A 57,671-nucleotide genomic window follows, 5' to 3' on the forward strand; every position below is an offset into this window, starting at 1 on the left:
AGGGGCAAGAGCCCTTTGGTTACTTTGGGGCTTTTCCAAAGTGACTCGCCGTAAGGGCGAAACCAATAGCAGCCATAAACCCATAAACGGATATGCCCCCCATTGTTACGTTTCCTGCAAAGCTGAATCAGCCCCAGCCCCCTTTATCCATCACCACCAAGGACTAAACTTCAAGCATCAAAACCAACACCGAGCGCACAAAAATGAAAACCCTGAGCACCCTGTTTCTGACCCTGATCGCCACCTCAGCCATGGCCGCCAGCGAACCCGCTGCCACCCCGTACGACCCGGCGCAACCGCTGGACATCGCCAAGGTGGTTTCCGTGACCGACACCGCAACCGCGTGCGACGTCGTGCCGGCAACCATGGTCTACATCGACCATCAGGGCCAGACCCATCGCGTGACCTACCAAGTCATGGGCAACTGCACAAGCAACCTGTAACACCAGGCATCACACGATCAGCCGTTTCGCCTGCAACGCCAAATCATGCAGGCCGGCCAAACGCGCCATGATCCGCTCGACCACCTCGACCCTGGCCACCGCACCGCTTTGCAATTCCCCCATCGAATGCAAAGCCACTCCAGCCTTTTCCAGCCCCAGACGGGTGGAGCCGGATAACTGCTGAATCCCCTGGCGTGCATGCTCCGCCGACTGTTCCAGCCCCGTGGCGATTTGCCGGATCTGCGCACTGGAGTCCGCGGCCTGACGCGAGAGATTGCGCACCTCATCGGCGACCACCGCAAACCCTCGGCCATGACTGCCCGCCCTCGCCGCCTCGATTGCCGCGTTGAGCGCCAGCAAATTGGTCTGACGGGCGATGTCCTGGATGCTGCCGACAATCGCGCCGATGCGCATCGACTGACTGCCGAGCTCATCGAACACCTGATCCAGACGCTGCATGTAGAGATTCAGATCCTCCAGCACACTGGCCGAAGACTGCATGCTCTGCGCACTCGCCTTGACCCGATCGCCGGCCGTGCGCGCCAGTTGATTGGCAAAGCGCATGTCTTCCTCGGTTTGCAGCACCGACTCGGTCAATTGCTCCAGCTTGACCTGCAAGCCGATGTTGTAAGGCGGTTGTTCTTTTTCAATGGTCATAGCAGCGTCCAGGTGTAACTGAGGATCAGGCGGTTTTCGTCTATGTCACTGCGGTAGTTGGAACGGGCCATCACGTTGCGCACGCGAATCCCGAGGCCTTTGAGGCTGCCGTTTTGCAGCACGTAGCCGAGGTCGAGATCACGCTCGCGATCCTTGCCCTCGAACCCTTGCCCTGTGTCGACGTTATTACCGGAAATGTAACGCACGGTGCTGGTCAGCCCCGGCACACCGAGGGCGGCGAAGTCGTAGTCGTAACGCGCCTGCCAGGAGCGTTCGTCGGTAAAGGCAAACTCGTAGGTCGGCACTTCGTTGCCCAGCGGCGAGATGTTGGCGAAGACACGCGGGAATGCGCTGTCACCGAACATCCCCTGATAACCGACATAAAACGTGTGACCACCGCGCTTGGCCGACAGCAGCGAGAAGAACGCCTGGTTATCGATGTTGCCCAACAGCTTCTTGCCGTCTTCGCGCGAATCGTAATAACCAAGGTTGGCGCCCAGGGTCCAGTCGCCCATCGGCTGGCTGTGCTTGAGACCGAGAAAACGCTGGTTGTAGATATCTTCCAGTTGCCCGAACCAGGCGCTGACCGAGCTGCGTTTATCGTTGAAGGCGTAATCGGCGCCGGCAAAGTTGAAGCCATCACTGCTGACCTGGCGCTGCGGCACGTGGCCGAGCATGGCCTGCATTTTTTCGTCGCCCGCCTCGTTGCGCAGGCTGGTCGTGTTCAAGTGACCGCCTTGCAAAGTCAGGCCATTGATCTCACTGGAGCTGATGCTTGCACCTTGATAGCTGGGCGGCAGCAGACGGATATCGCTGAACGCCAGCACCGGCAGATTGGGTTGCAACTCCCCGACCTTCAGCTCGGTTTTGGAGTACCGCACCTTCAGCGCCGCTTCGAGACGGCTGTAATCATCTGCCGCGCGCCCGTCATCCTTGACCGGCAGCAAACCGGTATTGACCCGATCCGGGCTGCTGTCGAGTTTCAGGCCGAGCAGGCCGATCACATCCACACCAAACCCGAAGGGGCCCTGGGTGTAGCCGGATTTGACGTTAAGGATGAAGCCCTGCGCCCACTCTTCGGCCTTCGATTGTTTGTTCGCCCCGACGATGTCGGAGAAGTCCCGGCTGAAGTAGTAATTGCGTGCCTGCAAGGTGGCCGTGGTGTCTTCGATAAAGCCGCCCTCTGCCGCCATCGCACCGGTGGAGAAACCCGAGACGAGCGCCATGGACAACACGGAACCGGTTGTTGGAAGAATCTGATTCATCGTTTTTTCTCTTATTTTTATTGATCGACAGTTGGAAGTGCTTCAGCCGCCGCGCTTTCGCGACGGGCGTTTAACAACACATGGGTGACCATGCCGAAAATCAGTCCCCAAAAAGCCGCGGACAAACCCAACAACGACATGCCCGAAGCGGTGGTGAGAAAGGTCACCAGCGCGGCTTCGCGATCACTCGGCACCGCCATTGCGCCGGCCAGTGCCCCGGCAATCGCGGCGAACAGCGCCAGCCCGGCCAGCGCCGCGATCAGCTCTTTGGGGAACGCCGAAAACAGCGAAACCAGGGTGGCGCCGAAGATGCCCAGCAGCAGGTAACACAGCCCACCGACCACCCCGGCCACGTAGCGCTTGCCGGGATTTTCATGGGCCTCGCGACCGGTACAAATGGCTGCGGTGATCGCCGCCAGATTCAGCCCGTGGCAACCGAACGGTGCCAACAGCGCCGTGCCCAACGCACTGCTGGCGATGATCGGGCCGGACGGCGTCGCGTAACCGCTGGCCCGCAGCACCGCCATGCCGGGCACGAACTGGCCGGTCAGCGCGACCATCACCAGCGGCAAGGCAATGTTCAGCGTCGCGCTCAGGCTGAACACGGGCGTGATCCACACCGGCGTGGCCAACCCGATCACCAGCGCTTCGCTGTGCAAATCACCGCCGAGAAACGCCACCGAGCAGCCCACCAGCAGCACCATCACCACCGCATAACGCGGCATCAGCCGTTTGCAGATCAGGTACGTGGCAAACATCGCCAGCACCAGCAACGGTTTGCCCTGCAACGAGACAAACAACCCGGTGCCGAAACTGAACAGAATCCCCGCCAGCATCGCCGCCGCAACAGCCGCCGGCAGTTTGCCGATGATCCGGTCAAACGCCCCCGACACCCCGACCAGGAAAATGATCAGGCTGCTGACCAGGTACGCGCCCACCGCCTCCGGCATCGAGATCCCCGGCAACAGCGCCACCAACAATGCCGAGCCGGGCGCCGACCACGCGATGATCACCGGCACGCGGTAACGCAGGCTCAAACCGATACCGAGCACCGCACTGCCGATGGAAATCGCCCAGACCCACGACGACAACACTTCCCGCGACAGGTGTGCGGTCTCGGCCGCCTGGAAAATAATCACCAACGGGCCGGCATAGGAAATCACCGTGGCGATAAATCCGGCGACGGCCGCCGACAGGGAAAAATCCCGGACAAACGTTTTCATGAAGCTTCGCCGACAGACCCGTCTGGCGAACCGTTGCGCAGGCCCGACAGCGCTTGCCTGTGACTGCGCTGACTGCTGATCGCAAACACGGTCATGGCAATCGCGGCCACCGCGCCGGGCAAGGCAAACGCCATGAAGTTGAGTTGCAGCGGCAGGCTGATCCCGAGCAAGGCACCACCCAGCAGCGGCCCGACAATCGCACCGTTGCGTCCGATGCCCGAGGCCCAGCCCAGACCGGTGGAGCGAATGGTCATGGAGTAGAACTGCGCGGCGCAGGCGTACAACAGAATCTGCGAACCGATGGTGGTGGCGCCGGCGATGGCGATCAGCAGGTACAGCAGCGGCATCGGGCTGTTGAAACCGAGCAAGGTGATCGACACGGCGGCCACGGCGAAGAACACCGCCAACACTCGCGGCAGGTTAAGTTTGTCGCCCAGCACGCCGCCACCGACCGCGCCGAAAATGGCGCCGAAGTTGAGCACCAGCAGGAACGACAGGCTCGAACCCAGGCTGTAACCGGCGTTGGCCATCAGTTTCGGCAGCCAGGAACTCAAGGCGTAAACCATCAACAAGCAGCAGAAAAACGCCAGCCACAACATCAGCGTGCGCAGTGCGCGCCCTTCGCGAAACAGTTGCAGCACGGGGGTGCCGGTGCCCTTCACTTCGCTCATGTGCAGTTGATCACCGGACTGCGCGACGTACGCCGGATCGACCCGTTGAAGAATGGCGCGCGCCTCTTCATTGCGTCCCTGACGCAGCATGAAACCCACCGACTCGGGCAGGAAGTACATGATCAGCGGCAACAACACCAACGGCAGCACCGCGACGTAAAACACCGACTGCCAGCCGAAGCTCGGGATCAGCACGATGCCCAGTCCCGCCGAGAGCATGCCGCCCACGGAGTAGCCGCTGAACATGATCGCCACCAGCGTACTGCGGATTTTCTTCGGCGCGTACTCGTTCATCAGCGCCACGACGTTAGGCATCACCCCGCCAATGCCCAGGCCGGCGATGAACCGGCACAGGCCGAACTCGGTGGGGTTGCGGGCAAAACCGTTGAGCACGGTAAAACCGCTGAAGAGCATCACGCAGATCGTGATGGCTTTCTTGCGGCCGATCTTGTCCGAGAGCGGGCCGAAAAACAGCGCGCCGAACATCATTCCAAACAATGCGTAACTTCCCAGCGCGCCGGCCTGCAAGGGACTGAGCCCCCACTCCTTCATCAGCATCGGCAACACCACGCCGTAAATCACCAGATCGTAACCGTCGAAAATGATGATCAGGGCACACCAGAACAGCACCATCCAGTGGAAGCGGTTGAATCGAGCGTTGTCGATAACCTCATGTACGTCGATCTTGCGCATGGCATTCATCTCTTGTTGTTGTTTTATTCAGAACGTCGGTAAAGCGGCTAACGTCCCGTAAAGCCGAGGGTAAAGCTGCCAGGCGCGAGGCAATATCCGCTTTGCGCAGATCGCTATCCGTTTTGTGCAGGGCCCTGAAACGGGGGGGGGATGGGGCAATGGCGTGACAGGCTTTTGCTCTTCTCCGACAAACTGTCTTCTTTGCGAACGCATTTGAACGCTAAGCTTGGGCCTATGGATGACTCAGATTATTTACGCCTGCTGACCATTGCGGCCGAGCAAGCCAACGCGTTTCTTTCCAATGCCCGCAAATGGGAGCGTGAGCGTTGGGTGTGCCAGCGCCTGCTGCAAGGGCTGAACATTCCTTACCGCACCGACGAATTCGCGCCCGCCGGGGAGCCGCCGGACGTGCTGTTTCGCGAGGCGAACTTCGAAGTGTTTTTCGTGCTCGATGAAGGCCGGCGTCTCAACGATGAGTGGCGCGATGAACTACAACGCCGACGCAGTGCGTTTTCGCTGAGTTCGCTGGTGCGTCGCGAAGCCAAACCTAGGCGCATTCCGGCCAATGAATTCCTGCTGAGACTGGCGCCGACCTTGCGCAAAAAAGCGCACAACTACAAAGAGCGCGGCATGGACCTGGGCGAGCTGGACATCATCGCCTTCGCCAGCCTCAAGCGCGAAGTGCTCGACCTCAACAGCCATTTCCCGCCGCCCACCGAATACTTGCGTCAGGGCTGGCGCTCGTTGTCGCTGGTGGGTCCGACCTTCGCCCGTGTTTTATTTGCGCATCCCGACGCTCCGGATTTCCTGCGCAGCAACCTCGGCCGCAGCATCGTCTTCGATGTCGGGATCAGCCTGTGAGTCCATTGCAGGAACTGATCGCTGAAGTCCCGCAAACCGGCCGCGTACGCTGGATCGGCGTGCGCCCGCAGCCACACGTGCCCATGATCGAACTAGAGGCCGTGGAGGCGCGACTCGAGGCCGGGCTGACCGGCGATCGCGCCCGTCCCGGTGTGCGCAATGCGCGGCAGGTGACGCTGATTCAGTGGGAGCATCTGGCGGTGATCAACTCGCTGATGGGCCGCTCGGAAGATAATCCGCTGTTGCCTAATGATTTGCGGCGCAATCTCGTTATCAGTGGGATCAACCTGTTCAGCCTCAAGGGTCGCCGTTTCAAAATCGGCCAGGCGATTTTCGAAACCACCGGTTGGTGTCAGCCCTGCGCGCGCCTGCAAAACAACCTCGGCCCTGGCACCTTTCAGGCCGTTCGCGGACATGGCGGAATCACCGCACGAGTGTTACAAAGTGGAATCATTCGCCTGGACGATACGGTCAGCGTCGAGCCTGTTCCAGCGAGCGGCTATGCTCCGTTCAATGCGGGCTGATGTGTTACGCCGCCGCCCGCATGTAGCTTCCCCACATTCAGCAACGTCTACCCCTGACGAGGCCCGATATGACCAGCCGCCTGAACCCCGACGACCAAAAGCATGTCGAAGAGTACCTGCACCTGTCCCAGCACCGAGTCGAGCGCCGGCCTTTCCGGCCGTGGATGCTCCTGGTGGTGGTGCTGGCAGTGACTATTGGCCTGGGCCTGTTGAGCCGATTTATCAGTTACCTGACGCTATGAGCTGCATCGCGCTCGCTCGGGTAATTGCACCGATTTCTTTTAGCCTTGCGAGATATCCCCATGACTCATCGTATTGTCATCGTTGGCGGCGGCGCCGGCGGTCTGGAGTTGGCTACCCGTCTGGGTAAGACTCTGGGCAAACGCGGCACGGCCAGTGTGATGCTGGTCGACGCGAACCTGACCCACATCTGGAAACCGCTGTTGCATGAAGTGGCAGCCGGTTCCCTGAACTCTTCCGAAGACGAACTCAACTATGTTGCCCAGGCAAAATGGAACCACTTCGAGTTCCAGCTGGGGCGCATGAGCGGGCTTGATCGGGCACAGAAGAAAATCCAGCTGGCCGCCACCTATGACGAAGCTGGCCTGGAACTGGTGCCGGCGCGTGAAGTGCCGTACGACTCGCTGGTAATCGCCGTCGGCAGCACCACCAACGATTTCGGCACCCAGGGCGCGGCGCAACATTGCCTGTTCCTCGACACACGCAAACAGGCCGAGCGTTTCCACCAGCAACTACTCAACCACTATTTGCGCGCGCACGCCGGGCAGACGGATGTGGTGCAGCGGATCAGCGTCGCGATTGTCGGCGCCGGTGCCACGGGCGTCGAGCTGGCCGCCGAACTGCACAACGCCGCGCATGAACTGGCAGCTTACGGTCTGGACCGGATCAAACCGGAGAACATGCACATCACCTTGATCGAAGCCGGTCCACGGGTGCTGCCAGCATTGCCGGAACGCATTGGCGGGCCTGTGCATAAAACCCTGGAGAAACTCGGGGTCAATGTCATGACCAACGCAGCCGTTAGCGAAGTGACCGCCGACAGCCTGATCACCACCGACGGCAAAGTGATCAACGCCAGCCTGAAAGTCTGGGCCGCCGGGATTCGCGCGCCGGGTTTCCTCAAAGACATCGACGGTCTGGAAACCAACCGCATCAATCAGCTGCAAGTGCTGCCGACCCTGCAAACCACCCGCGACGAAAACATCTTCGCCTTCGGTGACTGCGCGGCCTGCCCGCAACCGGGCACCGATCGCAATGTGCCGCCGCGCGCCCAGGCTGCACATCAGCAGGCGTCGTTGCTGGCCAAATCGCTGAAACTGCGGATCGAAGGCAAGCCGCTGCCTGTGTATAAGTACACCGACTACGGTTCGTTGATTTCGCTGTCGCGTTTTTCGGCTGTGGGTAACTTGATGGGCAACCTGACCGGCAGCGTGATGCTCGAGGGTTGGCTGGCGCGGATGTTTTATGTGTCGCTGTACCGCATGCACCAGATGGCGCTGTATGGCGCGTTCCGTACGGCGATGTTGATGCTGGGCAGCAAGATTGGTCGCGGGACTGAGCCGCGCCTGAAGCTGCACTGAGTAAATGGCCGCCCCTACGCCAAGCGTGGGGGCGGCCATTCAGCATCCGTACTCAGTCAAACGCTGTCGTGACTGCCTGACTCCTGACGGCGCTGATGGATCAGATCGACAATCTGACACTCGGGTACGTAGCCGTTGACCGTATCGCCCAGCAACGTTCGAACCTGCACATAGTCATCCTCTGCGACAGCCTTCAGCAGCGCCGAAATCGCCACCTTGAAGTCCTCCCACGGCAGATGTTCCTCGTCGGCGCGCATGATCATCGAGTGTTCGGTTGGGGACACGTTGTCACCGATCAACAACTCCTCATAGAGCTTTTCGCCACGGCGCAGCCCGGTGAACTCGATTGCAATGTCCCCGTGGGGCCGCTCTTCGCTACGCAGGGAAAGGCCGGACAGGTGGACCATCTTTTCCGCCAGGTCGGCGATCTTCACCGGTTGCCCCATGTCGAGCACGAACACGTCACCACCCTGCCCCATGGAGCCTGCCTGGATCACCAGTTGCGCGGCCTCGGGAATGGTCATGAAATAGCGCGTCATGTTCGGATGGGTGACCGTGATCGGCCCACCATTCTTGATTTGCTCGCGAAACAGCGGGATCACCGAACCGGACGAACCCAGCACATTGCCGAATCGCACCATGGTGAACCGGGTCCCGTTGGTGCAAGGCGTCTTGAAGTGCTCACCCAGCAACAGCGGATGGGATTCACGGCTGAGGGCCTGCAGCGTCATCTCGGCCAGGCGCTTGGTGCATCCCATGACATTGGTCGGCCGCACGGCCTTGTCGGTGGAGATCAGCACGAAATGCTCAACGCCTGCCTGCACGGCCGCCTGCGCGGTCTGCAAGGTCCCGAAGACATTGTTCAGCACGCCTTCGGCAACGTTGTGTTCGACGATCGGCACATGTTTATAGGCCGCGGCGTGATAGACCGTTTTCACGCTCCAGGTGCGCATCACATCCAGCAAACGCTCACTGTTGCGAATCGAACCGAGGATCGGCACCAGCTCGACGTTCAGCCCCTCACTGTAAATCAACTTCTCCAGCTCGCTCTGGATGCTGTAGAGGTTGAATTCACTGTGTTCGAACAGGACCAGCGCCGTTGGTTTGCTGGTGAGGATTTGCCGACACAGTTCCGAACCGATGGAACCACCAGCGCCCGTCACCATGACGACCTGACCACGGATACAGCGCTCGAAAAGCGTCTGTTGTGCCGCAACCGTGTCTCGCCCGAGCAGGTCGATGATATCGACTTCCTGCAGATCACTGACACTGACCCGGCCACTGGCCAGGTCCATGAAATCCGGGATCGTCCGCACATGCACCGGGTAAGACTCAAGCGCCGCCAGGATATCGCGACGTCTGGCCCGCGACGCCGACGGGATGGCCAGCAATACTTCGGTTGCCCCGGTGTCTTCGATCAGCCTTTCAATACCCGAAAACGAATAGACCTTGAGCCCTGCGATCACCCGGTTCGCAATGCCTTTGTCATCGTCGATAAAGGCGACCGGACGCATTGCCTTGCCCATGCGCAGTGCCGCCACCAACTGATTACCCGCCGCCCCGCCACCATAAATGGCGACCTTGGTGGCGTCATCGTCCTGGCGCAAGAAAGGGACATGCTGCCCGGCGAGAAACCAGTTGCCGAGAAAATACTGGCGCATGAACAAACGCAGGCCACCGACCATCAACAAGCTCAACCACCAGTAATTGATGATCAGCGAGCGCGGCACCAGGACCTCAGGGCGATACAAATAGACATAGACCGTCAACAGCAGCGCCGACAGGGTCACGGCCTTGAAAATACTGAGCAGGGCGTCATTACCGAAGTAACGCATCACCGCACGATACAGGCCGAGGCGAACGAAGATGGGCACCGCGATGACCGGCGCGGCCGCGAACAGCCAGGCATAATCCCCGAAAGGGTCCACCGGACGCTCAATCCCGAGACGCACGACAAACGCCAGCCAGAGCGCAACCCAGACCAGCACAATGTCGGCCAGCAACTGCAAAACGCGCTTGTAACTACGCGGCAGGCCCAATAAACGCTCACGCATTACACAATTTTCCTTCGCTCGACTTCCTGTTTGCAATCCATCCGCTTCCTCTCACACTTACGGCTCCAGGAAGTCTTTCGCAGTCTTTGCCAACGCCCCGTCCACACCGATCGCCGGGGTCCATTCGAGCAACGCTTTGGTTTTTTCGATATCGACCTGCAGCGACCCGCAAAGACGCTGGGACAGGGCTTTTTTCCCAAGAAGCTGCGCGGTGCCGCTCAATAGCCACATCGGCAAGGGCAGCAAGCGCGCCGGCCGGCCCAACGCCCGGGCCATGCGTCGCAACAGTTCGCTGGTGGACAGGTCCTCATCGTCACTCACCAGGAATACCTGATTCGCAGCGGCGGGATGATGAATGCAGGTCACGATCAGGTCGACCAGATTGTCCAGCGCCACCAGACTGCGCTTGTTGGTAATGGCCCCCAGCGGCAATGGCACGCCTCTATTGAGCCAGCCCATCATGCTGCGGAAGTTGGCCTTGACCCCCGGACCGTAGACCAGAACCGGGCGAATGATCACCACTTCCATTCCGGTTTTCGCCGCCAGCGCCTGCAATCCTTGCTCGGCTTCGAGCTTGGAGACGCCATAGGGATCCAGCGGAGCAGGCTGGTCATCTGCCGAGTAAGGGTGGCCAGGCAGCGTGCCTTCACCGTTGACCTTGATCGAACTCAGGTAGATGAATCGCCGAACCCCGGACCGGGCTGCCTGTTCCGCCAGACGTAACGTCCCCTGCACATTGGCCCGCCGAAAAGCGGCCAGCGGATCGGCTTCGTTCTCGTTCATGACATGAACGCGGGCAGCACAGTGGATCACCACCTCAATGCCCTCAAGTGGCACCTGCCAATCGGTGCCAGGCTCAAGCCCGGACACCTGACACACCTGCAGGCCGGCCGGCACGTGTACCGGAGCCTGTCGATAGGCAGAACGCAGGGCAAACTGTGGGTCATCCAGCAGATGAGCCTGGACCGCGGCCCCGACAAAACCGCTGGCCCCCGTCAAAAGGACTCGCATCATAGTGGGCTCAAGCCTTGCTCCACACCGTGCGATTGATGTAATCGGTGTAACTCAGCACCACGCGAACCACCTGCAGCGAAACCGGTCCGCCCTGATAATCCGGCACCAGTGGCACCTTGCGCTGCTCGCGAGAATGCTGGCTGGTGACCACCCGCACCGCATCCATCACGGATTCGCGCTTCAGGCCGCTCATGATCAATGTTCCTTCATCCATCCCCTCGGGACGCTCATGGGCATTGCGCAGGGTGACGGCTGGCAGGTTCAGCAGTGAGGCTTCCTCGGTAATGGTGCCGCTGTCGGAAAGCACACAGAACGCCGACATCTGCAGTTTGATGTAGTCCAGCAAACCGAAAGGTTTGACGAACTGGATCAACGGGTGATCGAGCGATTCGCCCAAGGCTTCCAGACGCTTGCGCGTGCGCGGATGAGTCGAAACGATCACCGGGAAACCATAGTGATCGGCCAGGGCCCGCAAGGTATCCAGCAGATCGCGCAGGTTATCCGGCGTGTCGACGTTTTCTTCGCGGTGGGCGCTGACAATAAAGAACTTGTCCTGTTCGAGGCCGCTGCGTGCCAGCACATCGGACTGCTCGATCTTGGGCATGTAGTACTCGAGCACTTCCTGCATGTGCGAGCCGGTCTTGATGATCGTTTCAGGGCGAATACCCTCGGCGATCAGGTAACGGCGAGCATGCTCGGTCAGCACCATGTTGATGTCACTGAGGTGATCCAACACCTTGCGGTTCAGTTCTTCAGGCACCCGCTGATCGAAGCAGCGGTTACCCGCCTCCATGTGGAACACCGGGATCTTGCGCCGTTTGGCGGAGATCACTGCAAGGCAAGTATTGGTGTCGCCGTACAGCAGCAACGCATCAGGCTTTTCCAGTTCGAAGATTTCATCCGACTTGGCGATGACTTCGGCGATGGTCTTGGCGGCCGTATCGCCGGCAGCACCGAGGAAATGATCCGGCTTGCGGATTTCCAGGTCATCGAAGAACACCTGATTGAGCTCGTAATCGTAGTTCTGCCCGGAGTGCACCAGGACATGATTAACCTGGCGATCCAGTTCGGCGATGACCCGGCTCATCTTGATCAGCTCGGGACGTGTACCGACCAGCGTCATGACCTTAAGCATCGAGTTGCTCCTTGATGTAATCGAGTTTCAGCAACAGTTCCTTGATACCCTTTACATCCAGGCGCTCTGTATTGTGCGAGGTGTAGTCGTCGAACTCGGATATACGCTCCTCGCCCTCGACAAAGTACTTGTTGTAGTTCAGGTCACGGTTGTCCGCCGGAATCCGGTAGTAACGCCCCATGTCCTCGGCCTTGGCCATTTCCTCGCGGGAAACCAGCGACTCGTACAGTTTCTCGCCATGGCGAGTACCGATCACCTTGACATCGTTTTTCTTGCCGAACAGTTGCTTGAGCGCTTCGGCCAGATCGCCGACTGTCGAGGCCGGGGCTTTCTGGACGAACAAATCGCCTTGCTGGCCGTGCTCGAACGCATGCAGAACCAGATCAACCGAATCTTCAAGCGACATGAGGAAGCGCGTCATTTCCGGGTCGGTCACCGTCAGCGCACCACCCGTGCGAAGCTGGTCAACGAACAAAGGAATCACCGAACCGCGCGAGGCCATGACGTTGCCATAACGGGTCGCGCAAATGACCGGGCCATCGGCCGGGATCATGCGCGACTTGGCGACCATCAACTTCTCGGACATGGCCTTGGAGATACCCATGGCGTTGATCGGATAGACCGCCTTGTCGGTGCTCAATACCACAACCCGCTGCACACCGCTGGCGATGGCGGCATTGAGCACGTTCTCAGTACCCAGCACGTTGGTGCGCACCGCTTCCATCGGATAGAACTCGCAGGACGGAACCTGCTTCAGCGCCGCTGCGTGGAAGATGTAATCCACCCCGACCATCGCCTGACGCAAGCTGTCGTAATCGCGAACATCACCGATGTAGAACTTGACCTTGTCATTGGCCAGGGCGATGCGCATGTCTTCCTGCTTCTTCTCGTCACGACTGAAGATGCGAATCTCGCGCACAGCGGTATTGAGAAAACGCTTGAGGACCGTATGACCGAAAGAACCGGTGCCACCGGTGATCATCAATACCTTGTCGTCGAACATGTAAACCTTCCGAATTCGTTAGCGAGTGGCGTGCATCAGCTCGATGAGCCGAGACCAGGTTGGGGCTTTGTATCCAGTAGCCTGAGTGAAGCGTTCGCTGTTGAGCGACCGATCGATCACCAGTGCCGAGTCCGGGCGGATCTCGATGGACTTGCCGTATTGGCTGGCAATCAGGGTCAACAGGTCCAGCTTGGCAATCGGTTCTGCGGCGACATGATACAGGCCATTGAGCTCCGGGTGCGGCAGGACGAAGTCTTTCATGACACGGGCCAGCTCAGCGGTGGGCAACCCGGAGAAAATAGCCCGGGAAAAACCTTTAACGCTGCCCTCCTGCGCCAGAAACCAATCGACCAGCGAGTGATTGGAGCTCAACTCGTGCCCGATGATCGAGGTGCGCAGGGTGATCGCGTTGGGCTGATCGTGCAGTTCGCCGATGTACTTGGACTTGCCATACAGATCTTCGGCATCCGACAGATCGCTTTCCAGGTAGCCGCCCTTGCTTCCCGAGAAGACGCAATCGGTGCTGATATGGATCAGCCGGGCGCCACTCAAGGCGCACAGCCGCGCGAGTCGGTGCGGCAACATGGCGTTGATCGGCAGCGCAGACAGGGGGTCCTTCGCGTCGGCGAGTTGCTTGATCAGCCCGACACAGTTGATGACGACGTCCGGGCGCACTTTCGCCAAAACCGCGACGAGCGCGTCCTGATCGAGTACATCCACGCCACTGAGCAGACGCTCCTGGCTTTGCGGCGCAAAGTGCCGCAGCGCAGCGCCACTGCGCACGGTGCCCCATGTTTCATGTTCGGCATCGGCAGAGAACGCTCGAAACACGGCGCTGCCGAGCATGCCGGTTACACCCAGAATCAAAATCTTCATAGTTATCCTTAAACGTCGGGCGGACTTAACGGCGTCCCGAAAAACCAGCCAATCTAAGCCTCAAGCGCGCCAGCAATTGCCGAGCGAAGAGTCGCTCGTCAGAGCGCATGATCAAGAAACTGAACAGTACTGCCGGCAAGATCAGCGTGAAATGCCAGGAATAGAGTTCCCGATCGTTCCAGCAAAGCCAAGCGGAAAGGGCGACCAGTAAAAATCCACCCAACCAGTACAAAAGCCTTCTTCCCTCCAACGACACGCCATGACACGTCCACAGACGCCACGTCAGGAATGCAAGGTAAAACACATAACTCACCAGGTACGCGAAGCCGACCCACTCCAGCCCATGCGATAACAGCAAAAGCGACATCGACATGAAAATGATACTCCAAAGGCCCTCGGCCAGCGCGAAGCCCTTCATATCCGCTCGCGCTACCAGTGCCGTTGAAATAACCCAGCCCAAGACCCTGACAAAATCGCCTATGAGGACCCAGCGCAGTACGTTTAGAGAGGGGAGAAACTCATGACTGAACAGCACAGAAACAATCAGTGGCTTCATGACCACCAGACCGGTGATCAGCGGCAAGGAAATCAATAGCGAAAAATGAAACGCCTTGGCTAACGCCGAACGCATTTCAGCGCCAGTGCCTACCTGGCTGAGTTCCGGCAACAGATAACTCTGTAATGACGTAAGGAACAGGGCCAGATACATGGCACTGATGCTCCAGGCCGCATCGAACTGCCCCGCGCCTTCCAGCCCGTAGAGCCGCACAATGTAACTACGCACGATCAAAACGCTGCCAAGCGTCAGGAACAATGACAGTAATGAAGGCAACGCTACTCGCAAAAACCGCACGGTGGCGTTCCAGGTAGCACCACTTGGCGCAACCGCCGTCAAACCTTGAAAGTATCCCTGACGGCGCACGAAGATGAACGCTGCAAGCAATCCGAGTAGAGGCCCGCCGGCAAGCAGCAGAACCATGATATTGGGGTATCCGCGAGCGTAGACCAACCCGACCGGCAGTGCGACGAGGGCAGCCCCCAGGCCTGTCAGCATGGTGACGATGCTCAGTGCACCGAACTGCATTTCAGCAGTCAGCACGCCTCGAAAGAAGAACAGCAGTGCCCCGAGAACTATAGGGATGACCAGCCAGCGAATAGCAGAAGCATGCTCACCTGCAAAAATCCAGGCGGCAATAAAATCCGCGGAAATCAATATGGCTGCCGAAAGTAAAAGACTCGCCAGAACAAACACATAGAAGGACGACAAAAAGAACTGCTGCCTGGCCACGCCCTGATGACTGCTCAAGCCCTGAACAACCGCGTTCTGTCCACCTATCGACGCTACCGACGAAAGCATTTGCTGCAAATGCCGCAAAACCGAGTACAGCCCGACGCCGGCAGGCCCCGCCAACACAGCCAACAACTTGACGGCAACCGCCCCCAGTAACAGACCGAAGAATTGCCCAACGGCAGTCTTTAATGTAGACACCGCCATGCCTGGCTTCATTTATCACCACCAGTTTTACTAATAGCGGGCGAGGCGGCGTGCCTTTCAAAAAGTAGAAAAGCCAACACCACATATATAAAGAGTCCGCCACTGAGAAGCGTAGCGGTCAGTGAACTCACTGACGCAACAAAGAAACAAACAACACTCGACACCATCAAGACCCGACTACCAGAGGAAAATATACAGGCCGCACAAAATGTGAAAATAAGGCAGTACAACACCACCCCAACCCACCCAAACGCAAGTTTGGCATCTACGAAAAAAACGGTATTGGACGCACCAGCACCACCGGGAGAGGCACCAAACTCATACACATAAACCATTTTCTCAACAAGCATTTTAGGCTCACCATAAAGATGGTGAATAAAACTCACCGAGCGGCCTAGAGTAAGTTCGCCATCGAGCACTGTTCGATGAAAGCCAAGCCAGTCATAAGCTGTTATGTAGGGAATCCATACGATTCTGTTCAACAAGATCAATAGCTTGCCCGATACCGCAGTTGGATTGACTGGAGAGGTTTCAAACTTGAGCTTGGCTTGGATCATATCCGGCAAAAAGAAACGTCCGGGCCGCCCCATGGCTTCTTGAATCGGCATACCTGGAGGTACGGAGACCTGCTGGGCTGCAGGGTCCTCGACAACCCTAGCCACGTTCCGCGACTGCGAATCCCCAATCCCGCCCATAGCGAGAACAGTCAATACACCCATGCTAGTTAACATTAAAATCGCTGCAGCAAGCACACTCGACCAACGCTTCGAAACAAAAAAATATAATATACTCGGCAGAAAAATAAAGACTGGCGCCGCCTTTTCCAATGACAACATTGAAAACACAAGCAACGCCCCCAGAAGCCAATATCTCAGCTTGGACTTGGTAACAAATGCCGCCACCAAAACCAGAGGCATTACTGAACGCCCTAAAATAAAAACCGCATATCTAAGCAAACTTTCATAACCTTCCAAACCCGCCAAAAACTGACCGCGAGCCTGAGCAATCTCCATCAATGTACCGCCTTTAAGTGCAACAACTACAGGCACAACATCGACTAGATACACAGCATAACCAAGACTCGCTGCATATATACAGAACGCGAGAAGCGACAGACGATACCAAAATGCATTAGAAACGCTAAACCAACGAGATGACTTCTTTGCCAAAGACAAAAATATCTTCGAAAAAAAACCATAAGAAGAAAAATAAATCACAGAAAACAACAAAATCAGAAAAAGAAGCTCGACAGCTTCTCTATCACGAAAAAAAACCAACCCGAGCAATGATGCCGGGAAATAAATCATTCCAATTAAGAAAACAGGAAGGGCTTTAATACCCACAGAAAAATAGCTCAAGAGACACCTTCCCAATCACTTAAAAAGAAAAAAACACAAAAAGCCGACACAACATTCATGATAATAGACGAATCAAATTGGCCACTTGGGACGGCATATCAAAATTCACGTCAAAATAGTCTCGACCCGATTTCCCCATGGCCTCACGCTCGGCGGCACTGAGCGCCTGCAGGCGACGAATGTTTTCCACCAGAGGCAAAGCCTGCTCGGCCGCCGACGCCAAACCCGCGCCGGCCTCTAAGACAACCCGTGCGCCCTCCCCATTGATACTGGCAAGAATCGGTCGACCCGCGGCCAGATACGCCTGAATCTTGCTCGGCACCGTTTGTGCAAAAGCTTCGTTATCGTTGAGCGAAACAAGCAATGCAGATGACTTTTCAAAAATTTGCGGCATCGCTTGCGGCGCAAAGCGTCCGGCCAGAATGAGGTTATTCAAACCAAGGGCCTGCTGTTGTGACTTGAGCCACGCCAGGCGGCTTCCGCTTCCAACCAGAACCAGTCGGATCTGCGGATCATCACGCAAGTGACCGGCGGCCTCCACGAGGGTATCCAAAGCCTGCGCAGTCCCCAGATTGCCGGCAAAAACCACGCAAAAATACTGGTCCAGCAGTTCGCTAAGTTCAGCGGGAACAGGCACCAAATCCACAGGCGAATTGGCATCCATGGAGTTGGGGTAGTAAACGATTTTCTCACGATCAGCGTAGCGCGAAACCGGTTCAAAAAAGGCACGCGACTGCACCAACAAGATATCGCAGCAGCGATAGATGCCTTTTACCAGCCACCCCACCGCCCTGAGTGCATGAGGATTGTGGATAAAGCCAGTGGCCTTGAGGCTTTCCGGCCACAGATCCTGAACCCACAAAGCAAGCTTTGCCTTCTTCAGCCACTTCAGTGGAATCGCCGGAATGGCCTGCAAGACAGGCGACGGAGCGAAAACCAGAATCGCGTCAAACTCTCGCTTGCGCAGCATCCAGGGCAAAAACAGCAAGCCAGCCAGGACAAACGACAGGTAATTGAGTATCAGGTTTTTCGCCCCGCCTTCCCCACGCGGCCAGAGCGGTACTCGAAGCACATCAATCTTCCCGAGATATCGCTCGTACTGCGTCCCTCTCGCGCTGTAGCCATCAAAAATCTTGCCATCCGGATAGTTAGGCTTGCCAGTAGCCACGACGACTTCATGCCCCTGCTCATCGAGGGTGCGCACAATGTCGTTGATAATAAAACTTTCGGGCCAAAAGTATTGGGAGAGAACGAGAATCTTCATAGGTAATCAGGGGAATTCAATCAAGGATCCTGGCAACGTGATCGGCAATGGCAAGGCTGGCAGTCAGCCCCGGGGATTCTATCCCATAAAGGTTAACCAGTCCGGGCAGGCTATGGGTTTGTGGATCCTGAATCAGGAAATCTGCGGCTGGCTGCCCTGGCCCGGAGAGTTTAGGTCGGATACCGCAGTAACCGGGCGTCAGGCGCTGCGGATCAAGCCCCGGAAAATAGCGACGGATCGCCAGGGCAAAATCGTTTCTGAGTTCTTCTTCGACCTGATAGTCGATGGTGTCGGTCCAGGCAACATCCGGCCCGAATCTCACTTGCCCGCCCATATCGAGCGTTGCATGCACGCCGAGGCCCGCCGTGTTCACTTCCGGCATCGGGTACACAAGACGCGAAAATGGCGAACGCCCGCTGTAGGAAAAATAGCGCCCCCGGCACCATCGGGTTTGCGGCACATGACGCGCCTCAAGGCCGTCGATGCGCGACGCCAGTTGACTGGCAAACAGCCCCGCCGCGTTTATCACCCGCTGTACATCCAGGGAGAAAGACTCGCCGCAGCTCTCACCCTCCACCAGCCAGTGCTCGCCATTGTGCTGTAACCCCAAGACTCGGGTCTCCAGCGCCAGATCCGCACCGTGTCGTTGCGCGTCGCCAAGCAAGGACTGCAAGTAGGCATGGCTATCAATAATGCCAGTGTCTGCCGAGAGCAAAGCCGCCACGCCGGCGACCGCTGGTTCCATTTGACGAAGTTGCGCCGCACTGACTTCCTGCAACGAGTCCACACCCGATTGCACCGCATTCTTTTGAAGGGCATCAAGCGCAGCGATTTCATCCGGGTTCACCGCGACCAGCAATTTGCCGATCCGCCGATGCTCCACATGATGGTCCGCGCACCAGCGATACAGCAAATCGCGCCCCTCCACACACAGACGTGCTTTCAACGATCCGGGCGGGTAGTAGATGCCGGCGTGAATGACTTCCGAGTTGCGACTGGAGGTATGCGAGCCAATCCAGCGCTCCTCTTCAACCACCAGCACACGCTGCCCGGAGCGCGCCAGGCGCGAAGCGCAGGCCAGCCCGATGACACCGGCGCCGATGACGAGACAATCGTAAGAACTCATATCGCGAGTGCCTTGTAAGAATCAGGATTTGGAAAGAAGACGCAGGTAAACGTCGTGCATCAACTGCGCGTTGGCTTCGATCGCAAAGTTTTCCTCTGCCCACTGGCGAGCCTGGCGGCCCAGTGTCTGGCGAAAGACGTGGTCCTCTGCCAAACGTTGCAAGGCATCGGCAAGCAGCTCCGGGTCGGGCCGCGGGATTGCCAGTCCGGTCACTTCGTGCAACAGCGCGTCCGGCACAGGATCTGTCACCGCCACCACGCTTGGAATCGAATAGAACGCAGCCTCGAATACGGGTCGGCCAGCCGCATCCAGATGAGAGGGAAAGCAGAGAATATCGAGCTGCGGATACAACGACCTGACGTCTGCGACGAACCCCAGCATACGGACCTGTTCCTGCAATCCGTGTTCGCTGATCATCTGTTCAACATTGGCACGCACATCATCGGCAAAACCCAGCTTGCGCAGCGCCCATGCCTTCAACCCGGTGAGCTTGCGAGCGTTTTCCCCGGCTATCAGACACTCAATATTGACCTTGCGCGTCTTCAGGATACGCATCGCCTCGATCAGCTCATAAATGCCTTTGAGCGGAATCAGAACGCCGAGAAACCCGACACGCACGGGCTCCCCGGCGTGTCGCGAAGGCCGAGTCTGTACGTCGTTTTCAATACCAAGGCCGTTGTGCACGATGCTCAGGGGCAAGTCTGCCGGTAGCGTTGCTGCGACCGTATGATCGATCGGCACGACAGCCTCGGCATGTCGTCGCAACAATGCATTGACCAACCGGGTACGCAAGCCGGACCCCGGCGCGCGTTGCAGGGAGCGCACATGCACCAGCATCGGCACCCGCAACAGCCATTTGGCAACGATGGCCAAGGGCAGCAATGTCACTTCGTTAACGTGCAATAAATCGAACTTTTCGTGGCGCAAGCGCCAGATCGCGGCCAATGAAAACGGCAGCAGGAAGACCTCTCGCAGCAGGATTATCCAGCGTAGACGGCGATAGTGGCTGAAACGCGTATTGTCGAACTGGCTGAGCCCTTTGACCTTGCGTACGTCCATGCCGGCTTTGACAAAAGCCTCGCAAACCGGACCGTCAGGTGTCACGACCGTGCCCTGCACACCCAGCGCGTGCAATCGGGTAAACAGTTCGATAAGGCTCTTTGAGGCGCCACCGAATGCCGCGGCAGGATGCAGGTAAAGTACCCGTGGTAATGACTCACTCATCGCAAGCTACCGTACCAGCGGGCGAAGTTGACCCAGCGCCAGACCTGCCAAGTATAGGGGCGACGCCCCGCAACAACTGCGTCGAAATGCTCAAGCAACTTGGCCTGGTCAAGAAATGGCAGACCCAGATCCTCTTCCAGCCAAGGTCGCAGCGTATCGGCCATGCCCATCAGCCATTGCTGCTCGGGCGTCGCGAAACCGATCTTGTCACGACGATCCAGCACCTCGGCCGGCACGATCCCGCGCAATGCCGAGCGCAGAAGGTGCTTGGTCTCACCACCCGGCGAAACCAGGTATTCCTCTGGCAATGACAGCATGAAGTCGGACAAGTCAGTGGTCAGGAACGGTACGCGGCTCTCCACCGAGAAACGCATCGAGTTGCGATCACCGTGGCGAAGCAGGCCGAGCAGGCCACGCGTATTCAACGAGGTTGCCAACGTGCTCATCATGCGTCGCCCCGACAGGCTTTGCTGTGGCGCATGCTTCGGAAAACCAAGATGCACACCGCTTTCACGCAGCGGGCCGGGGCGGATCCACGCAGGGCAATTGTCCATACCGTTAAGCCCTCGCAACAGATCGTGCAAGCGGCCATCACTGTACTCGCCAACAACCCGTTTCAGACCTTCAAGCCGGCTACGTCCAGGCCATTGCGACCATTGATTCAAAAAGCTCCAGGCTTCGCGGTACTGCCCTTTTTCCAGCAGACTGCGGATACGCTGCCCCGCATAACCGCTGTAGCCACCCTGATTCTCGTCGGCGCCCTGCCCTTCCAGAGTCACGGTGATGCCCTGCTCCTTGGCCTTCCTGAAAACGCGATACTGAGCGTAGATACTCGTGCTGCCGAACGGCTCCCCTTGGGCGGCAATCAGGTCTTCGAGATCAGCCGCCAGTTCGTCTCCAGAAACAATCACCTTATGCGCCTTGGCGCCGACATGGGCATTGATCTTGTCTACCCAGCTTTCTTCGCTGACGACGCTGCCCCGGGCAATGTAGCTGAACGTGTTGATATCCGAGTCCGGTTCCAGGTGACGCATGGCGCAGACGATTGCGGAAGAATCGACACCTCCGGACAGAGCTGCGCCGACCGGCACATCACTGCGCATATGCAGGCGCACGTTGTCGAGAAACATCTCCCGCAGCTGATCGCTGGCGCTGGCAAAGCTGATCGATTGGGTCTGTACGATGGAAGGCTTCCACCAGGTCTCGGGACTGGACACCTTGAGCGTGGCCAGGTCGACAGTCAGCAGTTGACCCGGAAGCAGGCTGACCACGCCCTCGATGAAGCTTTCCTGACCAAAGTCATATTCGCCATGTACCAGATAATCGTAGGCACGCTGCCAATTCAGCGTTGAGCGCTGACTCTTCAGCGCTCGCAGGGCGGGTAGCTCTGAGCCGAAGATGAACGCGCCATCCTCCAGCGCATAGAAGAACGGCTTGATGCCGAATGCATCTCGAACACAGGTCAGTGAGTTTTCCTGACGATCAAACACCACGAAGGCAAACATGCCCTTGAACCGAGGCAACGCTGCTTTGCCCCATTGGCTCCAGGCGGCCAGCAACACTTCAGTGTCCGAATGCGTGCGAAAGCGTGCCCCAAGGGCCTCCAGCTCCACCCGCAATTCGAGGTAGTTATAGATCTCGCCATTGAACACCAGCCCGAATCGTTGATCGGCGGAGTACATCGGTTGCTGACCTGAACTGGAAAGGTCAATGATCGCGAGGCGCGTATGGCCGAGAACGACCGCACCCTCGCCGACGGGATGACGATCAAAGCCTTGGTGATCCGGGCCTCGAAGACGCATCGCGGCTAATGCAGTATCGATTCGTTGATCCAGCTCCGCAGGTGCAGCCCGCCAGAATCCCCCTGTAATTCCACACATCTTATTTGGCGACCTCTACATGCAAATCCTGGGTATTTTCGTAATCTTCCTTGATATCGCGAGCAATATTCAGGGGATCATGCCAGCGCTCAACGAAGGCACGGCTTCTCTTGCCGAGTGCCACCAGCGACTCACGCGGCATCAGCAATAAATCGCGCAATGCGTCCTCTACCGTAACGGGGGTAATCTGGAGAAAGGGCAAATCAGCTTTCATTTCAGGCGGAATGAATCCCAAGTCCTCATCCCGAATATAGACGAGCACCGGCTTGCCAAGCGCCATCAGTTCCACCGCCAAACCGCCGTACCAGCCTGCGAACAGCTGATCCACGAGCACATCCGCCGACTCATAAACCTTGCGCGCCTCGGCGTTGCTCATGCCTTCAACCAGCAGCAACTCGAACTCGAAACCCTGAACACGCAACCGGTCCAGTGCACGAAGGATAAGATCCGAACCTTTGACCTTACGGTTGCTTGGCGCATGCACAATACGCAAAGGCCGGTTCTGGTCCTGGGTATAGGAAGGCACCCACTCATCCAGAAAGACAAGCGAATAAGGGGTGAAACGTGCGCTTTCGGGAAGCACATGCAACAAGTCGGGATTCACCGAGTAGACCTGATGGGCAATACTCGAAAGCAGCTTGATATTGCGCCGTTTGAAGGCATCGGAAGCGGCGCAGTAGTAACCCTCGTCGACCTGGCTGGCGATGTTGATGGCGAAATGTTCGCGACTGTAATCGCCCTGACGCGCGTCATCGCCCTGATAGGTGACAAATACAGCCTTGCCCAGCATGCGCACATAGGCAATTTCAAGTCGCTGCAATGTGCGCAAGTAGCCCGCATAAAAAAGACGCAGAAAACCTCTTGCGCCCTGACGCGGACTGAAACTGAAGGCATAGGCGTTAGCCAGCGTAGTGCCTGCGTTGTAATGAATCACATCGAAACGCGGGAGCAAGAACAGAATTGCCCAGAGCCGTTTCAGCTCGCGCATCACTAAACTTTGCCCAGGGCGATGCAGCTCCAGATCTGCCGGGTAGGCAAGGTAATTCTGCGACACCACAAGGGAATAACTGCGCACACCCAGCATCCGCAGCGCTCGACTGAGCGCCTGGGGGTTGCCGCCCACAGAACTGGGGGCATGAAGCACTCTGAGGTTATTCACTAACGACTCGACCGACGACGCTTTCGAATGAGTGATGCATCCGTCCAAATTTTTCTTCCAGGCGAGAGGAGTCAACAACAAAATTCACAGGGGCCGTATCAAGGACCTTATAAACAGGCTCTCGTCCGATTGCAGTGCCTATCACATCACACACTTCACGCAAGCTCATGACATTAGGTCCCGCAACGTTCAACACGCCGGAGTATTCAGACTCTACGACAGAGGAAACCAAATGTACCGCGTCACTTACATACAGCGGGCAAAACGAAAACCCGTTTTCACCTGCCAAATTAATGGGATCTCCATTTTTCACACTGGACACAAGCCTAGGCATAAGCATAGTGCTTTCTTGCCCCTCGCCATAAATAAAGAAAAATCGCAAGATCGCTACATTCATAACGCTTTTATAAGCGCCTAGCATCATCTCAGCCGCAATTTTAGAGGCTGGGTAAATGCTGGACGAGTCGCAATCCAGTATTGGAGAACTTTCAGTAAGAAGTCCTTCTACCGGCTTATAGACTCCTCCCGTAGAGGCATAAACAAACTGCTTGCATCCAACACGCTGTGCATAATCCAGAAGCTTAAGCGTAGCAATCGAATTGACCGCAAACACATCCAGCGAACCTGCCGGAAACTCTCTGAATCGTCGAGATTGTGCAAGATGAACAATAGCATCCACCTTGGCGGGTAGACGTTCGCAAAAATCAGGGTCTGTCAGATCCAGTTCAATATTGGTGACAGATGGCAATTGAGGTAGATTTCTACCCACACTGTATATATCCCACCCATCAGGAGCTGATGAAGCGAGTGCCTGCCCCAAAAGCCCGCCCCCGCCTGTCAACAAAACGGTTTTACGCAATATGGACATAACGCCTCCCAACTCTTATAGAAAAAGCAGCCACCAGTAAAAGCGCACAAAATAAAAACAGAACTTTACCGAGCCACAAATCACTCATCTGAAACACAAATAGCGCCGAAAAACCGAACAAAGTCACTACCAATCCGCCTGCACACAAGACATCAATAAGCCTGAACTTCATCGGAGACAATTTCTGAGAAAAAACAAAGTAACAAACAGTCAAGATAAAAATACTACAAAAATTTGAAATAATCGCCCCGAAAAAATAATATTTAGGAATCAAATACAAATTAAGAATAAAACTGAACAGCGCTACACCCCATGTCATCCAAGCAAAGTAATACGTCTTTCTGGACAGCGAAATACCAATAGCGGTAAAGCTGGTTGTCGACTGAACAACACACGCAAAGGAGAGAATAAATATCCCAGGTACAACATCGCCATACTTCTCAGAGAAAAACATGTGAACAAAGTCACCAGAAAAAACAGAAACCCCTGCGGCAAGCAAAGACATTAACAAAGTGAAAACAAGCAGAACCTCCCCGTAAATGGAAGCGTAATCTGAAGGGCGAGACTCCTTCAGTTTAAAAACTAACGGCGCCCAAGCTTGCCCGAACGCTAATGATAGGAAACCAACTAGAAACGATATACGGACTGAGAAGGCATAATCCCCAACCGAGTCAAGCCCAACCATGGAAGCAAGCATCCAGCGATCAAGCGAAGAAAAAACCCAACTTCCAAAACCTACAAAAATAAACGGGATTCCATAGCGAAGCATTTTACGCGCCAGGTCCGAATTAAATCCTTTAAATAAAACACCACGAAGCCAATATGAAAGAGCCGCCACAACAAAAAAAAGAGCTAACGCATATCCATATAAATAACCTTCAACACCAAAGCCTGCCATGACAAAGGCAAGAGAAACTATGGCTGCAATACCTTTTGAAAAAAGACTGGCCATCAAGTAACGGAACGGCTGGAATCGCAAACGGAAGATATCTTGAATTAACTGTGTAAAACCGAGCATCGAGGCAATAAAAAATGCCAAAATAAAAATATTAACCGGATAATCCTGACCTAGAAAAAAATAAACCAGTGACAAAACAGCAAAAGCAAAAACTTGCCATATCAGAAAAACCGTAAGACCTGTGGAAAGCCGAACGGCTTCTGACACCTCGGCAAACTCTTCTCGAGAATAATAAAAAGCTTGAAGTGCGTTCGAGAGACCTGAAGAACACACAATACAAAGTAAAGCAATAGCAACCACGTACGTTTCAATCAGGCCATAATCCTGCTTAACCAAAGCACTGGCGAGAAACAGAAAACAACCGAAAGCTATAACTCGAGAAAGAAACTCCCCCATCCCGTAAATAAAAAAACCACGTAAAACGCTATACATTACTTCTTACCTCAAGACTCTCGTTGATAGCGTTAAACATCGTACCGATAGCATCAAGTGAATGGCGTTTTTCAACGTAGGCTCTACCGCGCTCACCAATCGCTTGCAGTTCCAAACGATCGACAACAAGCTTTTCAAGTACTTGATCAAGATCTTTGGGAGAGCATTTTATAAGCGGAAGCTCGCCGCGCTCGAGCAACCCAGCCCTGACATACAATTCTTCGAGATCATCCCGAACATAACAGAGAACAGGCTTGCCAAGAGCCATGGCTTCGATAGCGAACATGGCATACCAGCCAATCACCAACTGATCGGCAACGATATCGCAATCACTGATCATTTTTTTCAACTCGGCATTTGGCACTCCTTGAACCATAATCAGTTCAACCTCATACCCCATCCGCTTCAAGCGTTCAACCGCGAGTTCAAAAAAGCGGGTACCCTTAATATTTTTATGATTTGGCGCGTGAAGTATTCTTACCGGGCCAGATTTTGGCTCATCACTACTCGAGGCCCAACTATCCAGATCAATAGAAAAATGTGAGATACACAATGTATCCCAATGCTGCATGTAATCTACCCAATCACAACCGGATATCACATGATCCGCATAGAGCGACCACATCCAGACTTTGCATCGAATAATCATACGACGACGAAAATGCCTTGGATAATCTTTATCCACTACGTGCTTAAAATACAACTCGCCACTTTTTTGCATATCCTGCACGTCACCTCCGTAAGGCATAACCACCACCTTCACGCCAGCAAGACGATACAAAAACGGCTCTAAAACCCACAAAAGCCTGGCAGCATACAAACCACCGCCATTGAAATAGATATATATTACCCTATAACGAAAAATAGAAAAAAAGTACGGTAAAAAACTCAGCCGAATCGCACGAGACACGAGCTTATTAGCACTTACAAGCTTTACATCAAACTCATTAGTTATAAAATACAAAGAGTCGACAAAAGTCTCCGCCTGCCACCCCTTGGACTTCAATGCTTTCGCATGATACACATTATTAATTAAAGGCTCGGGCCCCAAGCCTATTTCCACTGACTTCGGAACAAACCTGGCCAACAAGGCAGCCAAAAACACAAAGGGAAGTAGAAACACTTCCCAGGAAATCAGTATAAAGTTCTTAAAAAATCTAACCATTACTGCACTTTCTCAAAAGACAGAAAAACTTCCATTTTAGACCTTGCCTCTGATTGAACAAGCTTATAGCCGCCCTTAGAGAATATTTTTGTGATCTTGTCTGGTGTCTCAAAGAAACTATGAAATGGGTCAACCCCTCCCGGAGGGACACCTAATACGGTCCAGTTCGGGTACACATAGTACTTATCTACTGAGTAACCTTTTTTCCAGGAATTCAGTCTGCGACGCAGCCAATCCTTACATCTCTCAGTAAGACTCATACTGCGATCACTCATCCAAACGACCACTCGCCCCCCCTTTTTCAAAACCCTGTTGCTTTCCGCGACGGTTTTTTTGAGGTTGCACACATGGTCCATACTAGTAGCGAATACAACTGTATCGACCGATGCAGAAGCCAAAGGAATATACTCGCTGCAAGCTACCAATCGAAGCCCGAAGAACGAGTTATCATCTATCGGATCAAGACCGATAAACTTTGTATACTTGGCATTATCATAATCAAGGTAGCCAGGACGAGCCATAACACCACAGCCGACATCGAGAATGACACCACCTGCACTATTTGAATCCAGAAACGCCCGAAACCCCGCCACGTCGGCTCTATCAGGGAGAGAAATAGACCCCTCCTGCAAAAACTGATAACTTATATATCCATTATTATTAAGTACTTTATTTAGAAGATAATCTTTTTTGTAATTATCGAATAATTTCTGATCAAAATTCGACCTGACATAATTCTCAGAAAAAGAATACTTCTCACCGCACTTATGGCATTCAGCATCACCTTCTACATCCGCGGGAAGAGCTGAACTGCAGCCAATACACTGAAGCATAAATTAAGCCCCAAAAGCTTCTAAATATTTATCAAAAGAGATAAGCGACCAAATAAGTAGACGTTTATTCTCCCTACCTGAAAAATGTTGCTCGGCCAGACCCGAGACACCTTCAAAATCCATATACTTGTAAATAGGTGAGCTTGGTGCCAACTTCGCCTTGATGAAATCAATACTTTCACCTCTAAACCACGAGGCATCCGGGGCAGAAAATCCTTGTTTCTCCGCCTTTGCAATATCGGCAGGTATATAAGAGCTCATCACATCCCGCAGTATTTGCTTGCCATCTTTCGTTTTCGAAAAATAGTTTTCGGTTTTATGCCCAACCTGGTTTTCATCCTGGCGCACTACACCCTGAAGATTATTCAACTTCAGATGAACCGGGCAACGCATTGCAAAATCAACCAAATCGTTATCTAGAAATGGCACTCGGCTTTCGAGCCCATGAGCCATGCTGAGTTTATCCTCAACGACAAGCAGGCCGTGCAGAAAAGTCTTGGCTTCGAAATATAACGAATGATTGATGTAGTCCTCAGGCGTGTAGAGATTATCCGCGTGATGTTTGAATACATCACGAAATATATCTCGCGTCGAGACATGTTTAACATCATCCCATATCGGGGCGAAAACCTGCTTGATCTGGTCGTTGGGAATAAGCCGTTGCCAGAACTGATAGTACTTGTCGATGTATTGCTCGAAATCATCGTTCACTACAGCCCGGTAGTATCGCCATGGATAACCACCAAAGAGTTCATCCCCACCAGCCCCAGACATCACGACCTTGACAAACTTGGATGCCAGTTGCGCCGCGTAATAGTTCGGATAACTCTGACCAACACGCGGCTCTTCAAGATGCCAGGCCAGCTTGGGTAAAACCCTCTCCATATCCCCCGCCTTCAAGACCATCTCGTAATGCTCGGTCTTGAAGTGATAGGACATGTACTCAGCCTTGCTACGCTCATCGAACCCCATCTCAATGCCAGACGCTGAGTTGAGGTCGAAGCCGCACGTGAAGGTCTTCATATAGGGATAGGACTTGGCGGCAATAGCCGTAATCGAACCCGAGTCCATGCCGCCACTGAGATAGCTGCCAAGCTCTACATCAGTCACTAATTGACGGTTGACGGCCTGCTTGAACAGACGATCAAGCTCCTCGCGATACTCTTCATCACTGGCTTTAAGCTTTGGCTCGCAAAAGTCATAGTCCCAGTATTGAGTAAATTGCAGAGAGGGTGACTTACGCTTGAGATCCAGCACTGCGTAATGGCCAGCCGGCATTAGCTTTACGTCATTGAGCAAAGTCTTGTCGGTGAAGATATTCTGGAAAGTGAAGTATTCCAGCAGCGCTTCCTTGTCCAGACTGCGTCGAAACTCAGGGATGGCAAGAATCGCCTTTTGCTCGGAACCAAATGCCAGGGTCTGCCCCTGCATCGAATAGTACAGAGGCTTGATCCCATAGCGATCACGCGCAAGTAGCAGGGTTTGCTCCTGCCGGTCCCACAGTGCCAGACCGAACATCCCATTGAATCGCTCAAGCGCTTTCACGCCCCAGGCAATCAGTGCGTTGAGCACTACCTCGCTATCGGTCCGAGAACGGAACTGGTAACCCAGTGTCTCGAGCTCCGTGCGCAACTCGCGGTAGTTATAGACCTCGCCGTTGTACACCATCACATATCGCTGAGAAACCGAAGCGATCGGTTGGTGGCCAGCCGGCGAGAGATCAATAATTGCCAAGCGGCGATGGCCGAGACCAATATTGCCCTCGATCCAATGCCCTTCACCATCCGGCCCTCGATGGGCGATGGCGTCAGTCATACGCTGCAGAATTGCAGGCGATACCGGGTTGTTATCAAGGTGTATCAGTCCGGCGATACCACACATCAGGTCAAAACTCCGACTTTATAAAAACTCAGCAAATAACGTTAGAAACGCTCATAGCCTTAACTTAAAAAGGCTACTCAACTCACTCCACGCCGTGCTCTGCACGCCAATCGATCAGCTTCTGCAAGCCTTCACGCAGTTCGTACTTGTAGGTAAAGCCAAGATCTTCTGCCGCCTTTTTCGGGCAGCCGATACGGTTTTGCACCATGCGGCGCGCGTCGTCGGCGCTGTAAGGGCGATACTCGACAACCAGGTCGGACTGTTTCAAGTCGAGGATACCGTCGCACAGTTCCTTGATGCTGGTTTGCACGCCGGTACCGACGTTGTAGAACTGATCGGTGACTTCAGCTTCAAGCGCCTGCACGTTGCAACGTGCGACGTCTTCCACGTAGATGAAGTCGTAAGCCTGGGTGCCGTCGCCGTTGATGACCGGACCTTCGTTGGCATCGATCTTGTTGAGCATGATCGGGATTACGCCGGTGTAAGCCGCGGTCTGGTCCTGGTGCGGGCCGTAAACGTTCATGTAGCGCAGGCCGACATAGCTCAGGCCGAAGCGATCGTGGTAGGCGTGGCACATGGCTTCGCCAGCGATTTTGGTGGCGCCGTAGAAGTTACGGTTGTTGAACGGGTGATCTTCGGTCATTGGTACCTGCACCGCATCACCGTAAACGGAGGCAGAGGAGGAGTAGACCAGACGCTTGATATTGTTCTGAACACACGCCTCAAGTACGTTGAAAGTACCTTCGATGTTCACGTGGAATGCTGTCCGCGGGAAGTCCTTGCAGTGCAGCAACCACATGGCGGCAAGGTGGATAACGCCGTCCATGCCTTTCATTGCATCGTTCAGCAGATCGATTTCGCGTACGTCGCCGCCGTTGGCGTAGAGGCTGCAGCGCGGATCCTTCAGTTGTTCAGCGATGTTGCTGACCTTGCCACGGGCGAAGTTGTCGTAGATGACGACTTGCGCGGCGCCGGCCTTCAACAGTTCCGAGACAACGAAACTACCGATGAAACCGGCACCACCGATAACCAGAATTTTAGAACCTTGGACTTTCATGCGACGTACTCCATTCAAATGCGGGTGGCGGCCGACAGCGATTCACAGATGAATTGTTGGTCAGCCAGACCAAGATAGGGGTGCATTGGCAAGCTCATCACCCGGTTGGCAATGGCATCACCGATCGGCAAATGTGCCTGTTCATCCTTGACTGCCGGCTGGCGGTTCAACGGAATCGGGTAATGAACAGCAGTAGGAACACCGGCCTGCTTCAGACGATCCTGGACAGTATCGCGCTCATCGACTTGAACGGTGTACTGGGCCCATGCGCCAGTGTTGTATGCCTCGACATAAGGAGCGGCAATCCGAGCCTCGCCGAGGAGCGTCGCGTAGCGATCTGCCACCTGCTGACGCAGTTGGAGCTCTTCTTCGAAGATTTCCAGCTTGGGCAGCAAAATCGCAGCCTGCAGCGTATCAAGCCGGCTGTTCACACCGACGCGAATGTGATGGTAGCGGCGATCCTGTCCATGGCGGGCAATCTGCCGCAACAGCTTGGCCAGTTCATCATCGTTGGTGAAAATTGCACCACCATCGCCGTAGCAGCCCAACGGCTTGCTCGGGAAGAAACTGGCGCACGCGATGGTGGTCAGGTTGCAGGAGCGCTTGCCTTTATAGCTGGCACCGAAACTCTGCGCCGCATCCTCGATCACCGGGATGCCGTATTTGGCAGCGATGGCGTTGATCGCGCCGAAATCTGCACATTGCCCATACAGAGAGACCGGAATGATGGCTTTGGTGCGCGGTGTGATCGCCGCTTCCAGCAGTGCCGGGTCGAGGTTATAGGTGCGCGGATCAACGTCGACATAGACCGGCTTGGCACCCAGCAGCGCAACCGTTTCTGCGGTAGCGATGTAGGTGAAGCCCGGCGTGATCACTTCATCGCCCGGGCCGATGCCCAACGCCATCTGGGCAATCTGCAAGGCATCGGTGCCATTGGCGCAGGTGATGCAATGTTTGGCCCCGACAAAAGCGGCAAGCCGTTCTTCCAGTTCAGCCACTTCCGGGCCGAGGATGTATTGCCCATGAGCCAGGACACGCTGGATGCCAGCATCGATCTTGTCCTTGATTCTGGCTTGCTGGATCTTGAGGTCAATAAACTCGATCATTGCCCGGCCTCCTTGACGAGCGTCTTAGCGCTCAATACGTAACGCGCACCACTGTGCTCGCAAATAGCAACGCCATCGCCTTCCAGCGGCAAGTCCAACTGTTCACCGAACTCGCTCATCCAGCCGATTTGCCGAGCCGGCACACCGACCATCAAGGCATAGGCCGGCACAGACTTGTTGATCACGGCACCGGCACCGACGAACGCGTACTCACCGATAGTGACACCGCAGACGATGGTGCAGTTGGCACCCAGGGTGGCGCCTTTTTTGACGAGGGTGTCCCGGTACTCACTCTTTCGTTCAATCAATGAACGCGGGTTGTAGACGTTGGTGAACACCATGCTCGGCCCACAGAACACGCCCTCTTCCAGGGTCACATTGTCGTAGACCGACACGTTGTTCTGGATCTTGCAGTTGTCCCCGATGAGCACTTTGTTACCGACAAAGACGTTCTGCCCGAGGGACACGCCTCTGCCGATACGCGCGCCGCTGCAGACATGCACAAAGTGCCACACCCGTGAGTCGTCACCAATCTGCGCACCGTCATCGACAATCGCGGAAGGATGAATCTGATAATTCATGCCTGCCTCAGCGCTTCAGGGTTGCAAGGAAAGGGTGGCCCTCATCGTTCTGCGGCGTAACGATGGCGGACGAACGAATGGTATTCACGGTCTCCACGCAGTGACGCGCATCCTCGATGCCGTAGCCACGGCCAGCGAGAATTTCCCGGTAGCTGGTGGTGTGCAGGTCGGTGAAGCCTTCGGAGAACTCCATCTCATCACCATCAACGGTGATGGAACGGTAGGTCGGTTTTTTACCCTTGACCGAGTCCGGCAAATCCTCGGCATCAATGGAGAGGAACCAGCGCACACGCGCCTTTTCATACTCCAGGTAGCCAGCGGCTTTGTAGTCATTGGCAAAGTGCACAACGTTACGCTGCAGCTTGCCGAAGATGAAATGCAGCATGTCGTAGAAGTGCACGCCGATATTGGTCGCAACACCATAAGACTTGCGCGGATCGCCTTTCCAGCTCTCCATGTACCACTTGCCCCGCGAAGTGATGTAGGTGAGTTCTACATCGTACTTACCGTCGCGAGCTTCACCGGCAACTTTTTCCTTGAGATCAAGAATGGCCTGGTGATGGCGCAGTTGCAGAATGTTGTATACGCGCTTGCCCGTCTCGCGCTCGACCCTGGCCAGTTCGTCCAGAATTTCAGGAGTGGGTACCAGCGGCTTCTCGCAAATCACATCACAGCCAAGGCGCAGGCCCGCCGCAATATGCGAATGGTGCAGGTAGTTCGGCGAGCAGACCGCGACGTAGTCCAGGGCAGTCGCCGGATCGCGCTTGAGCTGCCAGGCGTGTTCGATGAAACGCTCGAACTCGGTAAAGAACTCGCTCTGCGGAGACAGGCTGTCAATGATCCCCACGGAATCATTGATGTCATAAGCCGACACCAACTCGTTAGCCGTGTCTTTGATTGCGCGCATATGCCGTGGGGCGATGTAACCGGCAGCGCCGATAAGGGCGAAACGTTTCAAAGGGAACACTCCAGCAATCAGGCTTTGATGATATGAGCTTCAGGGGTGCGGTACTTGCCGCGACTGTCGACCACCAACCGTGCATGTTGGCGAATCAGCTCATAGTCGAATTTATCGTGATCGGTGGCCAGAACAATGGCGTCGAAGCTCGCAATATTTTCAGCGGTCAGCGCTTCGCTGGACAGATTGAAATGGTGCTCACGCATCTTCGGGAAGACCGGTACATGCGGGTCGCTGTAAGCCACCACGCAGCCTTTGGCTTCAAGCAGTTCCATGATCTCGACGGAAGGCGACTCGCGCATATCGTCCACGTTTTTCTTGTAGGCAATACCGAGCACCAACACCTTGCTGCCGTTCAACGGCTTGCAGTTGTTGTTGAGGCCGTCCATCAACTTGCTGACGACATACTCGGGCATGGCCTGGTTGACCTCACCGGAGAGTTCGATGAAGCGCGTGTGCAAGCCGTACTCGCGAGCTTTCCAGGTCAGGTAGAACGGGTCGATCGGGATGCAATGCCCACCGAGCCCAGGCCCTGGGTAGTAAGGAGTGAAGCCGAAAGGCTTGGTCGCAGCGGCATCGACCACCTCGAAAATATCGATCCCCATACGATCGGCGACCACTTTCATCTCGTTGACCAGGCCAATATTCACCGCACGGTGGATATTTTCCAGCAACTTGGTCATCTCGGCCGCCTTGGTGGAGCTGACCGGTACAACCTGGTCAATCGCCTGCTCGTACAATGCGATACCGACGTCCAGGCAAGCTGGGGTATGCCCGCCGATCACTTTCGGAATAGTACGAGTTTCAAAGTTTGGATTGCCCGGATCTTCACGCTCTGGCGAATAGACCAGGAAGATGTTCTCACCGACCTTCAACCCGCCTTCCTGAACGCGCGGAAGCAGTTCTTCTTCCGTGGTACCCGGATAGGTGGTGCTCTCCAGCGAGACAACCTGACCTTCGCGCAAATATGGCTTGATCGCTTCCGTGGTGTTGATCACGAAGCTCATGTCCGGTTCACGGTATTTGTTCAGAGGGGTTGGCACACACAGGATCAAGGCGTCGCATTCGCTTGCGCGCTGGAAATCCGTGGTGGCCTCGAAGCCGCTTTGACGGGCATTCTGAATTTTATCTGCAGGGATATGCTCGATATAGCTTTGCCCGTCATTCAGGCGGGAAACCTTAGCCTCATCGATATCAATGCCTAGCACACGAAAGCCAATAGCGTTGTAGCGCAACATCAGAGGCAGACCGACGTAACCTAGCCCAACGATACCAATTAGAGCCTCTCTGCTTTTGAACTTGCCAACACTCGCCCGTTTCATGTCCGACATCAGGTAAAACTCCCATTAACTAATTCTTAAACGTTTATCACTTCAACTAATCGGGACTCATCACCCATTGTCGATGTTTTTGTTCGCCTATCTGTTTTGTATTTCCGGGCAAGCGTTCGCTGGTTGGATAGCGTGATCCGAACAGCCGTCCATACTTACAAAGCCCGCCTTTACAGAGTGTTGCTTGCCCTCCAGCACGGTGTAACCGCTGCGGGACCATGACCAGGATTGCCAGGCAGGGTGCTCCCCAAGACTGGCAACCGAAAAAAAGCGCATTATGCCACTTATCTCCAGGCATGGCTTTAAGGCAATTGATGATGAAGGTGTGCTATCCGACCGACAGACACTTCTGTGTCTCACTGTATCTCCCCCCCTGATTTCTGCCCTTCGCTTACAAACTTCCCCTTGCGCGACACAGTAGCGATACACCTCGCCCGCTAAATGGCCACATCCGAACAAGGCACCCCGCCCGCCTCGGTTAACGCCACACTTACGTGGCAACCTTTATCGAGTGGTTGTGTCGCGCAACCCAGGAGATTTGAAATGTCCCGTACCACCAAGAACACTATCGGTTTGCTCGGCACAGTCCTCGCTGGCGGCATGATGTTGACTGGCTCCGCTTTCGCCTCGCAGCCTCTGACCCAAGGCTATCTGCTGGCCTCGGCCGAACAGGTGGTGAAAACCCCCGAAGGCAAATGTGGCGAAGGCAAGTGTGGCGATGCGTCGATGGCAAAAACCGACACCGACGGTGACGGCAAGGTGTCCCGCGCTGAATTCCTCAAAGTCGCGCCGAAGTCCAATTTCGACAAGATCGACACCAACCACGACGGCTTCATCGACGAACAAGAAGCGTTCGATAACGTGAAAGCTAACTACGAAGCCAATGGCAAAAAAATGCCAAAAGGCCTGTTCGAACACCTGAAAGATCAAGACGGCGCCTAAGTCTCAATAAAAAAGCCGCGCTTCTCCTTCGAAAAGCGCGGCTTTTTCATGTCAGGCACATTTACACCCGAAAACGCTGCACCATCCCTTGCAACGCATTGGCCAGTTTCGATAGCTCATGACTGGAGGCACTGGTCTGATCCGCACCGGTAGCGGAACGCACCGACAGATCACGAATGTTCACCAGATTGCGATCCACTTCCCGGGCCACTTGAGCCTGCTCTTCCGCTGCACTGGCAATCACCAGGTTGCGCTCGTGGATTTCGTGAACCGATGCAGTGATCGTCTGCAATGCGTCACCCGCCCGCTTCGCCATCACCAGAGTTTCGGCAGCACGGGAAGCGCTGGCATTCATCGAGTCCAGCGCCAGGCTCGAACCGCTGCGCATGCCCTGGACCATTTGTTCGATTTCCTGAGTCGATTGCTGCGTGCGATGCGCCAACGCACGCACTTCATCGGCCACCACCGCAAAACCGCGCCCGCTTTCACCCGCACGCGCCGCTTCAATTGCAGCGTTGAGCGCCAACAGATTGGTTTGCTCGGCAATGGCCCGAATCACATCCAGCACCTTTCCGATGTCTTGAGACTGATTGGCCAGTGACTGCACCAACTCGCCGGTGTGCTGCACATCATTGGCCAGGGCGCTGATGGCACTCGCGGTTTCGCTGACCCGCTCCTGCCCCAGATGCGCCGACTCGCTGGACTGGCGAGTGGCATCGGAGGTCGACACTGCGTTGCGCGCAACTTCTTCGACGGCGGAGGTCATTTCGTTGACCGCAGTGGCGGCTTGCTCAATCTCGTCGTTCTGTTGTTGCAGGCCCTGGGTGCTGTCGAGGGTGACGGCGTTCAGCTCATCTGCCGCCGTAGCAAGTTGCGTCGCCGAGCCACTGATGGCTTGCAGGGTTTCCCGCAGGTTCTGCTGCATGGTCGCCAGCGCCTTGAGCAAACGGCTCACTTCGTCATTGCCATGGGTCGCGATAGGTCGGGTCAAATCACCCTGCGCCACGCTTTCCGCCGCACTCAGTGCTTCGTTCAGCGGACGGACGATACTGCGAGTCAGCAACATCGCCAGGCCGACAGTCGCCAGCGCTGCGAGTGCGATGAACAGGCTGACGATGGATCGCGAGGTTTCGTAGTGCGCTGCGGATTTCTGGCTTTCAACGGCGACCTGTTTGGCGAACAGTTCCGCCAGGTCATTGAGCTGCTTGCCGGAACCATCGACCACGGTTTTCATGTCGATCAACAGCAGTTTGGTCAGCTCGTCACGGCGACCTTGCTCGGCCAGGGTGAACGACTGGGCAATGCCGGTGCGATAGGCGGCGAAGGTGGTTTTGAACTGGTCGTACAAGGCCTGGCCTTCAGCGGTGTCGACCAGTTTGTCGTAAGCCGCAATCTTCTCGCTCAGCTCCTTGTCGCGGGTGTCCATCTGGCCACGGTAGGTTGGAATGTTCTTTGGGTCTTGATCCAGTGCCATGCGCAAGGAAATGGTACGGATGCGCAGCATCAGCTCGCGGATCTCATCACCACCACGGATGCTCGGCAGCCATTGCTTCTCCACCGCCACCTCGCTCTCGCGAATGCTCGACATCTGCCCCAGGGCAAATATTCCGAGCAACGCCACCAGCACGGCAATCAAGGCAAAACCCAGCGCAGCACGAGGGGCAATATTCAGCTGACGAAGAAACATAACGAGTGCCTTTCTTGTTGTTGGCCTGAATGGGAGGTCGCGAGTGCGCCCCGACAGCTCGTTATCGGCTAGTTGTACGATGACTTGAAAGGATTCGGCTTTTTCAAAGGCAAAAAAAATCCCCGTATCTTTCGATACGAGGATTTTTAATATGGTCGGGGTAAGGGGATTCGAACTCCTGACATCCTGCTCCCAAAGCAGGCGCGCTACCGGACTGCGCTATACCCCGGTAAAAAAAAGGCACCTTTAAAAGGCGCCTTCTGCGAACAGAGCTTTTGGCGTCTGATCTTAAGATTCGATTCCAGCGTTAACTGGTTTCAAAAATGGTGGGTCGTGTGGGATTCGAACCTACGACCAATTGGTTAAAAGCCAACTGCTCTACCAACTGAGCTAACGACCCAAAAATGGTCGGGGTAAGGGGATTCGAACTCCTGACATCCTGCTCCCAAAGCAGGCGCGCTACCGGACTGCGCTATACCCCGGTTTGAAATTGGCTCCGTGACCAGGACTCGAACCTGGGACCCAATGATTAACAGTCATTTGCTCTACCGACTGAGCTATCACGGAACTACATATTTCAATTTACAACGGTGAAGCTTTACTGCGTTCTCTTCGACCCGTTCGCATCGCTGCGTTCGTGTGTCTGAGGCGCGCTATTCTACAATCTTAAGCACCTCTGTCAACCCCCTAAATTGCATTCAAGTTAATGATTTGCAACTTATTTCAGATTCCTGCTTGGGGAGCAGAAACCCTTCCGGGTGACTTACTGCGGGGCGCACTTTACAAGCCTTTTCCTTTGAGTTCAACAACCTGACGAAAAAAAGGCCTCGCAATGCGAGGCCTGTTGTTCAGCTATGGATTATGTAGGAGCGAGCTCGCTCGCGAAGCACCCAAGGACACCGCAGTTATCCAGGAAGGACGCTTCATCGTTAACGCCCATCGCGAGCAAGCTTGCTCCTACAAAAGCGGATCAGGCGAAGACGATTTCGTCGTTTTCCACCACCCCCCTGGCGGTATCGCCGGGCATGAAACGACCCGACAAAATCAGCTGCGCCAGCGGGTTTTCGATCCAGCGCTGAATCGCACGTTTCAGTGGCCGTGCGCCGTATACCGGGTCGTAGCCAACCGCGATCAGCTTGTCCATGGCCTCAGGGCTGAGCTCCAGTTTCAGTTCGCGCTCAGTCAGGCGACTGCGCAGACGACCCAACTGGATCTCGGTAATGCCCGCGATCTGATCCCGCGCCAATGGCTCGAAGATCACCACTTCGTCGACCCGGTTGATGAACTCCGGCCGGAAGTGCGTGGAAATCGCATCCATCACCGCTGCGCGCTGAGCCTCGCGATCACCGACCAGTTCCTGGATCTGTACCGAGCCCAGGTTGGAGGTCATGACGATCACGGTGTTCTTGAAATCCACCGTACGGCCATGGCTGTCGGTCAGGCGGCCATCTTCCAGTACTTGCAGCAAGATGTTGAACACATCCGGGTGGGCCTTCTCGACCTCATCCAGCAAGATCACCGAATAAGGCTTGCGACGCACCGCCTCGGTCAGGTAACCGCCCTCTTCATACCCTACGTAGCCTGGTGGCGCACCGATCAACCGGGCCACGGAATGTTTCTCCATGAACTCGGACATGTCGATCCGCACCATCGCCTCTTCGGTATCAAAGAGGAACTCGGCCAACGCCTTGCACAACTCGGTTTTACCGACACCGGTCGGGCCGAGAAACATGAACGAACCGCTCGGACGATTCGGGTCGGACAAACCGGCCCGCGAACGACGCACCGCGTTGGAAACCGCGATCACCGCTTCGTCCTGACCGATCACACGCTGGTGCAACAGGCCTTCCATCTTCATCAGCTTGTCGCGCTCGCCTTCGAGCATTTTCGACACCGGAATACCGGTCCACTTCGAGACGACTTCGGCGATTTCTTCCTCGGTCACCTTGCTGCGCAGCAACTGGTTTTCGCTTTTGCCATGCTGGTCGACCATTTGCAGGCTGCGCTCCAGGTCCGGGATCACCCCGTATTGCAGCTCGGCCATGCGGTTCAGGTCGCCTTTGCGGCGGGCGGCTTCCAGTTCCTGACGGGACTGTTCGATTTTCTGCTGGATCTGCGCAGAACCCTGAACTTCGGCTTTTTCCGAGTTCCAGATTTCTTCGAGGTCCGAATACTCACGCTCATGACGAACGATTTCTTCCTGGAGTTTCTCCAGACGCTTGATCGCCGCTTCGTCGCTCTCTTTCTTCAGCGCCTGGGATTCCACCTTCAGCTGAATCAGACGACGCTCCAGACGGTCCAGCACTTCCGGCTTGGAGTCGATCTCCATGCGGATGCGGCTGGCGGCTTCGTCGATCAGGTCGATGGCCTTGTCCGGCAACTGACGATCGGTAATGTAGCGATGACTGAGCTTGGCCGCGGCGATGATCGCGCCGTCGGTGATCGCCACTTTGTGGTGAACTTCATAACGCTCTTTCAGGCCACGCAGAATGGCGATGGTGTCTTCTTCGCTCGGTTCGTCCACCAACACTTTCTGGAAGCGCCGCTCAAGGGCCGCGTCCTTCTCTATATATTGGCGGTACTCGTTGAGCGTGGTCGCGCCGACGCAGTGCAACTCGCCACGGGCCAACGCAGGTTTGAGCATGTTGCCCGCATCCATCGAGCCTTCGCCTTTACCGGCGCCGACCATGGTGTGCAGTTCGTCGATGAACAGAATGATCTGCCCTTCCTGCTTCGACAGTTCGTTGAGCAGGGATTTCAGGCGTTCTTCGAACTCGCCACGGTACTTGGCACCGGCAATCAGCGCGCCCATGTCCAGGGACAGCAGGCGTTTGCCTTTCAGGCCATCCGGCACTTCGCCGTTGATGATGCGCTGGGCCAGGCCTTCGGCGATGGCGGTTTTACCCACGCCAGGCTCACCGATCAGCACCGGGTTGTTCTTGGTGCGGCGTTGCAGCACCTGAATGGTCCGGCGAATTTCGTCGTCACGACCGATTACCGGATCGAGCTTGCCGTCTTCGGCGCGCTTGGTCAGGTCGACGGTGTATTTATCCAGCGCCTGACGCGACTCTTCGTGGTTGGCGTCGTTGACCGCTTCGCCGCCACGCAGGTTGTTGATCGCGTTTTCCAGGGCTTTTTTGCTGACGCCCTGACCGAGCAACAATTTGCCGAGTTTGCTGTTCTCGTCCATGGCGGCGAGCAGCACCAGCTCACTGGAAATGAACTGATCGCCCTTCTGCTGGGCCAGGCGATCCGCCTGGTTGAGCAGACGCGCCAAGTCCTGCGACATGTTGACGTCGCCGGTCGGGTTCTGGATTTTTGGCAGTTGATCGAGTTCTTTGGTCAGCTCTTTACGCAGGCTGTTCACGTCAAAGCCGACCTGCATCAACAGGGGCTTGATCGAACCACCCTGCTGTTCAAGCATGGCTTGCATCAAGTGCGCCGGTTCAATACCGGGATGGTCAAGGCCGACGGCCAGCGATTGGGCGTCGGATAGAGCTAACTGCAATTTGCTGGTTAAACGATCTATACGCATGGGTCACCTTCCTTTTGAGCAGGCCGGACCTATAAAACATCCTGAATGAAGAAACCTGCCAGATACCGCTATAGATGTGGTCGATTCTGGGAGTTTCAAGCGTCGTGACGTTGATGCAGATCAGTCGAGTCTAGCTTTCGAGCCAGACCAGGGAGGCAAACCGACCAGTGCGAGGACTACGACGGTAAGAAAAGAAGCGGGGATCGGTCACGGTGCAGAAACCGCCACCATAAACAGCAGTGACACCACGAGCCGCCAGACGCAAACGCGCCAGCTCATAGATGTCAGCCATGAATTTGCCAGCGTTTTGGCTGGGCACGAAGGCTTTCGCGGATTCGGGCAATTGCTCGACGAAGGTATCGCGCACTTCCGGGCCGACTTCAAAGGCTTGCGGGCCAATGGCCGGACCGAGCCAGACCAGCACGTCTTCCGAGGGCACGGCCAGCGCATCGAGCGTCGCTTCGAGCACGCCCGCCGCCAACCCGCGCCAACCGGCGTGGGCCGCAGCGACGCGAGTGCCGGCACGGTCGCAAAACAACGCGGGCAGGCAATCAGCCGTCATCGCCGAGCAGGCAATGCCGGGCGTTGCCGTCCAGCTGGCGTCGGCGGTGGCCACAAGGCTTGGGTCCGCGTGAGCCACGGCGATGCCGTGAACCTGCTTCAACCAGGCCGGCCGCATGGAGAAATGATCGGTGAGGCGACGGCGGTTTTCGGCAACAGCTTCGGGGCTGTCGTCGACGTGATCGCCGAGGTTGAGGCTGTCGAACGGCGCCAGACTGACGCCGCCCGCACGGGTGGTGACGCAGGCTTTCACCCCGGCAGGCGCAGGCCAGTCGGGAATCAGCCAGTCACTCATCCGATGAACGCCTCGCGGTCTTGCTTGAGCAGCGTCAGCAACCAGACGAAATCGTCCGGCAGTGGCGATTCCCAGCTCATGCGTTTACCGGTAGTCGGGTGATCCAGCTCCAGGAACCGCGCATGCAGCGCCTGACGCGGGAACGTCTTCAAGGAATCGACCATGGTCTGGCTGGCGGCTGGCGGGATACGGAAACGACCGCCATAGGCAGGATCTCCGACCAACGGGTAGTTGATGTGCGCCATGTGCACGCGAATCTGGTGCGTACGACCGGTTTCCAGCTTCACCCGCACGTGAGTGTGGGAGCGGAAACGCTCAAGCACACGGTAATGGCTGACGGCTTGCTTGCCACCTTCCATCACGGCCATGCGCTGGCGTTGCTGGCCGTGACGACCGATCGGCGCATTGATCTTGCCGCCCGCCGTCACCACGCCGATCACGATGCACTCGTAGATCCGGCTGACGCTACGGCTCTGCAACTGTGTAACCAGCTGCGTCTGCGCTTGAATGGTCTTGGCCACCACCATCAGACCGGTGGTGTCCTTGTCCAGACGATGCACGATACCGGCGCGGGGCACATTGATGATGTCCGGCACGTGGTGCAGCAAGGCGTTGAGCAAGGTGCCATCAGCGTGACCGGCAGCCGGGTGCACCACCAGGCCCGCAGGCTTGTTGATCACCAGGATGTCGTCGTCTTCATAGACGATGTCCAGCTCGATGTCTTGAGCGATCCATTCGCCCTGAGCTTCCTGCTCGGCAGTCAGTTCAAGAATGGCGCCACCGTGAACGATGTCTCGCGGGCGGATAACCGCCCCATCCACAGTCAGGCGGCCGTCTTTGATCCAGGCGGAAAGGCGCGAGCGCGAGTGCTCAGCGAATAATTGTGCGGCGACTTGATCGAGGCGTTGGCCGCCCAATTCGGACGGCACCTCTGCGCGAAGTTCAATTTTATCGGACATGCTCAGACTAGGCGTCGGCACAGCCTTTGGTTTCGGCTGCGCGCTTGTGGTTAAATACGGCGTCTTTTGCCCCGAGGCTATTCAACGGGGCGCTCATCATAACAGGACGGCCTCGCCCAAGACAGCGGCCGTCATAGGGACGCAAGCCGCCATGCAAGTGAAACACCTGCTGCTGATCGCCATCCTCGCATTGACCGCTGCTTGCTCATCGAAGGAAGTCGTAGACGAAAACCTTAGCGAAGTCGAGCTGTACCAGCAGGCTCAGCAAGATCTGGACAACAATAGCTACACCGCCGCCACAGCCAAGCTGAAGGCGCTGGAGTCGCGTTATCCGTTCGGTCGCTACGCCGATCAGGCTCAACTCGAGCTCATCTACGCCAACTACAAGAACACCGAGCCTGAGGCTGCGAAGTCTGCCGCCGAGCGCTTCATTCGTTTGCACCCTCAGCATCCGAACGTGGACTACGCCTATTACCTCAAGGGCCTGACCTCTTTCGACCAGGACGTCGGCCTGCTGTCGCGTTTCCTGCCGCTGGACATGACCAAGCGTGACCCGGGTGCTGCCCGCGACTCCTACAACGAGTTCGCCCAACTGACCAGCCGCTTCCCGAACAGCCGCTACTCGCCGGACGCCAAGCAGCGCATGATTTACCTGCGCAACCTGCTGGCAGCCTACGAAATTCACGTCGCCGACTACTACCTGACCCGTCAGGCCTACGTCGCTGCCGCGAACCGTGGTCGTTACGTGGTGGAAAACTTCCAGGAAACCCCATCGGTCGGCGACGGCCTGGCGGTGATGACTGAAGCCTACCAGCGTCTGCACCTGGACGACCTGGCAGCTACCAGCCTCGAAACCCTGAAGCTCAACTACCCGAACCACCCAACGCTGGTAGACGGTCAGTTCGTGCCATCGGTCGACGAAGCCGACAACCGTTCGTGGTTGAGCAAGGCGACTCTGGGCCTGATCGAATCCCGTCCACCGCTGCCGCCGGGCGAAACCCGCGCCAACCAGGACGTGCAGAGACAATTCCGGGACGCCAAAGAAGCGATTCCGAACGATCTCAAGCCTAAAGATGAAAATGGCGACGTGATCGAAGAAGAAAATCACGAAGCGGAAGGCAACAACAGCGACCGCTCGTGGTTCAGTTACATGACCTTCGGCGTGTTCGACTGATACGACCAGTGGTGCAAAAAGGAGCCTTTCGAGGCTCCTTTTTTTATGGCGGATTTTTATTGCAGCACTAACAGGCTGTGCGCCCGTCATGTCCTTGGCTAAACTGCTTAATCACTCGTCATAAAGCAGCTCATCATGCTTCGTTTACTGTTCTGGATCGCCCTGATTGCCGCTGCGGTATGGTTCTGGCGCAAGTTCAAGGGCCAAGCTTCTGCACCCAAGTCCCCCGCCGAACTGGAAGCCGCGCCCATGGTCCGCTGCGCCCATTGCGGCGTACACCTGCCCCGCGACCGTGCTCTGAGCCTTCAACAACAGTGGTATTGCAGCCAGGCTCACCTCGAGCAAGGCCCGGGCTCCAGTGATCGCTGAGACGCCCAGTCCCGGCAGCAAACAGGCTCAGCGACTGCTGCGCCTTTATCACCTCTACCGCCTAAGCGTCGGCATCACCTTGGTGCTGCTGATCTCCAGCAACCTGGACAACCAGTTGCTGACGTTCGCCAATGACAGCCTGTTGCGCAGTGGCAGCTGGCTGTACCTGTTGCTGAACATCTTGCTGGTGGTCTTCTTCGAGAACACTCGCCGCCCGGCGCAACTGTTCAGCCTGGCGCTGATTGATGTCCTGCTGTTGTGTGGCTTGTTCTACGCCGCCGGCGGTGTCGCCAGCGCCATCGGCAACTTGCTGATCGTCTCGGTGGCCATCAGCAACACCTTGTTGCGAAGCCGCATCGGCCTGCTGATCGCCGCCGTGGGCGCGCTCGGCATCGTCGGGCTGAGCTTTCTCCTGAGTTTCAGCCATCCCGCCAGCCCCAACGATTACCTGCAAGCCGGCACCCTCGGTGTGTTGTGCTTTGCCGCGGCGTTGCTGGTGCAAGGCTTGATCCAACGCCTGGAAGTCAGCGAAACCCTCGCCGAACAACGGGCCAGCGAAGTGGTCGGCCTCGAAGCCCTCAATGATTTGATCCTGCAACGCATGCGCACCGGCATCCTGGTGCTCGACGGCCAACTGCGGGTGCAATTGGCCAACCACAGCGCGCTGATCTTACTGGGCCGAGACCATCTCGAAGGCCAACGGATCGACGACTGCTTGCCGATTCTGGTCGAACGCCTGCAACTGTGGCGGAACAATCCGACGCTGCGCCCCCAGAGCCTGAAAATCGCCAACAGCGGCCTGGAACTGCAACCGAGCTTCATTGCCCTGGCCCAAAGCCCGCACCACCAAACCCTGGTCTTCCTTGAGGATCTCGCACAAATAGCCCAACAGGCCCAACAACTGAAGCTCGCCGCTTTGGGCCGCCTGACGGCTGGTATCGCCCACGAAATTCGCAATCCTTTGGGCGCCATTAGTCATGCCGCTCAGCTATTGCAGGAATCGGAGGAACTGAACGGCGCGGATCGACGTCTGACCCAGATTATTCAAGACCACTCTCAGCGAATGAATCGGGTTATCGAAAACGTCCTGCAACTGTCCCGCCGCCAGCAAACCATCCCGCAACGACTCGATCTGAAACCGTGGCTGGAGCAGTTCGTTGCCGACAGTCGCGAAAGTGCGCTCGATCGTCAGCAGATTCACCTGCGCATCGGTTCAGGCGACTTCAAAACCCTGATGGACCCGAACCAGCTCACCCAGATTCTCGACAATTTGTTGCGCAACGCTTGGCGTCATAGCGCTCAGGTCCACGATCAGGCGCAGGTCTGGCTCGATTTGTTTGTCGACCCCGACAGCCAGTTGCCGATCATCGAGGTTCGGGACGATGGCCCCGGCGTGGCACCGGACCAGCAGGTGCATTTGTTCGAACCGTTCTATACCACCAGCGCCCAAGGCACAGGCCTGGGGCTGTATCTGTCCCGTGAGCTGTGCGAAAGCAACCAGGCCCGCCTAGACTTCAAGCCACGCCATGATGGCGGCTGCTTTCGCATCACCTTTGCTCACGGACGGAAACAAAGTTGAACATGTGCCCACGGCAAAAAGTCCTGATCGTCGACGACGAGCCGGATATCCGCGAACTCCTGGAAATCACCCTGGGACGGATGAAACTCGACACCGTCAGTGCCCGTAACCTCGGCGAAGCCCAAGCGCTGTTGAAGCGTGAGACCTTCGACCTGTGCCTGACCGACATGCGCCTGCCGGACGGTACCGGTCTTGAGCTGGTGCAACATATCCAGCAACGCGCCCCAAACCTGCCGGTGGCCATGATTACCGCCTACGGCAGCCTCGAAACGGCGATCAACGCCCTCAAGGCCGGCGCCTTCGACTTCCTGACCAAACCGGTGGACCTCACGCGGCTGCGCGAACTGGTCACCAGTGCCTTGCGCATGCCGGCACCGGGCGCAGCCATCGACCGACGGTTGCTGGGCGATTCGCTGCCCATGCGCAGCCTGCGCAAACAAATCGACAAACTGGCCCGCAGTCAGGCGCCGGTCTACATCAGCGGCGAGTCCGGCAGCGGCAAGGAACTGGTCGCCCGACTGATCCACGAACAAGGACCGCGCGCCAACCAGCCGTTTGTCCCGGTCAATTGCGGGGCGATACCGTCGGAACTGATGGAAAGCGAGTTTTTCGGCCATCGCAAAGGCAGTTTCAGCGGCGCTATCGAAGACAAGCCCGGGCTGTTCCAGGCCGCTCAGGGTGGCACGCTGTTCCTCGACGAAGTGGCCGACTTGCCGCTGTCGATGCAGGTCAAACTGCTGCGGGCGATTCAGGAAAAAGCCGTTCGCAGCGTTGGCGGCCAACAGGAAACCGTGGTCGATGTGCGGATCCTCTGCGCCACCCACAAAGACCTCGACGCCGAAGTCGCCGCTGAACGCTTTCGCCAGGATTTGTATTACCGGCTGAATGTGATCGAACTGCGGGTTCCGCCTTTGCGCGAGCGCCGCGACGACATCGAGTCATTGGCCGGTCATGTGCTCAAGCGTCTGGCGGCAGCCAGCGGCCAACCCGCCCCGAAGCTCCACCCACAAGCGCTTGAGGCGCTGAAAAGCTATCGTTTTCCGGGCAATGTGCGGGAATTGGAGAACATGCTCGAACGCGCCCACACCCTGTGCGACAACAAGCAGATCGAAGCCAGCGACCTGCGACTGGCCGAAGGCAATTGCAGCGCCGACAGCGGTGTGCCGGACCTGACGCAGATCGACAATCTGGAGGACTATCTGGAAAACGTCGAACGCAAACTCATCCTCCAGGCCCTGGAGGAAACCCGCTGGAACCGCACGGCAGCGGCTCAGCGATTGAATTTGTCGTTTCGGTCGATGCGTTACAGGTTGAAGAAATTCGGGCTGGATTGAGGGCCCCTTCGCGGGCAAGCCTCGCTCCTACAGATGTCAATCGTCGTTGATCTTGTAGGAGCGAGGCTTGCCCGCGAAGGCGGTCTGTCAGACGCCCAATATCCCGCGATTAGATCCGCCCGGCCGGCGCATACGGCGCCGGATCAATGATCGGCGTCCTGCCCAGCATCACATCCGCAAACAACTGGCACGACGCCGGCGCCAGCACCAAACCGTTACGGTAATGCCCGCAGTTGAGCCACAACCCCTCGAAGCCCGGCACCCGGCCGATGTAGGGAATGCCCTCCGGTGAACCCGGTCGCAACCCCGCCCAATGCCCGACCACCTCGGCATCCGCCAGTGCTGGAATCAATTCCACCGCAGACGCTTTCAGGCTCTCAAGCGCATAGCCGGTCGGTGTCTTGTCGAAGCCTTCATGTTCCAGCGTGCTGCCAATCAGAATGTGTCCATCCCGGCGAGGAATCGCATAACGCCCCTTGGCCAGCACCATGCTCGGCAAGAAGTCCGCCGCGCACTTGTAAAGAATCATCTGCCCTTTCACGGGTTCAACCGGCAACGCAAGGCCCAGGCTTTTGAGCAAATCACCGCTCCAGGCACCCGCCGTCAGCACCACCTGATCACCGTGGATCGCGCCCGCCGAAGTCTGCACGCCGACGACTTTTTCGCCTTCGCGAACGAACCCACTGACTTCGCACTGCTCATGAATCGTCACGTTCGGCATCGCCAGCAAGGCAGCCTTGAGGGATTTCACCAGCCGCGGATTGCGCACGTTAGCCACGTCGGCCATGTAGATCGCGCGGGTGAAACCGCCACCCAGGACCGGCACCGCATCGTGCGCCGCCGAGATATCCACAGCCCGCAACGGACGGTTTTCCCGCTCGGCCCAGGCCAGTGCCTCGGCTTCATCGTCCAGGTCCAGCCAGTACAGGCCGGTGGTGTGCACTTCTGGATCAACCCCGGTCGCGGCAAACAGGCGCTCGCCCAGCTGTGGATAAAAGTCCTGAGACCAATGGGCGAGCGCGGTGACTGCCGGGCTGTAGCGCCATGGGTAGAGCGGCGAAACGATGCCGCCACCGGCCCAGGACGATTCCTGACCGACATTCGAACGGTCCAGCAGCACAACGCTCTGTACTTGCGACGCGAGATTGAACGCTGTCAGCAGGCCAATCACACCGCCGCCGACTATCACCACTTGCTGTTGCATGGTCATGTTCCGATCCAACCGTTAAAGAGACAGGAGGCGCAAAAGGCGCCCGAAAAAAAATCAGCGACCCCAGCAATCTTTGGTGGTCAGTCCGGCCGTCGCATTGACCATGCTTCTGACACCGGTGTTGGTGATGGTGAAATCGCCACACTTGTCAGTCGCCATGCTGCCGGCCTTGCGTGTAGCGGTCAGCAGGAAGGTCTGGTCGGTCAGGGTCGGGGTGATGGTGTAATAGTCATTACCGGCGCTCAGGCCCGTGGCACCGGTGTAGACATTACCCTTCGAGTAAAACCGTTCAAGAACCTGCGCCTGCTCGGAGAGCAGCCCGGCCACTTCAGCCCGGCGGCCCTTTTTCACGTATTCGGTGAGGCTCGGGTAGCCGATGGTGATGACGATCCCGATGATCGCAATCACGATCATGATTTCGATCAGGGTAAAACCTCGGTTGGATCTGCGCATGCCTCAACTCTCACTTACTGTATTTGTCGCCACATGATGCGACGGCTGCCACCGCCGCCCTTTTCGGTCAGCTTGGTCACCGTTGAACCTGTATCGGTTACGATCTTGCCGGTGCCGCCGTTGGTAACGGCGCTCAAGAATGGCATCCCGCTAGTGAAAATCACCCCGCTGGATATCGCATCGTTGCTGTCGACTAGCCCATCGCCAGTGGTGTCGAGCACCGCGTAGTTGAGCATCTTACCGCTGAACGCATCCAGTTCGACCAGTTTGCCAGTGCCAAAACTGGCACAAGGGTCCGTGGTGTCCACAATGGCCGTGGTAAATACGATTCGCCCCAACACCAGCGCCGCTTGGCTGATCACCCGCTCACCGGTCAATACGCTGTTGTAGACCAGCGGCAAATACCAGCCTTTCTCTGCCGGATAGGTCACTTCGTTCTGGCTGGTGGTGATGAATTGCCCCGTGCTTCCCGAGAACACACCGGTCACCGATTGGGCCTGCAAACTGGACGTGGTGATCTGTCCAGAGCCGCCGTCAGCATCCCACACCGCATAGAACGCCTGCAGATCCTTGTTGGTCTTGTCGACCGTTTCATTGAATTTGCCGGTACCGAAAAACACCACTTTGCCGCCCAGTGAATTGTCCGCCAGCAACGGCTGCGCGGTGATTGGCTGGGTGGCACCGCCCGCCGTCGTGAACAACGGCTTACCGGAAAACGCCACGCCCCAGGTGTCCGTGGTGGCGCCGCTCAAATCAAACTTCCATAACCGCCCTTTCAGGTCCCCGCCATAGGCGGCCTGCACCACATTCTGCGAGTTGACCTTGAGTTTCACCGACGACAAACCGTTGGTGGTTTCCGTACTGTCGATGACGATTTTCTTGATCAACGACCCATCGCGGATATCCACCACGTACAACGCCGCCACACCCGAATTGCTGCCGTAGCCGTTGGAGATGAATGCTGCCCAACGACCATCCGCCAAGCGTGCCACTTCCGGACGGGCGTAGGCATAACCCAGATCATTGAAAACGTTCGCCGCGTTTGCTGTGGCAGGTGCACTGATTTCCCACAACGCCTTGGTCACGTTACCGGCCGAGGCGTCAAACAGCTGCAAGGCGTAGAACGTCTTGCCGCCCGCGCCAGTTCCGCCGAGCGCCAGGGTTTTCCAGGCACTGTTGAGTTGTGCATCGAATACGCCGACCTGACCGTCGACCAGAAACTTGTGGCTGACGCCGTTGATGTAGGCGGTATCGGCGATATAGCGCAACGATGGCAAAACACTGGAGGGCATGTAGGCATAACGCCTGGCGCCGTTACCCGAGTTGATGACGCTGACAAAACCATCGTTGGCATTGACCACAAGGCTGGTGTTCATGTTGCTGGATTTGGTGGCCAGATAGGTGCTGTAGCTGGTGTCACTGACCAGATCGGATGCGGTTTTTTCCGTTGGCGAGGCCAGCACCAAAGGCGAGTTGATGATGTCGCCGAGCAACACGCTGCGAACTTTCAACCCGGTCTTGTTGGTGCCCTTGCTCCACTCCACAAGGTCGCTGCCCGTGATGCCGGTGGGCAGGCCCTGATTCAGAACGGTTTGCTGTGCCGGGGCGAAATTGGCGAAGGCCAACGTGACTGGGGCATTGCTCACGTTGTTCCACGACTGGTAAATCGGCGCTGTGGCGCCGGGCACGATGGCCGTATCAGTCGACCAGAGCACCGTGGAGGTATTGACCGAGCCGGTGGCGGTGAACCCATAAGACTTGATGGTGCCGCGCCAGTCCTTGGGGTCGTAGCCGGTCTGGTAGTAAGCGGAACCGACCCCGACGATTGCACTGCTGGTGGTGCCGCTCCCGCCGGAACCGGCTTTCGACGTGATGTCGCTGAGTGCTGATGACAACGCGGTATTCAGGCCTGCACTGTCCGTCGCCTGGTAGTACTTGCCCTGCCCGTAACCGGCGGCGTCCGACAACATCTGGTTCGCGGCGGTGAAACCCACGGTGTAGGTATTCATGTTCTGTTTGGGGAAATCTGCGGCGTTCCAGTTTTTGCCACCGGCGTCGGTACCGGTGGTACGCATATCGATGTCAAAGGCGAACTTGGCGATGTCGTCCAGGTATAACGTGTCCCCCTCGCCATCACCGGAGAGGTTGTCGCCATCGTTCGCGCTGTTGCCGTCCCAGTTCGGCAAGCGGGCGCCACCGAGCGGATCGTTGGTCGGGAAGGTACGGTCGAACGTAGGCAAGCCGTCGGTGATCACCACGCCATAGTTTTTCTGGCAGCGATACTGGATCGGGCTGGTGTAAGTGGTTGGCGTCGAGTTGTAGTACGGCGCCATGCCGCGCATGTACCGCGTGATCTCGTAATAGGTTTCCGCCAACGGGGTACTGGCGATTGCACTCAAACCATTGATCGAAGAGATCAAGGCGTTGTAGTTGGTGTCCGCCTGGGCCTGGGAAACGCTACCACTGACGGGAGACAGATCACTGACCGCGCGGGCGATAAAGCCGCCGGGGCCGGAGTTGCCACTGACAGAAGGGTTGAATGTCGCCAGGCCTATTCTCAATGAGCGGTTGCTGGTGACCAGATTGGTGGACACATCCTGCGCAACGCTGATGCGGTAATCATTAGGGATCGCACCGGTACCGGTGGTGAAATCCCTGTTCGAACCGTTGGCCAGTGTGACCAGATAAGACAGATAGTTAGCCGTATAACGCGTGTTTTCGTTGCCCACCGGGTCGGGCAGCTTCAGGCATATCGATGACAGTCCCAATAAGCCCCGATAAAAACCGTACCAGTTGCCATTGTTGGAGCAACCGCCACGATTCAGGCTCGACAAGGCGATATTGGTATCGTCCATGTCCAGGTTCTGACCAGTCAGACACGAGCTGTTCGAACTGCAATTGGCAATTTGCGGGCGACTGACCGTCGGATCGAATCCCGGCGCCCAGATGATGTTGTTCATGCTCCCCGAATCATCGATCAGCAGCATCACGTTGGGCGCAACCGCCGCAGCGCTCAACAGGGGCGAGTCCGAAGGCGTGAACGCGTACGCAGGCGCTGACAGGTAAAGACCCAATGCAATACCACTCAGAAACCGCCAGATCCCTGAGCATCTATTAGTATTTGGCATAGATGCTCTCCACCACACTGCGCACGTTGTTGCCCACGATGGCCACTGCCGTGACCCGATAAAGCGTCGCAGAGGTGTTGCTCGGCACATTCACGGCATTCAACGTGGTGCCGATGTTCTGTACCCCATAGAAACCGTTGGCGGCCGCGACCCAGGTGACCCCCGAGGATGAGTTGAGACCGGCAGCCGTGAGGGTCGATGACTCGGCGGGCGGCAAACATTGATTGCCGCTGCAAACCGGCAATGTATAGGTATCGAGCTGAACCGCACTTTCGCCGATGCGCAACGCGGCCTCGGCGATCTGGAACGACTGATTGCGCAGGGTGACGCTGCTGGCCATCTTTTCCTGCAGGGTTGCGTTCTGCATCGATGAAATGCCAATCAGCGTCAGCAACAGAAGGAACACCAGGCTGACCAGCAGCGCCATGCCGCGCTGGGCGTGAGAGGTAGCGGGAGAAAAACTCATCTGCCCTCCCCTCATGGCAAGCGGTTGCGCAAAGCGGCAACCACGTTGAATGTTTGATCGCGGACCCGGTTGTTCGGATCTTTCAGTATCAGCGTCAGGCGCACACTACGGATTCGCGCAGGGTCGGACGGGTTGGTGCTGTAACTGGAAGCGGCCGTATCGGTGGCTGACGCTGCGAGACCGAAACTCACGTCAAAGGCTTTGACGTTGTCGACAAGCACTGCCTGAGCCGGCGTGCCGATGCCACTGCCCATCGTCAATTGGCCGTTCTTGAGGCTGTAGATCAGTCGTCGAATCGGAAACGCCAATTGTCCTGTGGCGGGAGCCTGCACGTTGGGGTAAGCCATCGCTGTGGTTCGGCAATCCGAAACCACCGTCCAGGTCGGCGTACCACCACCCGCGCCGACATCGGCGGTCACCAGGGTCAGCTTGAGGTTGGCATTGTCCCAGCTGATCGGCGCTATCTGGCTGGCAGTAAAACTCGCCCCGGCGCTTGCATCAGTAATCGTCCCCAGACAACCAAACATCCCCACCATGCGGATTTCCTGAATCATTTTGCTCAGCACGAAACGCGCGTCTTCCTGCATGTTCGCCGCCGCGTTCTGGCTGACATAAGTGTTCTTGGCCGCTATGAAAATCTGCGCCACACCGAGCACCACGACCAGACTCAACGCCAACGCGATCAACATTTCGATCAGGCCGAAACCTCTGTTGAGCCGGTTCATGGTGTCGCCACCGGATCAACGGCGGCGCGACTGGTCAGCACAAAGCTGCGACGGGAATTGGCGGCATTGGCAGCCCGCGAGTCGTCCCAGGTAATGGTGATGGTGTACACCCGCTGATTAAGGGTGACGCTACCCGTAGCGGTGGCGCCGAGCATACTGACGATATTGGAGGTGAAGTCGTAGAGGTCCTGATCCCGGGCAACGTTGAGGTTGCCCGACGTCGGCGGCGTGACCGTGTAATCGGCGCCGGCGTTGGCGCGGATGCGGTCCATCATGTCGTAGGCGATAAAGCTCGCCTGGCTGGTCATCCGCGAACTGTCGGTGTACTTCAGCGCATTGAGCTGGAACGCCGCCGCCCCCAACAGGCCCACGCTCAAAATCAACAACGCCACGAGAACCTCGATCAGCGTCATGCCCTCCTGTGCACGCTTGCTCCATCCCCTCATCCGCAACTTCCACCCAATAGAATTCGTCCGTTCAAACACACATTCAGCGTCCTGCTTTGCGCCCCCAGTACGTAGCTGATCACCACCGCCGTGGACGGTGCCGACAGACCGCCCAGATTGTTGAAATCGATGGCGGTCACGCCTGAGGTTAGCGTCAGAGTCGCGCCGCTGCTCATCGCGGGAACAACCCGCAATACATTGGCCACAGTGCCAGTACTGTCATAGACCGCTAATTCCCCGGTCCAGACGCTGCCACCCGCCGTCGGCCGCACCCGAGTGGTGATGCCGCGGTCGATGGCTTCAAGCCGGGCGAAATTCAAGGCGCGCTGCAGGTCGCCGATCTCGGTGTCGGCCCTGGTGCCTTGCACCGAACGGGTAAACGCCGGTACTGCCAGGGTGATCAGAATCAAAAAGACCGCAAGCGCGACCAGCAACTCGATCAGCGTGAAACCTTTTGTACGATGATCCATCAATGCCCTCCGTTGCCGTCGGCTATACCTGCTGTTACACGCTAGAACAATCGACCCACAGGTGTCGGTTGTTTTGCCATTACTGCGCAAGGATTGCGCGGGCCACCGCACTCCAGGGAGGGAGATGTCATGCGTCAGCAGGGTTTCAGTCTGATTGAACTGCTCATGGGACTGACGATTGTCGGGATTGTTCTGCATCTGGTCAGTCCGGCGTTCGCAGCGCTCACGGAATCGAACCATCAGGAGGAGGCAGCGAAGTCACTTGTCAGTGGCATGCGCAGTGCCAGAAGCGAGGCGATCACGCGAAACCAGGCTGTCGTCATACACGGGATAAACGACGATTGGGGCCAAGGCTGGCGGATGATTCTGGATTTAAATGGCAAGGGACATGAGGACAGCAGCAATCCGCTGCTGGTCGAACGCCGAAGCGACACTCGGGTGCCGGTTGTCGGCAATCACTATGTCAGGACTTCAGTACGATTCAGCCATCTCGGCGAACCGCAGCACGGAGGCTTTCAAGCGGGGACATTGCATGTTTGCGCAAAACACGAGCCAGTGAGTCAGCACCAAGTGGTGCTGGCCCCGAGCGGTCGCGTCAGCCTGCGCAGCATCAAGGCTGTGCAGGCGTTGTGCGAGAAAGGAAAAAAATCAAAGCAGCGAACGAACGCGTAACTCTTTCGGCATGGAGAACGTGATGTTCTCCTCGCGACCCGCCAGTTCATCGGCACCGGTAGCGCCCCAGGCCTGCAACTGCTGGATCACGCCACGCACCAGTACTTCCGGTGCAGAGGCACCTGCGGTAATGCCAATGCGCTCGACACCGTCGAACCAGCTCTTTTGCAGGTCCTCGGCGCCGTCGATCAGGTAGGCCGGAGTGGCCATGCGTTCGGCCAGCTCACGCAGGCGATTGGAGTTGGAGCTGTTCGGGCTGCCGACAACCAGCACCACGTCGCATTCGTCGGCCAGCGTCTTGACGGCGTCCTGACGGTTTTGCGTGGCGTAGCAGATGTCGTCCTTGCGCGGGCCACCAATCGCCGGGAAGCGTGTACGCAGGGCGTCGATGACGCGGCTGGTATCGTCCATGGACAGGGTGGTCTGGGTCACGAACGCCAGTTTTTCGGGGTTGTTCACCTGCAAAGCGGCGACGTCTTTTTCGTCCTCGACCAGGTAAATCGCGCCGCCATTGCTGCCATCGTACTGGCCCATGGTGCCTTCGACTTCCGGGTGACCGGCGTGGCCGATGAGGATGCATTCACGGCCATCGCGGCTGTAGCGCGCGACCTCGATGTGCACTTTGGTCACCAGCGGGCAGGTGGCGTCGAATACCTTCAGGCCTCGGCCGGCGGCTTCGGTACGCACAGCCTGGGAAACGCCGTGGGCACTGAAGATCACGATGACGTCGTCCGGCACCTGATCCAGCTCTTCAACGAAGATCGCGCCGCGAGCGCGCAAGTCTTCGACGACGAATTTGTTGTGGACCACTTCGTGGCGCACATAGATCGGCGGCCCGAAAACTTCCAGGGCGCGGTTGACGATTTCGATCGCCCGGTCCACACCGGCGCAGAAGCCACGGGGGTTGGCGAGTTTGATTTGCATGCTGTGCCTCGTCTTGCCCTGTAGGAGCGAGCTTGCTCGCGAAAAACGAGTAGGCACCGCATTACTCCAGGGTATACGCGTTATCGTTAACGACCATCGCGAGCAAGCTCGCTCCTACAGAAAGCCGGTTCGTCAGTTACAGCGATTTGACGGTGATGATTTCCACGTCAAAGGTCAATGTCTTGCCGGCCAACGGATGGTTGAAGTCGATGGTCACTTGCTCGTCATCGAACTCTTTCACCACGCCAGGCAGCTCAGTATTCGCCGCATCGTTGAAGATCACCAGCAAACCCGGTGAAAGGTCCATGTCCTTGAACTGCGAACGCGGGATGATCTGCACGTTTTGCGGGTTCGGCTGACCGAAAGCGTTTTCCGGCTGAATCGTCAGCGTACGCTTGTCGCCGGCCTTGAAGCCGAACAGGGCCGCTTCGAAACCTGGCAACAGGTTACCGTCGCCGACCTGGAAGGTCGCCGGGGCTTTGTCGAAGGTGCTGTCGACGGTGTCGCCGTTCTCCAGGCGCAGTGCAAAGTGCAAGGTGACTTCCGTGTTCTGGCGAATGCGTTGCTCAGCCAATACCTGTTCAGTCATGAACTGCTTCTCCCGTCTTCTTTGATTTGAACATGTCCAGCGCCAGCATCACCGCACCCACAGTAATTGCACTGTCGGCGAAGTTGAACGCCGGGAAGTACCAGCGGTTCTGCCAATGCACCAGGATGAAATCGATCACATGGCCCAGGGCTATGCGGTCGTACAGATTGCCCAGCGCACCACCCAGCACCAGCGCCAACGCGATGGCCAGCCAGGTTTCGTTGCGCCCCAGACGCTTGAGCCACACCACCAGCACCGCACTGACCACGACCGCGATCAGAGCGAACAACCAGCGCTGCCAGCCCGAGCTGTCGGCCAGGAAGCTGAACGCCGCGCCCGTGTTGTAGGCCAGGGTCCAGCTGAAGTAATCGGGGATCACCACGATCTGCTGGTACATCTCAAGCTTGCCTTCGAAGTAAAACTTGCTGGCCTGGTCGATGACCAGGACCAGCAAACTCAACCAGAGCCAGCCCAGCCGTCCGAAACGGCCAATGGCGTTAGGCATAGTGACGAACCTCGCCAGTGCCGCTGATGTTATCGACGCAACGACCGCAGATTTCCGGATGCTCCGGGTTCACGCCGACGTCTTCACGGCAGTGCCAGCAACGGGCGCACTTGGCGAAGGCCGACTTGACGATTTTCAGCTTCAGGCCGCTGACTTCGGTGACCACTGCATCGGCCGGAGCCTGTACGAACGGCGCAACGCTGGCGGTCGAGGTGATCAGTACGAAGCGCAGTTCGTTGCTCAGCTTGGCCAGGTCGGCGCTCAGGGCGTCTTCGGCGAACAGCGTCACTTCGGCCTGCAGGTTGCCACCGACGGCTTTGGCCGCGCGCTGGATTTCCATTTCTTTGTTGACCGCGACCTTCACCGCCATGATCCGCTCCCAGTAGGCGCGGCCCAGTTCGACGTTTTCCGGCAGCTCGGTCAGGCCTTCGTACCAGGTGTTGAGCATCACCGATTCGTTACGCTCGCCCGGCAGGTATTCCCACAGTTCGTCGGCGGTGAACGCGAGGATCGGCGCGATCCAGCGCACCAGCGCTTCGGAGATGTGGTACAGCGCGGTTTGCGCCGAACGGCGGGCCTTGCTGTTGGCGCCAGTGGTGTACTGGCGGTCCTTGATGATGTCGAGGTAGAAACCGCCCAGCTCCTGCACGCAGAAGTTGTGGATCTTGGAGTAGACGTTCCAGAAGCGGTATTCGCCGTAGTGCTCTTGCAGTTCGCGTTGCAGCAGCAAGGTGCGATCCACGGCCCAACGGTCCAGCGCGAGCATTTCTTCGGCCGGCAGGATGTCGGTGGCCGGGTTGAAACCGGTCAGGTTGGAGAGCAGGAAGCGCGCGGTGTTACGGATACGCCGGTAGGCGTCCGCACTGCGTTGCAGGATCTGCTCGGAAACCGCCATTTCACCCGAGTAGTCGGTGGAAGCTACCCACAGACGCATGATGTCGGCACCCAGGGT

51 protein-coding genes, 4 tRNA genes and 1 pseudogene (1 of these 56 running past the window's edge) are annotated in these 57,671 nt (G+C 56.8%); 11 read left to right on the forward strand and 45 right to left on the reverse strand.

Annotated elements, in window-relative coordinates; translation table 11 throughout:
• The first annotated feature begins 203 nt into the window (after positions 1 to 203).
• Complete coding sequence (locus PMI32_RS16325) at positions 204 to 443, forward strand: DUF2790 domain-containing protein (RefSeq protein WP_008028718.1); 240 nt, start codon at positions 204 to 206, stop codon at positions 441 to 443.
• Between the two features lie 9 nt (positions 444 to 452).
• Here the strand turns inward: PMI32_RS16325 and PMI32_RS31085 are convergent.
• The 4 genes and pseudogenes from PMI32_RS31085 to PMI32_RS16305 all read right to left on the reverse strand — a co-directional run.
• Positions 453 to 854 (reverse strand): annotated as a pseudogene (locus tag PMI32_RS31085) (methyl-accepting chemotaxis protein); the annotation flags it as partial.
• A 242-nt stretch (positions 855 to 1,096) separates the two neighbouring features.
• Positions 1,097 to 2,365, reverse strand: a complete 1,269-nt coding sequence (locus PMI32_RS16315; RefSeq protein WP_008028721.1) for an OprD family porin — start codon at positions 2,363 to 2,365, stop codon at positions 1,097 to 1,099.
• 17 nt (positions 2,366 to 2,382) lie between these two features.
• Complete coding sequence (locus PMI32_RS16310) at positions 2,383 to 3,588, reverse strand: benzoate/H(+) symporter BenE family transporter (protein ID WP_008028723.1); 1,206 nt, start codon at positions 3,586 to 3,588, stop codon at positions 2,383 to 2,385.
• The gene (locus tag PMI32_RS16305; protein WP_008028725.1) at positions 3,585 to 4,952 is read right to left on the reverse strand and encodes an aromatic acid/H+ symport family MFS transporter; all 1,368 of its coding nucleotides are present in this window, start codon (positions 4,950 to 4,952) and stop codon (positions 3,585 to 3,587) included. The genes PMI32_RS16310 and PMI32_RS16305 overlap by 4 nt, the downstream gene beginning before the upstream one ends.
• Positions 4,953 to 5,186: 234 nt before the next feature.
• Here PMI32_RS16305 and PMI32_RS16300 point away from each other — a divergent pair, with 234 nt between their 5' ends.
• The 4 genes from PMI32_RS16300 (at position 5,187) to PMI32_RS16285 (ending at position 7,938) form a co-directional block, all read left to right on the forward strand.
• Positions 5,187 to 5,813, forward strand: a complete 627-nt coding sequence (locus PMI32_RS16300; protein WP_032828736.1) for a DUF1780 domain-containing protein — start codon at positions 5,187 to 5,189, stop codon at positions 5,811 to 5,813.
• Positions 5,810 to 6,337, forward strand: coding sequence for an MOSC domain-containing protein (locus PMI32_RS16295; protein ID WP_008028728.1), 528 nt, complete (start codon positions 5,810 to 5,812; stop codon positions 6,335 to 6,337). Before PMI32_RS16300 ends, PMI32_RS16295 begins: the two co-directional genes overlap by 4 nt.
• 68 nt (positions 6,338 to 6,405) lie before the next feature.
• Entirely contained in the window at positions 6,406 to 6,579 is a 174-nt protein-coding gene (locus PMI32_RS16290; protein WP_008028730.1) for a DUF3094 domain-containing protein, read from the forward strand.
• A gap of 60 nt (positions 6,580 to 6,639) precedes the next feature.
• Positions 6,640 to 7,938: an NAD(P)/FAD-dependent oxidoreductase gene (locus PMI32_RS16285; protein WP_008028732.1), complete on the forward strand. Its 1,299-nt coding sequence runs from the start codon at positions 6,640 to 6,642 to the stop codon at positions 7,936 to 7,938.
• Between the two features lie 56 nt (positions 7,939 to 7,994).
• On the opposite strand, the gene PMI32_RS16280 is transcribed toward PMI32_RS16285, so the two are convergent.
• The 22 genes from PMI32_RS16280 to wbpA all read right to left on the reverse strand — a co-directional run bounded on the left by PMI32_RS16280 (position 7,995) and on the right by wbpA (position 34,687).
• The gene (locus PMI32_RS16280; RefSeq protein ID WP_008028734.1) at positions 7,995 to 9,992 is read right to left on the reverse strand and encodes a polysaccharide biosynthesis protein; all 1,998 of its coding nucleotides are present in this window, start codon (positions 9,990 to 9,992) and stop codon (positions 7,995 to 7,997) included.
• A 57-nt stretch (positions 9,993 to 10,049) separates the two neighbouring features.
• Positions 10,050 to 11,006, reverse strand: coding sequence for a UDP-glucose 4-epimerase family protein (locus tag PMI32_RS16275; RefSeq protein ID WP_008028735.1), 957 nt, complete (start codon positions 11,004 to 11,006; stop codon positions 10,050 to 10,052).
• A gap of 7 nt (positions 11,007 to 11,013) precedes the next feature.
• Entirely contained in the window at positions 11,014 to 12,141 is a 1,128-nt protein-coding gene (gene wecB / locus PMI32_RS16270) for a non-hydrolyzing UDP-N-acetylglucosamine 2-epimerase (RefSeq protein ID WP_008028737.1), read from the reverse strand.
• Positions 12,134 to 13,144 carry a polysaccharide biosynthesis protein gene (locus PMI32_RS16265; RefSeq protein ID WP_008028739.1) on the reverse strand — a complete coding sequence of 337 codons (1,011 nt, stop codon included), beginning with the start codon at positions 13,142 to 13,144 and terminating at the stop codon, positions 12,134 to 12,136. Before PMI32_RS16265 ends, wecB begins: the two co-directional genes overlap by 8 nt.
• 18 nt (positions 13,145 to 13,162) lie before the next feature.
• Positions 13,163 to 14,020, reverse strand: a complete 858-nt coding sequence (locus tag PMI32_RS16260) for a dTDP-4-dehydrorhamnose reductase family protein (protein WP_008028741.1) — start codon at positions 14,018 to 14,020, stop codon at positions 13,163 to 13,165.
• A 25-nt stretch (positions 14,021 to 14,045) separates the two neighbouring features.
• Positions 14,046 to 15,527 (reverse strand): oligosaccharide flippase family protein, encoded by a 1,482-nt coding sequence (locus PMI32_RS16255; RefSeq protein ID WP_008028745.1) that lies wholly within the window; start codon positions 15,525 to 15,527, stop codon positions 14,046 to 14,048.
• Positions 15,524 to 16,873, reverse strand: coding sequence for a hypothetical protein (locus PMI32_RS0128825; RefSeq protein ID WP_008028747.1), 1,350 nt, complete (start codon positions 16,871 to 16,873; stop codon positions 15,524 to 15,526). The genes PMI32_RS16255 and PMI32_RS0128825 overlap by 4 nt, the downstream gene beginning before the upstream one ends.
• Positions 16,874 to 16,928: 55 nt before the next feature.
• Positions 16,929 to 18,137 (reverse strand): glycosyltransferase family 4 protein, encoded by a 1,209-nt coding sequence (locus tag PMI32_RS16250; RefSeq protein ID WP_008028749.1) that lies wholly within the window; start codon positions 18,135 to 18,137, stop codon positions 16,929 to 16,931.
• Between the two features lie 16 nt (positions 18,138 to 18,153).
• Positions 18,154 to 19,263, reverse strand: coding sequence for an NAD(P)/FAD-dependent oxidoreductase (locus tag PMI32_RS16245; RefSeq protein WP_008028750.1), 1,110 nt, complete (start codon positions 19,261 to 19,263; stop codon positions 18,154 to 18,156).
• A gap of 21 nt (positions 19,264 to 19,284) precedes the next feature.
• Positions 19,285 to 20,487 carry a glycosyltransferase family 4 protein gene (locus PMI32_RS16240; RefSeq protein ID WP_008028753.1) on the reverse strand — a complete coding sequence of 401 codons (1,203 nt, stop codon included), beginning with the start codon at positions 20,485 to 20,487 and terminating at the stop codon, positions 19,285 to 19,287.
• Positions 20,484 to 22,367, reverse strand: coding sequence for an asparagine synthase (glutamine-hydrolyzing) (gene asnB, locus PMI32_RS16235; protein ID WP_032828739.1), 1,884 nt, complete (start codon positions 22,365 to 22,367; stop codon positions 20,484 to 20,486). The genes PMI32_RS16240 and asnB (PMI32_RS16235) overlap by 4 nt, the downstream gene beginning before the upstream one ends.
• A gap of 1 nt (position 22,368) precedes the next feature.
• The gene (locus tag PMI32_RS16230) at positions 22,369 to 23,526 is read right to left on the reverse strand and encodes a glycosyltransferase family protein (RefSeq protein ID WP_050550349.1); all 1,158 of its coding nucleotides are present in this window, start codon (positions 23,524 to 23,526) and stop codon (positions 22,369 to 22,371) included.
• Entirely contained in the window at positions 23,519 to 24,394 is an 876-nt protein-coding gene (locus tag PMI32_RS29730; protein WP_008028760.1) for an NAD-dependent epimerase/dehydratase family protein, read from the reverse strand. Before PMI32_RS29730 ends, PMI32_RS16230 begins: the two co-directional genes overlap by 8 nt.
• Positions 24,378 to 25,784, reverse strand: a complete 1,407-nt coding sequence (locus PMI32_RS16225) for an oligosaccharide flippase family protein (RefSeq protein WP_008028761.1) — start codon at positions 25,782 to 25,784, stop codon at positions 24,378 to 24,380. The genes PMI32_RS29730 and PMI32_RS16225 overlap by 17 nt, the downstream gene beginning before the upstream one ends.
• Positions 25,777 to 26,949: a glycosyltransferase family protein gene (locus tag PMI32_RS16220; RefSeq protein ID WP_008028763.1), complete on the reverse strand. Its 1,173-nt coding sequence runs from the start codon at positions 26,947 to 26,949 to the stop codon at positions 25,777 to 25,779. Before PMI32_RS16220 ends, PMI32_RS16225 begins: the two co-directional genes overlap by 8 nt.
• Complete coding sequence (locus PMI32_RS0128835; RefSeq protein ID WP_008028765.1) at positions 26,949 to 27,782, reverse strand: class I SAM-dependent methyltransferase; 834 nt, start codon at positions 27,780 to 27,782, stop codon at positions 26,949 to 26,951. Before PMI32_RS0128835 ends, PMI32_RS16220 begins: the two co-directional genes overlap by 1 nt.
• Positions 27,783 to 27,785: 3 nt before the next feature.
• Complete coding sequence (asnB, locus tag PMI32_RS16215) at positions 27,786 to 29,663, reverse strand: asparagine synthase (glutamine-hydrolyzing) (protein WP_008028767.1); 1,878 nt, start codon at positions 29,661 to 29,663, stop codon at positions 27,786 to 27,788.
• An 82-nt stretch (positions 29,664 to 29,745) separates the two neighbouring features.
• A complete protein-coding gene (locus PMI32_RS16210; protein ID WP_008028770.1) occupies positions 29,746 to 30,720 on the reverse strand; it encodes an SDR family NAD(P)-dependent oxidoreductase in 975 nt (324 codons plus the stop codon).
• 14 nt (positions 30,721 to 30,734) lie between these two features.
• Positions 30,735 to 31,826, reverse strand: coding sequence for a DegT/DnrJ/EryC1/StrS family aminotransferase (locus PMI32_RS16205; protein WP_008028773.1), 1,092 nt, complete (start codon positions 31,824 to 31,826; stop codon positions 30,735 to 30,737).
• Positions 31,823 to 32,407, reverse strand: a complete 585-nt coding sequence (gene wbpD, locus PMI32_RS16200; RefSeq protein WP_008028775.1) for a UDP-2-acetamido-3-amino-2,3-dideoxy-D-glucuronate N-acetyltransferase — start codon at positions 32,405 to 32,407, stop codon at positions 31,823 to 31,825. Before wbpD ends, PMI32_RS16205 begins: the two co-directional genes overlap by 4 nt.
• Positions 32,408 to 32,414: 7 nt before the next feature.
• Positions 32,415 to 33,365, reverse strand: coding sequence for a UDP-N-acetyl-2-amino-2-deoxy-D-glucuronate oxidase (gene wbpB, locus PMI32_RS16195; RefSeq protein ID WP_008028776.1), 951 nt, complete (start codon positions 33,363 to 33,365; stop codon positions 32,415 to 32,417).
• 17 nt (positions 33,366 to 33,382) lie between these two features.
• Positions 33,383 to 34,687, reverse strand: coding sequence for a UDP-N-acetyl-D-glucosamine 6-dehydrogenase (gene wbpA, locus PMI32_RS16190; RefSeq protein ID WP_177318883.1), 1,305 nt, complete (start codon positions 34,685 to 34,687; stop codon positions 33,383 to 33,385).
• Positions 34,688 to 35,239: 552 nt separating this feature from the next.
• Here wbpA and PMI32_RS16185 point away from each other — a divergent pair.
• A complete protein-coding gene (locus PMI32_RS16185; protein ID WP_008028781.1) occupies positions 35,240 to 35,638 on the forward strand; it encodes an HvfA family oxazolone/thioamide-modified RiPP metallophore in 399 nt (132 codons plus the stop codon).
• Positions 35,639 to 35,699: 61 nt separating this feature from the next.
• Here PMI32_RS16185 and PMI32_RS16180 read toward each other — a convergent pair whose 3' ends face one another.
• From PMI32_RS16180 to rluD, 8 genes are all read right to left on the reverse strand, one after another.
• A complete protein-coding gene (locus PMI32_RS16180; protein ID WP_008028783.1) occupies positions 35,700 to 37,325 on the reverse strand; it encodes a methyl-accepting chemotaxis protein in 1,626 nt (541 codons plus the stop codon).
• Positions 37,326 to 37,477: 152 nt separating this feature from the next.
• Positions 37,478 to 37,554, reverse strand: a tRNA-Pro gene (locus tag PMI32_RS16175).
• 95 nt (positions 37,555 to 37,649) lie between these two features.
• Positions 37,650 to 37,725: transfer RNA gene (locus PMI32_RS16170), tRNA-Lys, on the reverse strand.
• A gap of 5 nt (positions 37,726 to 37,730) precedes the next feature.
• A tRNA-Pro gene (locus tag PMI32_RS16165) sits at positions 37,731 to 37,807 on the reverse strand.
• A gap of 9 nt (positions 37,808 to 37,816) precedes the next feature.
• Positions 37,817 to 37,892: transfer RNA gene (locus tag PMI32_RS16160), tRNA-Asn, on the reverse strand.
• Between the two features lie 403 nt (positions 37,893 to 38,295).
• A complete protein-coding gene (clpB, locus tag PMI32_RS16155; protein WP_008028785.1) occupies positions 38,296 to 40,860 on the reverse strand; it encodes an ATP-dependent chaperone ClpB in 2,565 nt (854 codons plus the stop codon).
• Between the two features lie 130 nt (positions 40,861 to 40,990).
• Entirely contained in the window at positions 40,991 to 41,716 is a 726-nt protein-coding gene (gene pgeF, locus PMI32_RS16150; protein WP_008028787.1) for a peptidoglycan editing factor PgeF, read from the reverse strand.
• Complete coding sequence (gene rluD / locus PMI32_RS16145; RefSeq protein ID WP_008028788.1) at positions 41,713 to 42,675, reverse strand: 23S rRNA pseudouridine(1911/1915/1917) synthase RluD; 963 nt, start codon at positions 42,673 to 42,675, stop codon at positions 41,713 to 41,715. Before rluD ends, pgeF begins: the two co-directional genes overlap by 4 nt.
• 151 nt (positions 42,676 to 42,826) lie before the next feature.
• Between rluD and PMI32_RS16140 the strand changes: the two genes are divergently transcribed.
• The 4 genes from PMI32_RS16140 to PMI32_RS16125 all read left to right on the forward strand — a co-directional run bounded on the left by PMI32_RS16140 (position 42,827) and on the right by PMI32_RS16125 (position 47,131).
• Positions 42,827 to 43,849, forward strand: coding sequence for an outer membrane protein assembly factor BamD (locus tag PMI32_RS16140; protein WP_008028792.1), 1,023 nt, complete (start codon positions 42,827 to 42,829; stop codon positions 43,847 to 43,849).
• A gap of 135 nt (positions 43,850 to 43,984) precedes the next feature.
• Complete coding sequence (locus PMI32_RS16135) at positions 43,985 to 44,218, forward strand: PP0621 family protein (RefSeq protein WP_008028794.1); 234 nt, start codon at positions 43,985 to 43,987, stop codon at positions 44,216 to 44,218.
• Positions 44,208 to 45,797, forward strand: coding sequence for a sensor histidine kinase (locus tag PMI32_RS16130; protein WP_008028795.1), 1,590 nt, complete (start codon positions 44,208 to 44,210; stop codon positions 45,795 to 45,797). The genes PMI32_RS16135 and PMI32_RS16130 overlap by 11 nt, the downstream gene beginning before the upstream one ends.
• Positions 45,798 to 45,799: 2 nt before the next feature.
• Entirely contained in the window at positions 45,800 to 47,131 is a 1,332-nt protein-coding gene (locus PMI32_RS16125; RefSeq protein ID WP_008028798.1) for a sigma-54-dependent transcriptional regulator, read from the forward strand.
• 109 nt (positions 47,132 to 47,240) lie between these two features.
• Here PMI32_RS16125 and thiO read toward each other — a convergent pair whose 3' ends face one another.
• Genes thiO through PMI32_RS16090 form a run of 7 tightly spaced genes read right to left on the reverse strand, consistent with a single transcriptional unit; the run spans position 47,241 to position 54,029 of the window.
• Positions 47,241 to 48,341: a glycine oxidase ThiO gene (thiO, locus tag PMI32_RS16120; RefSeq protein WP_008028800.1), complete on the reverse strand. Its 1,101-nt coding sequence runs from the start codon at positions 48,339 to 48,341 to the stop codon at positions 47,241 to 47,243.
• Positions 48,342 to 48,395: 54 nt separating this feature from the next.
• Positions 48,396 to 48,794 carry a type IV pilin protein gene (locus PMI32_RS16115; RefSeq protein WP_008028801.1) on the reverse strand — a complete coding sequence of 133 codons (399 nt, stop codon included), beginning with the start codon at positions 48,792 to 48,794 and terminating at the stop codon, positions 48,396 to 48,398.
• Positions 48,795 to 48,808: 14 nt separating this feature from the next.
• Positions 48,809 to 51,922, reverse strand: coding sequence for a pilus assembly protein (locus tag PMI32_RS16110; RefSeq protein ID WP_008028803.1), 3,114 nt, complete (start codon positions 51,920 to 51,922; stop codon positions 48,809 to 48,811).
• The gene (locus tag PMI32_RS16105; RefSeq protein WP_008028805.1) at positions 51,909 to 52,388 is read right to left on the reverse strand and encodes a pilus assembly PilX family protein; all 480 of its coding nucleotides are present in this window, start codon (positions 52,386 to 52,388) and stop codon (positions 51,909 to 51,911) included. The genes PMI32_RS16110 and PMI32_RS16105 overlap by 14 nt, the downstream gene beginning before the upstream one ends.
• An 11-nt stretch (positions 52,389 to 52,399) precedes the next feature.
• Positions 52,400 to 53,113 (reverse strand): PilW family protein, encoded by a 714-nt coding sequence (locus tag PMI32_RS16100; RefSeq protein WP_008028806.1) that lies wholly within the window; start codon positions 53,111 to 53,113, stop codon positions 52,400 to 52,402.
• A complete protein-coding gene (gene pilV, locus PMI32_RS16095) occupies positions 53,110 to 53,559 on the reverse strand; it encodes a type IV pilus modification protein PilV (RefSeq protein ID WP_008028808.1) in 450 nt (149 codons plus the stop codon). The genes PMI32_RS16100 and pilV overlap by 4 nt, the downstream gene beginning before the upstream one ends.
• Entirely contained in the window at positions 53,556 to 54,029 is a 474-nt protein-coding gene (locus PMI32_RS16090) for a GspH/FimT family pseudopilin (protein ID WP_008028811.1), read from the reverse strand. Before PMI32_RS16090 ends, pilV begins: the two co-directional genes overlap by 4 nt.
• Before the next feature lie 129 nt (positions 54,030 to 54,158).
• On the opposite strand from PMI32_RS16090, the gene PMI32_RS16085 reads away from it, so the two are divergent.
• Positions 54,159 to 54,701: a GspH/FimT family pseudopilin gene (locus tag PMI32_RS16085; protein WP_008028813.1), complete on the forward strand. Its 543-nt coding sequence runs from the start codon at positions 54,159 to 54,161 to the stop codon at positions 54,699 to 54,701.
• On the opposite strand, the gene ispH is transcribed toward PMI32_RS16085, so the two are convergent.
• From ispH to ileS, 4 genes are all read right to left on the reverse strand, one after another.
• Positions 54,678 to 55,625: a 4-hydroxy-3-methylbut-2-enyl diphosphate reductase gene (ispH, locus tag PMI32_RS16080; RefSeq protein WP_008028815.1), complete on the reverse strand. Its 948-nt coding sequence runs from the start codon at positions 55,623 to 55,625 to the stop codon at positions 54,678 to 54,680. The two genes, PMI32_RS16085 and ispH, sit on opposite strands and share 24 nt — an antisense overlap.
• A gap of 136 nt (positions 55,626 to 55,761) precedes the next feature.
• The gene (fkpB, locus tag PMI32_RS16075) at positions 55,762 to 56,199 is read right to left on the reverse strand and encodes an FKBP-type peptidyl-prolyl cis-trans isomerase (RefSeq protein ID WP_177318884.1); all 438 of its coding nucleotides are present in this window, start codon (positions 56,197 to 56,199) and stop codon (positions 55,762 to 55,764) included.
• A gap of 7 nt (positions 56,200 to 56,206) precedes the next feature.
• Positions 56,207 to 56,719, reverse strand: a complete 513-nt coding sequence (gene lspA / locus PMI32_RS16070; protein WP_008028819.1) for a signal peptidase II — start codon at positions 56,717 to 56,719, stop codon at positions 56,207 to 56,209.
• A protein-coding gene (gene ileS / locus PMI32_RS16065; protein ID WP_008028820.1) for an isoleucine--tRNA ligase crosses the window boundary here: on the reverse strand, positions 56,712 to 57,671 show its 3' portion. 1,872 nt of this gene lie beyond the right edge of the window; 960 of the gene's 2,832 nt are visible here — the last part of the coding sequence; its start codon lies off the right edge, out of view; it ends in the stop codon at positions 56,712 to 56,714. The genes lspA and ileS overlap by 8 nt, the downstream gene beginning before the upstream one ends.

The organism is Pseudomonas sp. GM60, assembly GCF_000282415.1.
In the GTDB taxonomy this organism is placed as follows: Bacteria; Pseudomonadota; Gammaproteobacteria; order Pseudomonadales; family Pseudomonadaceae; genus Aquipseudomonas; species Aquipseudomonas migulae.

What these genes read in the sequence shown, in the direction of transcription:
- PMI32_RS16325 (WP_008028718.1), top strand. Translation starts at nt 204, where the DNA reads ATGAAAACCCTGAGCACCCTGTTTCTGACCCTGATCGCCACCTCAGCC.
- PMI32_RS16315 (WP_008028721.1), bottom strand. Translation starts at nt 2,365, where the DNA reads ATGAATCAGATTCTTCCAACAACCGGTTCCGTGTTGTCCATGGCGCTC.
- PMI32_RS16310 (WP_008028723.1), bottom strand. Translation starts at nt 3,588, where the DNA reads ATGAAAACGTTTGTCCGGGATTTTTCCCTGTCGGCGGCCGTCGCCGGA.
- PMI32_RS16305 (WP_008028725.1), bottom strand. Translation starts at nt 4,952, where the DNA reads ATGCGCAAGATCGACGTACATGAGGTTATCGACAACGCTCGATTCAAC.
- PMI32_RS16300 (WP_032828736.1), top strand. Translation starts at nt 5,187, where the DNA reads ATGGATGACTCAGATTATTTACGCCTGCTGACCATTGCGGCCGAGCAA.
- PMI32_RS16290 (WP_008028730.1), top strand. Translation starts at nt 6,406, where the DNA reads ATGACCAGCCGCCTGAACCCCGACGACCAAAAGCATGTCGAAGAGTAC.
- PMI32_RS16285 (WP_008028732.1), top strand. Translation starts at nt 6,640, where the DNA reads ATGACTCATCGTATTGTCATCGTTGGCGGCGGCGCCGGCGGTCTGGAG.
- PMI32_RS16280 (WP_008028734.1), bottom strand. Translation starts at nt 9,992, where the DNA reads ATGCGTGAGCGTTTATTGGGCCTGCCGCGTAGTTACAAGCGCGTTTTG.
- PMI32_RS16275 (WP_008028735.1), bottom strand. Translation starts at nt 11,006, where the DNA reads ATGATGCGAGTCCTTTTGACGGGGGCCAGCGGTTTTGTCGGGGCCGCG.
- wecB (WP_008028737.1), bottom strand. Translation starts at nt 12,141, where the DNA reads ATGCTTAAGGTCATGACGCTGGTCGGTACACGTCCCGAGCTGATCAAG.
- PMI32_RS16265 (WP_008028739.1), bottom strand. Translation starts at nt 13,144, where the DNA reads ATGTTCGACGACAAGGTATTGATGATCACCGGTGGCACCGGTTCTTTC.
- PMI32_RS16260 (WP_008028741.1), bottom strand. Translation starts at nt 14,020, where the DNA reads ATGAAGATTTTGATTCTGGGTGTAACCGGCATGCTCGGCAGCGCCGTG.
- PMI32_RS16255 (WP_008028745.1), bottom strand. Translation starts at nt 15,527, where the DNA reads ATGAAGCCAGGCATGGCGGTGTCTACATTAAAGACTGCCGTTGGGCAA.
- PMI32_RS16250 (WP_008028749.1), bottom strand. Translation starts at nt 18,137, where the DNA reads ATGAAGATTCTCGTTCTCTCCCAATACTTTTGGCCCGAAAGTTTTATT.
- PMI32_RS16245 (WP_008028750.1), bottom strand. Translation starts at nt 19,263, where the DNA reads ATGAGTTCTTACGATTGTCTCGTCATCGGCGCCGGTGTCATCGGGCTG.
- PMI32_RS16240 (WP_008028753.1), bottom strand. Translation starts at nt 20,487, where the DNA reads ATGAGTGAGTCATTACCACGGGTACTTTACCTGCATCCTGCCGCGGCA.
- asnB (WP_032828739.1), bottom strand. Translation starts at nt 22,367, where the DNA reads ATGTGTGGAATTACAGGGGGATTCTGGCGGGCTGCACCTGCGGAGCTG.
- PMI32_RS29730 (WP_008028760.1), bottom strand. Translation starts at nt 24,394, where the DNA reads ATGTCCATATTGCGTAAAACCGTTTTGTTGACAGGCGGGGGCGGGCTT.
- PMI32_RS16225 (WP_008028761.1), bottom strand. Translation starts at nt 25,784, where the DNA reads ATGTATAGCGTTTTACGTGGTTTTTTTATTTACGGGATGGGGGAGTTT.
- PMI32_RS16220 (WP_008028763.1), bottom strand. Translation starts at nt 26,949, where the DNA reads ATGGTTAGATTTTTTAAGAACTTTATACTGATTTCCTGGGAAGTGTTT.
- PMI32_RS0128835 (WP_008028765.1), bottom strand. Translation starts at nt 27,782, where the DNA reads ATGCTTCAGTGTATTGGCTGCAGTTCAGCTCTTCCCGCGGATGTAGAA.
- asnB (WP_008028767.1), bottom strand. Translation starts at nt 29,663, where the DNA reads ATGTGTGGTATCGCCGGACTGATACACCTTGATAACAACCCGGTATCG.
- PMI32_RS16210 (WP_008028770.1), bottom strand. Translation starts at nt 30,720, where the DNA reads ATGAAAGTCCAAGGTTCTAAAATTCTGGTTATCGGTGGTGCCGGTTTC.
- PMI32_RS16205 (WP_008028773.1), bottom strand. Translation starts at nt 31,826, where the DNA reads ATGATCGAGTTTATTGACCTCAAGATCCAGCAAGCCAGAATCAAGGAC.
- wbpD (WP_008028775.1), bottom strand. Translation starts at nt 32,407, where the DNA reads ATGAATTATCAGATTCATCCTTCCGCGATTGTCGATGACGGTGCGCAG.
- wbpA (WP_177318883.1), bottom strand. Translation starts at nt 34,687, where the DNA reads ATGAAACGGGCGAGTGTTGGCAAGTTCAAAAGCAGAGAGGCTCTAATT.
- PMI32_RS16185 (WP_008028781.1), top strand. Translation starts at nt 35,240, where the DNA reads ATGTCCCGTACCACCAAGAACACTATCGGTTTGCTCGGCACAGTCCTC.
- PMI32_RS16180 (WP_008028783.1), bottom strand. Translation starts at nt 37,325, where the DNA reads ATGTTTCTTCGTCAGCTGAATATTGCCCCTCGTGCTGCGCTGGGTTTT.
- clpB (WP_008028785.1), bottom strand. Translation starts at nt 40,860, where the DNA reads ATGCGTATAGATCGTTTAACCAGCAAATTGCAGTTAGCTCTATCCGAC.
- pgeF (WP_008028787.1), bottom strand. Translation starts at nt 41,716, where the DNA reads ATGAGTGACTGGCTGATTCCCGACTGGCCTGCGCCTGCCGGGGTGAAA.
- rluD (WP_008028788.1), bottom strand. Translation starts at nt 42,675, where the DNA reads ATGTCCGATAAAATTGAACTTCGCGCAGAGGTGCCGTCCGAATTGGGC.
- PMI32_RS16140 (WP_008028792.1), top strand. Translation starts at nt 42,827, where the DNA reads ATGCAAGTGAAACACCTGCTGCTGATCGCCATCCTCGCATTGACCGCT.
- PMI32_RS16135 (WP_008028794.1), top strand. Translation starts at nt 43,985, where the DNA reads ATGCTTCGTTTACTGTTCTGGATCGCCCTGATTGCCGCTGCGGTATGG.
- PMI32_RS16125 (WP_008028798.1), top strand. Translation starts at nt 45,800, where the DNA reads ATGTGCCCACGGCAAAAAGTCCTGATCGTCGACGACGAGCCGGATATC.
- thiO (WP_008028800.1), bottom strand. Translation starts at nt 48,341, where the DNA reads ATGACCATGCAACAGCAAGTGGTGATAGTCGGCGGCGGTGTGATTGGC.
- PMI32_RS16115 (WP_008028801.1), bottom strand. Translation starts at nt 48,794, where the DNA reads ATGCGCAGATCCAACCGAGGTTTTACCCTGATCGAAATCATGATCGTG.
- PMI32_RS16110 (WP_008028803.1), bottom strand. Translation starts at nt 51,922, where the DNA reads ATGCCAAATACTAATAGATGCTCAGGGATCTGGCGGTTTCTGAGTGGT.
- PMI32_RS16105 (WP_008028805.1), bottom strand. Translation starts at nt 52,388, where the DNA reads ATGAGTTTTTCTCCCGCTACCTCTCACGCCCAGCGCGGCATGGCGCTG.
- PMI32_RS16100 (WP_008028806.1), bottom strand. Translation starts at nt 53,113, where the DNA reads ATGAACCGGCTCAACAGAGGTTTCGGCCTGATCGAAATGTTGATCGCG.
- pilV (WP_008028808.1), bottom strand. Translation starts at nt 53,559, where the DNA reads ATGAGGGGATGGAGCAAGCGTGCACAGGAGGGCATGACGCTGATCGAG.
- PMI32_RS16090 (WP_008028811.1), bottom strand. Translation starts at nt 54,029, where the DNA reads ATGGATCATCGTACAAAAGGTTTCACGCTGATCGAGTTGCTGGTCGCG.
- PMI32_RS16085 (WP_008028813.1), top strand. Translation starts at nt 54,159, where the DNA reads ATGCGTCAGCAGGGTTTCAGTCTGATTGAACTGCTCATGGGACTGACG.
- ispH (WP_008028815.1), bottom strand. Translation starts at nt 55,625, where the DNA reads ATGCAAATCAAACTCGCCAACCCCCGTGGCTTCTGCGCCGGTGTGGAC.
- lspA (WP_008028819.1), bottom strand. Translation starts at nt 56,719, where the DNA reads ATGCCTAACGCCATTGGCCGTTTCGGACGGCTGGGCTGGCTCTGGTTG.